Annotated in this window: 43 protein-coding genes and 1 pseudogene (2 of these 44 running past the window's edge); 27 read left to right on the forward strand and 17 right to left on the reverse strand. The window is 51.8% G+C overall.

Annotation, left to right across the window (positions count from 1 at the left end):
- Nucleotides 1-987, forward strand: the 3' portion of a protein-coding gene (locus KP22_RS11820; protein WP_039306624.1) for an MFS transporter. The gene continues 363 nt to the left of window position 1, outside the view; 987 of the gene's 1,350 nt are visible here — the last part of the coding sequence; its start codon lies beyond the left edge, outside the window; it ends in the stop codon at nucleotides 985-987.
- A 297-nt stretch (nucleotides 988-1,284) separates the two neighbouring features.
- On the opposite strand, the gene KP22_RS11825 is transcribed toward KP22_RS11820, so the two are convergent.
- Nucleotides 1,285-2,619, reverse strand: coding sequence for an amidase family protein (locus KP22_RS11825; protein ID WP_039324419.1), 1,335 nt, complete (start codon nucleotides 2,617-2,619; stop codon nucleotides 1,285-1,287).
- A 27-nt stretch (nucleotides 2,620-2,646) separates the two neighbouring features.
- Complete coding sequence (locus KP22_RS11830; protein ID WP_052012515.1) at nucleotides 2,647-4,335, reverse strand: NAD(P)/FAD-dependent oxidoreductase; 1,689 nt, start codon at nucleotides 4,333-4,335, stop codon at nucleotides 2,647-2,649.
- 459 nt (nucleotides 4,336-4,794) lie between these two features.
- Between KP22_RS11830 and KP22_RS11835 the strand changes: the two genes are divergently transcribed.
- The 6 genes from KP22_RS11835 to KP22_RS11860 all read left to right on the forward strand — a co-directional run bounded on the left by KP22_RS11835 (nucleotide 4,795) and on the right by KP22_RS11860 (nucleotide 12,680).
- Entirely contained in the window at nucleotides 4,795-6,162 is a 1,368-nt protein-coding gene (locus tag KP22_RS11835; RefSeq protein WP_039324423.1) for a carboxyl transferase domain-containing protein, read from the forward strand.
- Nucleotides 6,163-6,812: 650 nt separating this feature from the next.
- Complete coding sequence (locus KP22_RS11840; RefSeq protein ID WP_039306631.1) at nucleotides 6,813-8,165, forward strand: enolase C-terminal domain-like protein; 1,353 nt, start codon at nucleotides 6,813-6,815, stop codon at nucleotides 8,163-8,165.
- A 37-nt stretch (nucleotides 8,166-8,202) separates the two neighbouring features.
- A complete protein-coding gene (gene gudD, locus KP22_RS11845; protein WP_039324426.1) occupies nucleotides 8,203-9,543 on the forward strand; it encodes a glucarate dehydratase in 1,341 nt (446 codons plus the stop codon).
- A gap of 69 nt (nucleotides 9,544-9,612) precedes the next feature.
- Entirely contained in the window at nucleotides 9,613-10,383 is a 771-nt protein-coding gene (garL, locus tag KP22_RS11850) for a 2-dehydro-3-deoxyglucarate aldolase (protein ID WP_011095077.1), read from the forward strand.
- Nucleotides 10,384-10,443: 60 nt separating this feature from the next.
- The gene (garR, locus tag KP22_RS11855; protein ID WP_269321069.1) at nucleotides 10,444-11,358 is read left to right on the forward strand and encodes a 2-hydroxy-3-oxopropionate reductase; all 915 of its coding nucleotides are present in this window, start codon (nucleotides 10,444-10,446) and stop codon (nucleotides 11,356-11,358) included.
- A 176-nt stretch (nucleotides 11,359-11,534) separates the two neighbouring features.
- Entirely contained in the window at nucleotides 11,535-12,680 is a 1,146-nt protein-coding gene (locus KP22_RS11860; protein WP_039306640.1) for a glycerate kinase, read from the forward strand.
- Nucleotides 12,681-13,131: 451 nt separating this feature from the next.
- On the opposite strand, the gene barA is transcribed toward KP22_RS11860, so the two are convergent.
- Entirely contained in the window at nucleotides 13,132-15,927 is a 2,796-nt protein-coding gene (gene barA, locus KP22_RS11865; RefSeq protein ID WP_039324428.1) for a two-component sensor histidine kinase BarA, read from the reverse strand.
- A gap of 102 nt (nucleotides 15,928-16,029) precedes the next feature.
- Here barA and rlmD point away from each other — a divergent pair, with 102 nt between their 5' ends.
- The 5 genes from rlmD (at nucleotide 16,030) to eno (ending at nucleotide 24,123) form a co-directional block, all read left to right on the forward strand.
- Complete coding sequence (gene rlmD / locus KP22_RS11870; protein ID WP_039324432.1) at nucleotides 16,030-17,379, forward strand: 23S rRNA (uracil(1939)-C(5))-methyltransferase RlmD; 1,350 nt, start codon at nucleotides 16,030-16,032, stop codon at nucleotides 17,377-17,379.
- Nucleotides 17,380-17,432: 53 nt separating this feature from the next.
- Complete coding sequence (gene relA, locus KP22_RS11875) at nucleotides 17,433-19,670, forward strand: GTP diphosphokinase (RefSeq protein ID WP_039306649.1); 2,238 nt, start codon at nucleotides 17,433-17,435, stop codon at nucleotides 19,668-19,670.
- A gap of 388 nt (nucleotides 19,671-20,058) precedes the next feature.
- Nucleotides 20,059-20,871 (forward strand): nucleoside triphosphate pyrophosphohydrolase, encoded by an 813-nt coding sequence (mazG, locus tag KP22_RS11880; protein WP_039306652.1) that lies wholly within the window; start codon nucleotides 20,059-20,061, stop codon nucleotides 20,869-20,871.
- Between the two features lie 226 nt (nucleotides 20,872-21,097).
- Complete coding sequence (gene pyrG / locus KP22_RS11885; RefSeq protein ID WP_039306655.1) at nucleotides 21,098-22,735, forward strand: glutamine hydrolyzing CTP synthase; 1,638 nt, start codon at nucleotides 21,098-21,100, stop codon at nucleotides 22,733-22,735.
- 92 nt (nucleotides 22,736-22,827) lie between these two features.
- Complete coding sequence (gene eno / locus KP22_RS11890) at nucleotides 22,828-24,123, forward strand: phosphopyruvate hydratase (protein WP_005974669.1); 1,296 nt, start codon at nucleotides 22,828-22,830, stop codon at nucleotides 24,121-24,123.
- A gap of 356 nt (nucleotides 24,124-24,479) precedes the next feature.
- On the opposite strand, the gene KP22_RS11895 is transcribed toward eno, so the two are convergent.
- Together KP22_RS11895 and KP22_RS11900 are read right to left on the reverse strand one after the other, a co-directional pair.
- Nucleotides 24,480-25,196, reverse strand: coding sequence for an isopentenyl transferase family protein (locus tag KP22_RS11895; protein WP_039306659.1), 717 nt, complete (start codon nucleotides 25,194-25,196; stop codon nucleotides 24,480-24,482).
- 16 nt (nucleotides 25,197-25,212) lie between these two features.
- Nucleotides 25,213-25,683 carry a hypothetical protein gene (locus KP22_RS11900; RefSeq protein ID WP_039324435.1) on the reverse strand — a complete coding sequence of 157 codons (471 nt, stop codon included), beginning with the start codon at nucleotides 25,681-25,683 and terminating at the stop codon, nucleotides 25,213-25,215.
- 434 nt (nucleotides 25,684-26,117) lie between these two features.
- Here KP22_RS11900 and KP22_RS11905 point away from each other — a divergent pair, with 434 nt between their 5' ends.
- Together KP22_RS11905 and bglB are read left to right on the forward strand one after the other, a co-directional pair.
- Complete coding sequence (locus KP22_RS11905; protein WP_039306664.1) at nucleotides 26,118-27,677, forward strand: MFS transporter; 1,560 nt, start codon at nucleotides 26,118-26,120, stop codon at nucleotides 27,675-27,677.
- 43 nt (nucleotides 27,678-27,720) lie between these two features.
- The gene (gene bglB, locus KP22_RS11910; protein ID WP_039324436.1) at nucleotides 27,721-28,860 is read left to right on the forward strand and encodes a beta-galactosidase BglB; all 1,140 of its coding nucleotides are present in this window, start codon (nucleotides 27,721-27,723) and stop codon (nucleotides 28,858-28,860) included.
- Nucleotides 28,861-29,301: 441 nt separating this feature from the next.
- Here bglB and KP22_RS11915 read toward each other — a convergent pair.
- Both KP22_RS11915 and KP22_RS11920 read right to left on the reverse strand, forming a co-directional pair.
- Nucleotides 29,302-29,702, reverse strand: a pseudogene (locus tag KP22_RS11915) (SDR family oxidoreductase); the annotation flags it as partial.
- A gap of 131 nt (nucleotides 29,703-29,833) precedes the next feature.
- Entirely contained in the window at nucleotides 29,834-30,817 is a 984-nt protein-coding gene (locus tag KP22_RS11920; RefSeq protein ID WP_039324475.1) for an MBL fold metallo-hydrolase, read from the reverse strand.
- A gap of 328 nt (nucleotides 30,818-31,145) precedes the next feature.
- Here KP22_RS11920 and queE point away from each other — a divergent pair, with 328 nt between their 5' ends.
- Nucleotides 31,146-31,817: a 7-carboxy-7-deazaguanine synthase QueE gene (gene queE / locus KP22_RS11925; protein ID WP_039293384.1), complete on the forward strand. Its 672-nt coding sequence runs from the start codon at nucleotides 31,146-31,148 to the stop codon at nucleotides 31,815-31,817.
- Nucleotides 31,818-31,871: 54 nt separating this feature from the next.
- On the opposite strand, the gene queD is transcribed toward queE, so the two are convergent.
- Nucleotides 31,872-32,234: a 6-carboxytetrahydropterin synthase QueD gene (gene queD, locus KP22_RS11930; protein ID WP_039306667.1), complete on the reverse strand. Its 363-nt coding sequence runs from the start codon at nucleotides 32,232-32,234 to the stop codon at nucleotides 31,872-31,874.
- An 82-nt stretch (nucleotides 32,235-32,316) separates the two neighbouring features.
- On the reverse strand, nucleotides 32,317-33,651 hold the full coding sequence (locus tag KP22_RS11935; RefSeq protein WP_039306669.1) for a glycoside hydrolase family 28 protein: 1,335 nt from the start codon (nucleotides 33,649-33,651) through the stop codon (nucleotides 32,317-32,319).
- Nucleotides 33,652-34,200: 549 nt separating this feature from the next.
- Here KP22_RS11935 and KP22_RS11945 point away from each other — a divergent pair.
- The gene (locus tag KP22_RS11945; RefSeq protein WP_039306674.1) at nucleotides 34,201-35,493 is read left to right on the forward strand and encodes an ABC transporter substrate-binding protein; all 1,293 of its coding nucleotides are present in this window, start codon (nucleotides 34,201-34,203) and stop codon (nucleotides 35,491-35,493) included.
- A gap of 49 nt (nucleotides 35,494-35,542) precedes the next feature.
- On the opposite strand, the gene KP22_RS11950 is transcribed toward KP22_RS11945, so the two are convergent.
- Nucleotides 35,543-37,222 (reverse strand): hypothetical protein, encoded by a 1,680-nt coding sequence (locus KP22_RS11950; RefSeq protein ID WP_039306677.1) that lies wholly within the window; start codon nucleotides 37,220-37,222, stop codon nucleotides 35,543-35,545.
- Nucleotides 37,223-37,620: 398 nt separating this feature from the next.
- Here KP22_RS11950 and cysJ point away from each other — a divergent pair, with 398 nt between their 5' ends.
- The 3 genes from cysJ to KP22_RS11965 are packed head-to-tail and all read left to right on the forward strand — an operon-like array spanning nucleotide 37,621 to nucleotide 41,930.
- Entirely contained in the window at nucleotides 37,621-39,450 is a 1,830-nt protein-coding gene (cysJ, locus tag KP22_RS11955) for an NADPH-dependent assimilatory sulfite reductase flavoprotein subunit (protein ID WP_039306680.1), read from the forward strand.
- Nucleotides 39,450-41,183: an assimilatory sulfite reductase (NADPH) hemoprotein subunit gene (gene cysI / locus KP22_RS11960; protein WP_039306683.1), complete on the forward strand. Its 1,734-nt coding sequence runs from the start codon at nucleotides 39,450-39,452 to the stop codon at nucleotides 41,181-41,183. The genes cysJ and cysI overlap by 1 nt, the downstream gene beginning before the upstream one ends.
- 12 nt (nucleotides 41,184-41,195) lie before the next feature.
- Entirely contained in the window at nucleotides 41,196-41,930 is a 735-nt protein-coding gene (locus tag KP22_RS11965; RefSeq protein ID WP_039306686.1) for a phosphoadenylyl-sulfate reductase, read from the forward strand.
- 40 nt (nucleotides 41,931-41,970) lie between these two features.
- Here the strand turns inward: KP22_RS11965 and pta are convergent, their stop codons facing one another.
- The 4 genes from pta to KP22_RS11985 all read right to left on the reverse strand — a co-directional run bounded on the left by pta (nucleotide 41,971) and on the right by KP22_RS11985 (nucleotide 48,079).
- Nucleotides 41,971-44,115, reverse strand: a complete 2,145-nt coding sequence (gene pta / locus KP22_RS11970) for a phosphate acetyltransferase (protein ID WP_039324442.1) — start codon at nucleotides 44,113-44,115, stop codon at nucleotides 41,971-41,973.
- Between the two features lie 111 nt (nucleotides 44,116-44,226).
- Nucleotides 44,227-45,264 (reverse strand): alcohol dehydrogenase AdhP, encoded by a 1,038-nt coding sequence (adhP, locus tag KP22_RS11975; protein WP_039324445.1) that lies wholly within the window; start codon nucleotides 45,262-45,264, stop codon nucleotides 44,227-44,229.
- Nucleotides 45,265-45,417: 153 nt separating this feature from the next.
- Nucleotides 45,418-46,458, reverse strand: coding sequence for an HTH-type transcriptional regulator EutR (gene eutR / locus KP22_RS11980; RefSeq protein WP_039324447.1), 1,041 nt, complete (start codon nucleotides 46,456-46,458; stop codon nucleotides 45,418-45,420).
- A 241-nt stretch (nucleotides 46,459-46,699) separates the two neighbouring features.
- Complete coding sequence (locus KP22_RS11985; RefSeq protein ID WP_039306697.1) at nucleotides 46,700-48,079, reverse strand: aldehyde dehydrogenase family protein; 1,380 nt, start codon at nucleotides 48,077-48,079, stop codon at nucleotides 46,700-46,702.
- A 426-nt stretch (nucleotides 48,080-48,505) separates the two neighbouring features.
- Between KP22_RS11985 and cysG the strand changes: the two genes are divergently transcribed.
- The 5 genes from cysG to KP22_RS12010 all read left to right on the forward strand — a co-directional run bounded on the left by cysG (nucleotide 48,506) and on the right by KP22_RS12010 (nucleotide 53,377).
- Nucleotides 48,506-49,948: a siroheme synthase CysG gene (cysG, locus tag KP22_RS11990; protein WP_039306701.1), complete on the forward strand. Its 1,443-nt coding sequence runs from the start codon at nucleotides 48,506-48,508 to the stop codon at nucleotides 49,946-49,948.
- A gap of 9 nt (nucleotides 49,949-49,957) precedes the next feature.
- Nucleotides 49,958-50,866 (forward strand): sulfate adenylyltransferase subunit CysD, encoded by a 909-nt coding sequence (gene cysD, locus KP22_RS11995; protein ID WP_039306712.1) that lies wholly within the window; start codon nucleotides 49,958-49,960, stop codon nucleotides 50,864-50,866.
- A 74-nt stretch (nucleotides 50,867-50,940) separates the two neighbouring features.
- A complete protein-coding gene (cysN, locus tag KP22_RS12000) occupies nucleotides 50,941-52,368 on the forward strand; it encodes a sulfate adenylyltransferase subunit CysN (protein WP_039324477.1) in 1,428 nt (475 codons plus the stop codon).
- Entirely contained in the window at nucleotides 52,307-52,987 is a 681-nt protein-coding gene (cysC, locus tag KP22_RS12005; protein WP_072012577.1) for an adenylyl-sulfate kinase, read from the forward strand. The genes cysN and cysC overlap by 62 nt, the downstream gene beginning before the upstream one ends.
- A 57-nt stretch (nucleotides 52,988-53,044) precedes the next feature.
- Nucleotides 53,045-53,377, forward strand: coding sequence for a DUF3561 family protein (locus KP22_RS12010; protein ID WP_039295216.1), 333 nt, complete (start codon nucleotides 53,045-53,047; stop codon nucleotides 53,375-53,377).
- A 75-nt stretch (nucleotides 53,378-53,452) separates the two neighbouring features.
- On the opposite strand, the gene KP22_RS12015 is transcribed toward KP22_RS12010, so the two are convergent.
- The 3 genes from KP22_RS12015 to KP22_RS12025 all read right to left on the reverse strand — a co-directional run bounded on the left by KP22_RS12015 (nucleotide 53,453) and on the right by KP22_RS12025 (nucleotide 55,833).
- Entirely contained in the window at nucleotides 53,453-54,175 is a 723-nt protein-coding gene (locus tag KP22_RS12015; protein WP_039306779.1) for an amino acid ABC transporter ATP-binding protein, read from the reverse strand.
- Complete coding sequence (locus KP22_RS12020; protein ID WP_039306715.1) at nucleotides 54,162-54,926, reverse strand: amino acid ABC transporter permease; 765 nt, start codon at nucleotides 54,924-54,926, stop codon at nucleotides 54,162-54,164. Before KP22_RS12020 ends, KP22_RS12015 begins: the two co-directional genes overlap by 14 nt.
- A gap of 121 nt (nucleotides 54,927-55,047) precedes the next feature.
- Nucleotides 55,048-55,833, reverse strand: coding sequence for a basic amino acid ABC transporter substrate-binding protein (locus KP22_RS12025; RefSeq protein WP_039306717.1), 786 nt, complete (start codon nucleotides 55,831-55,833; stop codon nucleotides 55,048-55,050).
- 340 nt (nucleotides 55,834-56,173) lie between these two features.
- Here KP22_RS12025 and ftsB point away from each other — a divergent pair, with 340 nt between their 5' ends.
- The 3 genes in view from ftsB to ispF are tightly spaced (at most 51 nt apart) and all read left to right on the forward strand, a layout consistent with a single transcriptional unit that may run on beyond the window.
- Nucleotides 56,174-56,509, forward strand: coding sequence for a cell division protein FtsB (gene ftsB, locus KP22_RS12030; protein ID WP_011095039.1), 336 nt, complete (start codon nucleotides 56,174-56,176; stop codon nucleotides 56,507-56,509).
- A gap of 3 nt (nucleotides 56,510-56,512) precedes the next feature.
- On the forward strand, nucleotides 56,513-57,226 hold the full coding sequence (gene ispD, locus KP22_RS12035) for a 2-C-methyl-D-erythritol 4-phosphate cytidylyltransferase (RefSeq protein WP_039306719.1): 714 nt from the start codon (nucleotides 56,513-56,515) through the stop codon (nucleotides 57,224-57,226).
- A 51-nt stretch (nucleotides 57,227-57,277) separates the two neighbouring features.
- On the forward strand, nucleotides 57,278-57,671 hold the 5' portion of the coding sequence (gene ispF, locus KP22_RS12040; RefSeq protein ID WP_039306725.1) for a 2-C-methyl-D-erythritol 2,4-cyclodiphosphate synthase. The gene runs 104 nt beyond the window's last position; the window shows 394 of its 498 coding nt (coding positions 1-394); it begins with the start codon at nucleotides 57,278-57,280; its stop codon lies beyond the right edge, outside the window.

Here is a 57,671-nt window from a genome sequence, read left to right on the forward strand (position 1 = left end):
TTTATGGTCGGCCTGTGTGAATCGCCTTCCTTCCCAGGAAATAGCCGAATTGTGGCTGCCTGGTTCCCGGCACAAGAACGTGGAACAGCCGTCGCAATATTCAATTCGGCACAGTACTTTGCGACCGTGATCTTCGCCCCTATCATGGGCTGGCTGGTACACGCCGTAGGTTGGGCGCATGTGTTCTGGTTCATGGGTGGATTGGGTATCATCCTCAGCTTTGTCTGGCTGAAAGTGATCCACGATCCGAAGGATCATCCTGGCGTGAATCAGGCTGAACTGGACTATATTGAAGCCGGTGGCGCACTGATTAATATGGATGCCAAAGGGTCAAAGAAAGCGCCAGTGAAGGGTGAAAAATGGCATCAGATCAAGCAATTAATGCAGTCCCGTATGATGCTTGGTGTCTATATCGGGCAGTACTGTATTAACGCATTAACCTACTTCTTCATCACCTGGTTCCCACTTTATCTGGTCCAGGCGCGCGGCATGTCGATCCTCAAAGCAGGATTTGTCGCTTCGGTGCCTGCCATCTGTGGTTTTGTGGGAGGCGTTCTGGGCGGCATCATTTCCGATTACCTGATGCGCCGGACCAATTCACTGACCTTTGCCCGTAAAACGCCTATTGTCCTCGGTATGTTGCTCTCCATGTCAATGGTGATGTGTAACTATGTTGAAACCGAATGGGTCGTCATTGCCGTGATGTCGGCGGCCTTCTTCGGTAAAGGCATTGGTGCGCTGGGCTGGGCGGTTATGGCCGATACGGCACCGAAAGAAATCAGCGGGTTAAGCGGCGGGCTGTTCAATATGTTCGGCAATGCGTCTGGTATCGTAACGCCAATAGCAATTGGCTACATCATTGGGATGACCGGATCTTTCAATGGTGGTCTGGTGTATGTCGGGATTCATGCGCTGGTTGCCATCGTCAGCTACCTGTTCATCGTACAAGATATTAAACGTATCGAATTGAAGCCGTTCGTTAAATAATTACCCGATGCATTAATACAAAAGTGATTCATCGTTATGTCAGCGTTCTTGGGGTATGTGGCGCTTTGGCCTGCTTACAGATAAAAACGCGGGTAAGAGGTAGGCCACCGCTTTAACGGTGTAAAAAGGAAGGAACCCAACGGACAAAGAAACGCGATAACTGAAATATAGTTGCTCCCCCCTCTCGGTAACGTGTTGCCAGAACCGAGAGGGGAAAGAGCACGCAAGACAAGTGTTCTCGCGACCTATTTTCTGACTGTGTGGACAGCCAGAACCAGCCTAAAAATGCGCGGTATTTTATGCCGCTAACAGGTGTTCAATATGACATGCTGTTGCCAGTAATTCACCGTCACTACCATATGCGCCATCAATGTTTAACCCAACGGGTAGGTGGCTTGTCGGTGCTACCGGTAATGTGATTGATGGCAGTGCGGCGTTGCTCGCTAGTTCTGTGTTGCGAACGATGCGTGCAAACAGATCGGGATTTGCCGAAGCGCTGAGGTGCGGCACGGCGCATGGGACTGTAGGATAAGCCAGAATATCGATCTGCTGTCTCACGAACATCTCCGCAACAGCGTCACGCAGTCTGGCTAGTGTGCCAAGCGCGGCGATATAGTCCGTTGCGCTGCTAGAGTGCGCGCAGGACAAACCGCTGTGGATGAAGTGTCGTACCGCAGGATCGCAAATCTCGTTGATGACATCGTTAATCCGATGACCCCATCCCTGTTCCAGCAGCGCGCGCGGGAAATCGGTCAGAAATTCATAGCGCGGTAGCGTAAAGACGATAGCGGAATTCAGCGCGTTGATGGGGCGATCGTCAATGGCGACACACTCATATCCCTCACGAGTCAGGCGATCCAGTGCGCGCTGGCAATGCATGCGTACCTCGTCATCCAATGCTGACCACATCGTCGTTGGTAGCCCGATACGGCATGGCATTTTGTGAAGCGGCCTATCGGTATGCATCAAGATACGTTGCAGAAAACGGGCATCCTCCGCCGTGCGCGTCAATAATCCGGGCGTGTCTTTCGTGCGTGATACGGGGATGATGCCCTCAGACGTAAAACATCCCGTTGTAGGACGGAAGCCAGTGATGCCGCAAAATGCAGCAGGGATGCGTACGGATCCCCCGGTATCAGTACCGACGGCGACCGGCACAATCCCTGCAGCTACTGCCGCGGCACTCCCGCCGCTGCTTCCTCCGGCGCAGTAACCGGGGGCTGCCGGATTGCCGACTGCGCCAAAATGAAGATTGAGAGAAGTGACTCCGCAGGAAAGTTCGTGCATGTTCGTTTTGCCTGCCACGATGGCGCCGTGCATTGCAAAGCGTTTGACAATATCCGCATCGTATTTGGCCATACAGTCAGCCATGCCGGGCGTTCCCGCTGTTAACCGGTAACCGACGACGCTGATATTGTCTTTGTAGGCAACAGGCAACGCGAAGAGTGGTTTGCCACGGTTAGCCGGATCTGGCTTCGTTGACATCATCTCTCCATCAACCGAGGGGATGAAAATGCTCAGATGTTGTTGCTTTTGGGCCGACTGGTGAACATGTGCACGCATTTCTTCGGTACTGAGGGTGCCCGTATTTAACGCGTGACAGAGCGATTGAAGCGATAGGTTTGAGATCATGTTTTTTCTCCTGAAATACCATGATGCCTAGTAACGGTACGCGGGTTGCACCGCGTCTAGTGGGTTACCCTCAACCAACTGTCCTCCAGTACTGCGAATGACTGCACAAGCGCTATTCAGGGCAGTTTGTACGGCACCTTCACCCCATCCGCCAGTAAATGAACAGCCACAGCCAGCCAGATAAATACCGGGATCGGTATGCGGGGAATTGGCATCCTGAAACTGAAAAAATAGCCGCTGCGAATAGCTATCTTCACCAGGGTAATTTAGCTTAAAGGCACCTAGCGCATGTGGGTCGGTCAGCCAGTCGTGATGCAAGACATAGCGGTCATAATCGTTATTCAGCGGGATGAGGTGGCGGGCGAATTCCGGGAATGCTGCCATTAAATCGTTGGTTAAATAGTGACAACGCTCCGTTTTATTCGTCAGACTCAATAGCTTGTGCGAATCATCCTCCCAGGTATAACTCAGCAGCACGACGCCGTGTCCTTCCGGGTTGTCTGGCTCATAGTCTAGGCAATAGACACCGCGTACCAGACCATCAGATTGAATGGTGACGGGCAAAGCATGTTGGAGCCAGAATTTATTGCGAGTAAGGATAAATAATTTCGATGACCCCGTAAGGTGTGTCTCTTTTAAGGCACGCAAGACATCATGATTGAAAAACATATTGCTTCGGGTCAGGTTATGCACGACCTGCATGGTACGCGGACTGCTAGTGACGATCACGCGATCAAACTGCTGCTCGTCATCTTGTTCAAATTTCAGCGCTATTTTTCCGTCCACTTTATCTATCTGTTTCACGGTGCGGAAATGGATGTGCTCTCTCAGGGGATGACCGTCAATGTTTTGAGAGAGCAACTGGTCAATGAGCCTGGATATTCCACCGACGACTAAGCGTTGATCGACTTCGTAACCATTTACAACCAACCGCATAATTTCAATAAACCCTGCCTGATAAACAGGAAGAAAGCCCCCGGAACCAATGCCTAATGAACCAAAAAGTGCAAAATCATCCGGTTTTTTCCAGCGTTTACGGCCGGGTGGATTATCGCCACTGAAAATCAAGGCGATCGCCGAATAGAAGGAATAATCGCCGAAAGCATCGATCCACGCCTGCCAGGCGGCTTGAACCTCCTTGAAGCGTCGCGCCTGCAGCAGTGATGTGATCGTCAACGGGGGGACAAGTTGTTGGCCGTTATGTGTATAGCCTTCTTGTAGCAAAGCGTGCCAGCCTTCATAAACATGCTGGAATAGCGTTGGTGGTTTTTCACCTGCGGGCCAGTAATAGCGTTGACCACGGTAGTCCAGCTCAGTATCCACGATGCCAGGATCGGGGAAGGCTGAAGATGTCGCAATATGGAATTTATCAAGGTAGTGAAACAAACATGTCTCGCTGGACGGAAAGCGCATCGCGCCCATTTCGGCAATTAAATTGGGCAAGTTGGGATCGAAGTGTTGCGACCAGATTCTGCCGCCAATGCGATCGCGCGCTTCAAACACGGTGATGTCACGTACGCCGGCACGCAGTAATTCGAATGCGGTAACCAGCCCGCTTAACCCTGCACCGACGATTGCGATGCGGGGTGGTGTCACGTTTGCAGGAAACGATCCGATGGCACCGTATGCTTCTATTTGCTCAAGGAACGCGGCGTAGTCAAATAGTTGGTCGACGCACGGCATTCCATTTATCGTGCGGAAGTTGCTTTTCTGCATAGGTTTTCCTTAACGTTATGATGAAATATGAATAAATTAATAACTAGTGTGCTAATTATTAAGGGGTCAATTTATGATTCTTGTTTGTCGTTACGTGTATATTGCAGATGCATCGTATGAAATGCTAATGTTTTGTTATGCTATGATAATGCTTATTATATTATTAGCAGGGTAAACGTATTGATGGTGGTTCTTTATGTCATTAAAAAATCGATGAAATATCATAGGGAACGTAAGATAAAAGCATTTTTAAGCATAAAGTAAATTACTTGACGTGGAGTGTGTAAATATACAGGTTTTATTAAGTTTGATAATAAGTAGTTATGTGTTCGCTTGCATGGATAAATTCAGATGATTTATTTTTTGCTGTTTTTCTCCAGGTTAAGCCTGTTTTTTAATTGAGCCATATCGCTTGTTACATGGTGAGTCTTTTTTCTTATATTTAAAAATAGGTGTTACATGAATTGTAGCGAGGAAAGGATAAAGCATTTGTTAGATTGCCAGAGTTTCTGTGCACATTTTCCTTATCACGATACACATTTTATATGTGGCGAAGGAACGATTAACCAGCAGCCTGTTTTCATTATTATGAGTCGGGGGGAAGACTGTGATTTTAATGTACTCTGGCAATGGAAAACGATTGACCATATTATTCAGACGACGGAGCGTGCTGCTGTTTCTGGTGTGCCGTTAATCTATATTCAGGATAAGTTAGGGGGGATCGACACTCATTTCGACACCACAAATGTGTTTTCGGAAGATATGTCTTCACTCCTGCTCTCCCCATCGGGAATGGGAAAGGTCAGCGCGTCGTTGGCCCGCTTCGCACATCGCAATGTGCTTATCTCCGTGATCCTTGGGCCGACCTCAGGACCTTTGGCTCTGCCGCTTATGCTGGCTGACCTGGTATTTATGACGGATCGTGGCGCGTTCTGTATGGGGCGGCCTGATATGGTCAAAGCGATGCTTGCCGAAGCGTCAGATCTCTACAGTTTGGGTGGCGCGACGATGCATGCGAGACATTCGGGTCAGGTTCAATGTGTTTTTGAAACGGAGACGGTATTATTCTCTCGTTTACGAACGCTATTCTCTTTACTTTTTCCACGACAGCACACTATTAATTTTACTCAGCCAGATGAGGTGGATGTTGATACTATTATTCCGACGGATCATCGAGTCCCCTATGACATGCATCGTTTATTATCGGTGTTTATTGATAAAGAAAGTTTTTTTGAGTGTAGCCCTGATTACGCTCAGGAGGTGATAACGGGATGGGCGAAAGTTCAGGGTAATCCATTCATTATTATTGCCAATAATCCCAAATATAAAGGTGGTGCGATTCACAGACAGTCTGCAACCAAAATGGTTCGGATGATTAATCTCGCGGCCAAGTGCCGTACGCCCATTCTCTTTATTGCGGATGTTCCAGGGTTTATGATCGGTAAAATAGCTGAGAGTAGTGGAATATTTTTAGCCGCAGCGGAGCTTTTCAAGGCTCACGTTAATTGTGAGGTCCCAAAGCTGTTTTTAGTCGCCAGAAAAGCTTACACAGGCGGCGTTTTTGCACTTGGGGGACCTGGATTTAATCCCACTGCTGTTTTGGCTTATCCTCAGGCGAATGTCGGTGTCTATAGCGTGGAAACAATAAATAAGATTATGACGGCATCCCTTAATGAGCGAGAGCATCATATTCTTGCTACACTCAAAGCTGAAGTTTCTCATCCTGAGCGATTAAAAGACAAAGGACTGCTAACGGATGTTATTACTATTTCTCAGACCAGAGAGAAAATTATGACGTATTTATTTTCTGACTCTGCCAATCTTTAGCTTCTGCCACAATAGCGATGTCGATAGAATAAGCCAGCCAAATAAATAATAGCCGGGAAGACGAGCATTATGTGTAACGTATGCTCGCTAATCCGGTGACTGAACACTGCCGTCTAGCTCCATCATGATGTAGACGCTATGCCATAGCGGTGGCATTTTCATTTCTGAAATATCATTGGGATGGCACCTATTTTACCCTTTGAAGAGATAAATTCGCTTTTCCCGGTTTTCGTGAAACACCTCCCATTGTATTGTGATAATGACATATTTAATCTGCGTTTTGACGGGGAATGCTGTGCTATTGCCCAATGAGTTGTGAAATAAGAAAACTTATACTTTTTTACGGAGGTTGGTTAGGCGGCACGGATTACGACACTGCTTTACCGATCGTTTTATTCCGGTATTAAGGTTGTTATACCTGTTTTTATTCTGATAACCCTACAAGCATTGTTTATTTCAAATCAGAGTAAAAACAAGGTCGCGCTAATAAAGTAGGAAAACAACATGAAATCATCTACTGGTGCACCATCTGTTTTTTATTTCTGTATGACAGAATTATTTTCACCTGCCTCAGCGCGCACCTGCGTTGTGGCAGACATCGGAAACCTAAGCGTCAACCCTGTGCGCTCCATTCATGACGGGAGCCTGTAATGACCAACTTTTCAGCGACTCCTGTAATTACCAACATGAAAGTCATCCCCGTTGCGGGCTATGACAGCATGCTGCTGAACATCGGTGGCGCACATGGTGCTTACTTCACGCGTAATATCGTGATTTTAACCGACAGCGCCGGGCATACGGGGGTTGGCGAAGCGCCCGGTGGCGAAGTCATTTACAACACGCTGGTCGAGGCCATTCCCCGCGTGAAGGGCGAACAAATTGCCCGCATGAACCGTTTGGTTCATGACATTCACATCGGCAACCAATCTTCGGATTTTGATTCTTTCGGCAAGGGCGCGTGGACGTTTGAGCTGCGTGTGAATGCGGTGGCGGCTCTCGAAGCGGCACTGCTCGACCTGTTGGGGCAATTTTTGGGTGTCCCCGTTGCTGAACTGCTGGGGCCGGGTAAGCAGCGTGATGAAGTTACCGTGCTCGGTTATCTGTTCTATATCGGCGACCGCACGAAGACGGATTTACCCTATTTATCAGGTGAGAAAGTATCGGGTGAAAAAGGCAAGCACGAGTGGTATCACCTGCGTCACCAACAGGCTATGGATAGCGAGGCGATTGTGCGTCTGGCCGAAGCGACCACCGACCGCTATGGATTTAAAGATTTCAAACTCAAGGGGGGCGTGCTGCCCGGTGAGCAGGAAATCGATGCTGTGAAGGCGTTGAAAAAACGATTCCCGGATGCCCGTATTACCGTCGATCCAAACGGTGCCTGGCTGCTGGACGAAGCGATAGATTTGTGCAAAGACATGACGGGCATTCTGACCTATGCAGAAGACCCGTGTGGTGCCGAGCAAGGTTTCTCCGGCCGTGAGGTGATGGCTGAGTTCCGCCGTGCTACTGGGCTGCCAGTAGCGACCAACATGATTGCCACCAACTGGCGTGAAATGAACCATGCCGTGATGTTGCAGGCGGTCGATATCCCGCTGGCCGATCCGCATTTCTGGACGATGCACGGTGCGGTGCGCGTCGCCCAGTTATGTGATGAGTGGGGTCTGACATGGGGCTGCCATTCAAATAACCATTTCGATATCTCTCTGGCGATGTTCACGCATGTAGGTGCAGCGGCGCCGGGTAACCCGACGGCGATTGATACGCACTGGATTTGGCAGGAAGGGCAGCATCTGACCAAAGAGCCGCTGCAAATCATCAACGGTAAAATTAAGGTGCCAGATCGTCCCGGTCTGGGGATTGAGCTGGATATGGAACAGGTCATGAAAGCTCACGATCTGTACAAAAAATTACCGAGCGGGGCACGTAATGATGCCGCAGCCATGCAGTACCTGATTCCGGGCTGGAAATTTGATCGTAAACGCCCGGTTTTTGGCCGCTAACCCTACAGAGAAAAATTAGAGAGATAAGGATAAGAAAATGACGTTGCAAAATTCAACTCCGGTTATTACCCACATGCAGGTTATTCCGGTTGCAGGTCACGACAGTATGCTGCTCAACCTGAGTGGCGCACATGCACCCTATTTCACTCGCAACATTGTGATTCTGAAAGATAACGCTGGGAATACCGGTGTCGGTGAAATTCCCGGCGGTGAGAAAATCCGTCAGACGCTGGAGGATGCTGCCGCACTGGTGGTGGGTAAAACGCTGGGCGAATACAAAAACGTGATGACGGCAGTGCGTGCGCAGTTCTCTGACCGTGACTCCTCTGGACGCGGTTTGCAGACGTTCGATCTGCGTATCACCATCCATGTCGTCACGGGGATAGAAGCCGCCATGCTCGATCTGTTGGGGCAATTCCTCAATGTCAGCGTGGCCTCGCTGCTGGGCGATGGCCAACAGCGTGATGCGGTAGAAATGCTGGGTTATCTGTTCTACATCGGCGATCGTAATAAAACCGATCTGCCTTACCAGAATCAGACGAACGAGAAGTGCGACTGGTATCGTTTGCGTCACGAAGAAGCTCTGTCACCAGAAACCATCGTGCGTCTGGCTGAAGCCGCGTATGAAAAATACGGATTCAATGATTTCAAACTGAAAGGCGGCGTACTGGCCGGTAGCGAAGAAGCCGAAGCGGTAACTGCGCTGGCTAAACGTTTCCCGCAGGCGCGCATTACGCTAGACCCGAACGGTGCCTGGTCGCTGGATGAAGCCATCGGTCTGGGCAAACAACTGCGCGGCGTACTGGCGTATGCAGAAGATCCGTGCGGCGCGGAACAAGGTTTCTCCGGTCGTGAAGTGATGGCTGAGTTCCGCCGTGCGACTGGTCTGCCTACCGCGACTAACATGATCGCTACCGACTGGCGACAAATGGGTCACACGATTTCTCTGCAATCGGTCGATATTCCGTTGGCCGATCCGCACTTCTGGACAATGCAAGGCTCCGTACGTGTGGCGCAGATGTGCCACGAATGGGGCTTGACCTGGGGTTCTCACTCCAATAACCACTTTGATATTTCACTGGCCATGTTTACTCAGGTCGCTGCGGCGGCACCGGGCAAGATTACGGCAATTGATACGCACTGGATCTGGCAGGAAGGCAACCAACGCCTGACGAAAGAACCGTTGCAGATTGTTGGCGGCATGGTGGAAGTGCCGAAGAAACCGGGTCTGGGCGTTGAGCTGGATATGGATCAGGTAATGAAAGCACACGAACTGTATAAAAACATGGGATTAGGCGCACGTAACGACGCAATGGGAATGCAGTACCTTATTCCTGAATGGACATTTGATAATAAACGTCCGTGTCTGGTTCGCTAACGTTTTGCTTTTCCGTTTTTTGAGCGCGCCGCTTCAGGTAAGCGGCGCTGGAATGACCGAGGATAAAAAATGAAGACTCCGCTGTTACCTAACCGTTTTCGCCAAGATTTACAGCAGGGGAAAACGTTGATTGGCTGCTGGTGTGCGCTAGGCAACCCGATTTCAACTGAAGTGCTGGGGCTGGCGGGATTCGACTGGCTGGTGCTGGATGGAGAACATGCGCCTAACGATATCGTGACGTTTATTCCTCAGCTAATGGCGCTGAAAGGGAGTCACAGTGCACCTGTCGTTCGCCCGCCGTGCAATGAGCCGATCATCATCAAACGGCTGTTGGATATTGGGTTCAATAACTTCCTGATTCCCTTTGTGGAAACGGCAGAAGAAGCCGCGCGTGCGGTTGCCTCCACCCGTTATCCGCCAGCGGGTATTCGCGGTGTTTCCGTGGCGCACCGTAGCAATAGCTATGGCACCGAACCGGACTATTTCGCCAAGATTAACGACAACATTACCGTCGTAGTGCAAATCGAAAGCCAGGACGGCCTCGATAACCTGGATGCGATCATCGCCGTTGACGGCGTAGACGGCGTATTTGTTGGCCCGAGCGATCTGTCTGCGGCATTGGGCTATCTCGGTCAGCCTAACCATCCTGATGTGCAGAAAGCGATTCGCCACATCTTCGATCGCGCTGCTGCGCATAACAAACCGTGCGGCATTCTGGCACCGGTTGAAGCCGACGCACGGCGCTATCTGGAATGGGGGGCAAGCTTCGTCGCGGTAGGAAGCGATCTGGGCGTGTTCCGCAGCGCGACGCAGGCGCTGAGCGACAAATACAAAAAATGATTCAGTGATTCCGTTGCGAATCGGAGCCGTCATGGGACGGGGCCATCGTGAATTGAAGTGATATCTACATCAGACAATGAGGTTAGGGCGATGAAAATTGGTTTTATTGGACTGGGCATTATGGGAAAACCGATGAGTAAAAATCTGCTGAAAGCAGGTTACTCATTAGTCGTGATGGACAGAAATCTGGAAGCGGTCGCGGAAGTGGTTGCGGCAGGTGCGACGTCAGCTGAAACGCCGAAACAGGTTGCGGAACAGAGCGATGTCATCATCACCATGCTGCCTAACTCTCCACACGTTAAAGAGGTGGTGCTGGGTGAAAACGGCGTCATCGATGGAGCACGTGCCGGAAGCATTGTAGTGGATATGAGTTCAATCGCACCGCTTGCCAGCCGTGAAATTGCTGCTGTGCTGGCGGCGAAAGAGATCGCCATGCTGGATGCGCCGGTCAGCGGCGGTGAACCGAAAGCGATCGACGGCACGCTGTCCGTGATGGTCGGTGGTGATAAAGCGCAGTTTGATCGCTGCTTTGAAATTCTGAAATCAATGGCCGGTTCTGTTGTACATACTGGTGATATCGGTGCGGGCAACGTCACCAAACTGGCGAATCAGGTGATTGTGGCGCTGAATATTGCCGCTATGTCCGAAGCGCTGGTACTGGCGACGAAAGCAGGTGTTAATCCAGATTTGGTTTATCAGGCGATTCGCGGCGGGCTGGCGGGCAGCACCGTGCTGGATGCGAAAGCGCCGATGGTCATGGATCGTAACTTTAAGCCGGGTTTCCGCATCGATCTGCATATTAAAGATCTGGCGAATGCACTGGATACCTCACACGGCGTTGGCGCACAGTTGCCGTTAACGGCGGCGGTGATGGAAATGATGCAGGCGCTGAAAGCGGACGATCTGGGATCGGCCGACCATAGCGCACTGGCGTGTTACTACGAGAAGCTGGCCAAAGTAGAAGTCACGAGATAACCCGTGAAGCGATAGTCACGAGGCTGGCACTGTGTGTCAGCCGACTGGCAGATAATCATTCTGATCTACCCAAGAGATTTCAGGATCTCTGCCCTGAGAATTGGTGGGTATAAGCGCTATTTCATGAGCGCGCGGATTATTGATGCAATCGGAACGTTGATGAAATCGGATCGTTTATGAAAATAGTGATCGCACCGGATTCTTATAAAGAAAGCCTGTCTGCGCAAGAGGTTGCCACGCAGATTGAAAAGGGATTTCGTGAAATATTTCCCGATGCCTGCTATGTCAAATTGCCCGTTGCAGATGGTGGGGAAGGGACGGTTGAAGCCATGGTGGCTGCGACTGATGGCAAGATTGTGAATGTTAAGGTGACAGGGCCGTTAGGCGATAACATTGATGCGTTCTTTGGCCTGTCTGGCGATGAAAAAACGGCTTTTATTGAGATGGCGGCGGCAAGCGGTCTGGAACGCGTGCCTTCTCAACGGCGTAATCCGCTAAAGACCACGAGCTATGGCACAGGCGAGTTGATTCGCTGCGCGTTGGATCACGGCGTTCGGCACTGCATCATCGGGATTGGCGGGAGCGCAACCAATGATGGCGGATCTGGCATGGTGCAGGCGCTGGGCGCGAAGTTGCTGGATAAGCAGGGCGAACAGATTGGTTTTGGTGGCGGTGAACTCGACAAGCTCGCCAGCATTGATATCAGCGAGCTGGATGAGCGTATTAAAGGCTGCCGTTTTGAAGTGGCCTGCGATGTGACTAACCCGTTGACGGGTAAACAGGGAGCCTCGGCTATTTTTGGGCCTCAGAAAGGCGCAACGACTGAGATGATCGAACAGTTGGATAATGCGTTGAAGCATTATGCGGCGGTGATCCGGCACGATCTGGATATGGACGTGGAACAGGTTCCCGGAGCGGGTGCGGCGGGTGGAATGGGGGCGGCGTTACAGGCCTTTTGCGGCGCTGAACTTCGTCAGGGTATTGAGATTGTTACGGAAGCACTGGGGCTGGATGAACTGGTACGAGATGCCACGCTGGTGATTACCGGAGAAGGGCGTATCGACAGCCAGACGATTCATGGCAAAGTGCCGATTGGCGTGGCACGAGTCGCCAAACAGTATAATAAACCGGTTATTGGTATTGCAGGCAGCCTGACGGCAGATGTCTCAGTGGTGCATGAACATGGTCTGGATGCCGTATTCAGCGTGCTTTACAACATCTGCTCACTAGAAGAAGCGCTGGATAATGCGGCAGAGAATGTGCGAATGACGGCGCGTAATATCGCCGCCACGATCCGACTGGCGCAGTCGGTATCTCGTTAATCGTCATCGCGATTCGATGGTGTTTGATATTTTTCTATGCAGACTGAGAGACGGTTTCGTGCGCCACAATACGGCTATTTCATGCTACTTCGCCGCACGCGCCCGACACGGGACGGCTCAAACGCCGCTCGCCCCGTGACCCCAGGCTTTCGGCGGAAATTATGCCGCTAACGCGGTACCTTCGTCGATATCCGGCTTAACGGACCGCTTGCGACACGTTTACTCGCCCCATAAATGGGGCTCACCCTTCGGGCCAGCACGAGTGCTGTTCAAAAACGTCTCTGACGTTTTTGTCCGACGTGGCGCAAGCTTTCGCCGCGTCCTGCGGCTCATCCGAAGCCCGCTATCTCCTCAGCATAATTTTTTACGCCGTATAACAGCAAAGCGCATGAAACTGTCTCTGCATCCACATAGCATGTGACAAAAAGACAGGGCTATGCAGGGATATTGATTACGAATGCCTCGGTTTGATATGCGGCTGGGCGGCTTTGTTGACGTTATCGATCTCGTCTAGTAATTCCAGCCATTCGGGTTCCAGATCGCTGGCGTGAACGCCTTTACGCAACTGTTGTTCCAGATAGCGACAGATACGTTGCAGACGTGGAACGCCGCTGTAGCTGCAACTGCCGTGCAGTTTATGAACCAGCTCGATAATCTCGTCATCCGTCTGACCATTCAGCACCTTTTCTATCTTTTGTCGAACTTCCGGCAGGAAATCCAACAGCATTTGTAACAGGTCACGCGCCAGTTCCGGCTTGTTCGCTGCCTGTTGCTGCGCCAGCGCCCAGTCGAGCGAGAGTTGGCTATCGTCGTGTTCGTTCAGTAAACCTGCAATATTTCCCCGGTCGCGCTTCAACGGATCTTTCCGCGCATGGCGGGTCAGCACGCTTTTCAGCATCTGCTCGTCTATCGGTTTAGCCAGATAGTCGTCCATTCCCGAGCGTAGCAGATGTTCACGTTCACCCGTCATAGTCTGCGCGGTTACCGCAATGATAGGCGTAGCGGCATGATGGGGGAGCTGGCGGATCAGCTCGCTAGCGCAAATGCCGTCCATACCGGGCATTTGAATATCCATGAGGATAATATCGACTTGATGCATTTTTGCCTGTGAAATAGCGTCTGTTCCGCTTTCGCACAGGATAATTGTATCGACCTGTTCTTCCAACAGTGTCCCGATCAGTTTCAGGTTGGCTGGATTGTCATCCACCGCCATCACGCTAAGCCGTAGACGGGCTGGGTGGCTGACGACACTCTGGTGCGAGGTGGCAGCGTCCGGCAGAAAAGAAAGCTGAAATAGTGTGCTGTCCTGTAGCAAAGGCAGCAGGCGTGATGCCGCCAGCGGTTTGATGAGGCACGCGTGTACGCCGAAGGTTTTCAACTGCTCGGCATCCATTTGTGCCAGGCTGGGCAGCGCCAGAATCACGCAAGGTGCACGGCGGCAGATATCGCGCAGTCTGGGCGTGTAGTCGAGCAGCGTATTGCGATACTGCACGGGAATACCGAGCAGCAGGATATCAAAATCACCTTCCGGCAATTGCTCAAACGTCGGGCTGTAGCTCACCACCAACGGCGTCTGGCTCAGGATATCCAGCGTGGCCTGCGCAGCGATGGGATGATACTCAACGTAGGCCAAATGTTTGCCTTGCAGCATCGTATAGGCTGGCTCACTCGGTATAGCGTGAGGATTGAGCGGCAGCGTGATGTGGAACCAGAAGGTTGACCCTTTGTTGAGCTGGCTCTGGAAACTGATATCTCCACCCATTTCTTTGACCAGACGCTGGGTGATGACCAGCCCAAGCCCCGTGCCACCATGGCGGCGTGAGATACTGGTGTCGGCCTGACGGAAAGCCTGAAACAGCTGCGACTGCTGCAACTCGGCAATGCCGATGCCGGTGTCACGTATCTGCACCTCTAGCTGAACCTGATGATGTTCCTGTCGGCGTTTCTCCACCCGAATATCGATATTGCCCTGTTCCGTGAACTTGATCGCGTTGCCCAACAGGTTGGTGATGATTTGCTGTATCCGCAGCGGATCGCCGACAAACTGTTCGGGAACGTCATTCTGAATACTGAGCGTTAGCTCCAGCCCTTTTTCATGTGCTGTATGTGCCAGCAACATCACGACGTCATCCAGCGTGCTGTGCAGGGAGAATGGAATATCCTCCAGCACGAGCTTTCCGGCCTCCAGTTTTGAGAAATCCAGTACATCGTTAATAATATTCAGCAGGTTATTGGCGGAACGTTCGATGGTAAGCAGATAATCAGTTTGTGTCGTGTTCAGCGGAGTCTTCAGCGTCTGGCGGGTGAAACCGATCACGCCATTCAGCGGTGTTCTCAGTTCATGTGACATATTCGCCAGAAACTCAGACTTGATACGTGCTGCTTCCTGCGCCCGCCTTTTCGCCAGATCCAGTTCGACGTTTTGGATCTCCATTTGCTCCAGCGTTTCCCGCAGATCGTAGGTTGCCTGATCGATGTTTTGCTGCATCTCTTCGTGGTAGGCTGTCAGCGACATCGCCATCGAGTTAATGCCGTTTTTCAGCATATCCAGCTCGCCGAGCATGTAACCCTCCACTCGACTATCCAACTGTCCGCGGCGAATACGATCGACGGTATCAACCATATTGCGGATTGGGGTGGTGACATCCCGCATCAGGCGATAGGCAAAGAGGACGGCAGCACCCAAAGATAACAGCAGCAGAAGCGTGGCGATAAAGATCTCTTGATATTGCTGAAGTCGAATGGCACTGGTATCCAGCTCGATCATCAGATAACCGAGAGGCACCGCTGTATCGGGGAGTATGGGTGTCCCCCCGGCAGGCATGAATTCGCTGTCATTAACGATCGGCATGTGCAGAATCAGTGAATCGTTCTTATAGTGCAGGTGTAGCTTATTGTACGAAAGCGCATCGCTGCTGAGCGGCTGCAATGCCACGTTGTTGCGCACATTGGTCGTAGCCAATAGCTGATTATGGGCATCGAACACGCTAATGGTACGGATAATCGTGGAGTGGCGGCGATGAAGCGTGTTGATTAATCCAGGTATTGTTTCCATCTGGCGATGGGTGATGGCGTAAGCGCTGATGGTCGCTAACGGTTCAATGATGCTGATGCCCGAGTCGGCCAACTGCGCCTGCAACTGATTGTAACGATGGATGACGAAGAACGAACTGAGCAGTAGCCCGATCATCAGCGTCGGTGCCAAAATCAGTATCAACATCCGTGCGCGAAGACTGTATTTGGTCATGAGGTTCCAATGTGGGAGAATTAGAGGATGCTAGGCACCCTATTATTTAATTTAGTTATTGGGTACAGCCGTTCAACTCAAGAGATCAATCGATAGCACATTATGGCGCAATTCTACTCTCCAAACCGGCGTGTGACGACCCGGAAAGCGGTTCCAGCGAAAAACCTCACTGTCACGGTAGCGTCACTTGACCCGTTTGGGCAAGGTGTCGCGCGTCACGAAGGCAAGACGGTGTTTGTCACAGGTGTGCTACCGGGAGAGCAGGCTGAGGTTCAACTGACGGAAGAGAAGCGTCAGTTTTCACATGCAAAACTTAAACGCCTTCTGACGCCTAGCCCGCAGCGTGTTGAGCCTCCATGTCCTCATTTTACCCGCTGCGGTGGCTGCCAGCAGCAGCATGCAGAAATTACGCTGCAACAGAGCAGCAAAACGGCTGCATTGATGCGTCTGATGGCGCGGGAAACGGGCGCAGAGCTGCCTGAAGCCTCGCTGGTTGCTGGCACACCTTATGCCTATCGGAGGCGTGCACGGCTTGCGTTATACTTTCAGGCAAAAGAGCAGCGGCTGTTGATGGGCTATCGACAGTCAAATTCTCACGATCTGGTGGATATCAAGGCCTGTCCGGTGTTGCGCCCCGAGCTTGAAGCGCTGCTGCAACCGTTACGCGAATGCCTAAGCCGATTAAAGGCGGTGAAACGCCTTGGGCATGCGGAACTGGTACAGGCGGAGAACGGTCCGCTGCTGGTGTTGCGACACCTTGATCCACTGCATCCATCGGATGAACAGGCGTTGCGTGATTTTGCCCAGCGGCAGGGCGTTTCGGTTTATCTGGCACCAGATGCTGATTCGATAACGTGTTTACACGGTGAAGAGCCGGTTTATCACGTCGCCGGGCTGACGCTGGCATTTAGCCCGCGTGATTTTATTCAGGTCAATGACGCGGTGAACCAGCAGATGGTCGCACAGGCACTGGCGTGGCTGGATGTGCGGCCACAGGATAGAATATTGGATCTGTTTTGCGGCATGGGCAACTTTACGCTGCCGTTGGCACAGCGTGCTGCCAGCGTGGTCGGTGTGGAAGGAGTTACCGCGCTAGTCGACAAAGGGCGCGAGAATGCGCGACGCAATGCCTTGTCCAATGTCACATTTTTTCACCAAAATCTTGAAGATGACGTCACGCAGCAGGCGTGGGCAGCTCAGGGTTTTGATAAGATATTACTTGATCCGGCACGTGCGGGGGCGGCAGGCGTGATGGAGCAGATAACCAGACTGGCACCGAAACGGGTGGTGTATGTTTCCTGTAACGCCACGACGCTAGCACGCGACAGCAAAGTCTTACTCGCAGCCGGTTACCGGCTAGCGAACGTTGCGATGCTGGATATGTTTCCACATACCGGACACCTTGAATCGATGGCACTGTTTTTGCACGATACCGGCGCGCGAAAGGCGTAATAGGCAGCAAAGCAGCGTCGTTTGCAAGGTGAAAGGTAACGTAGGGAGAAATTATGGTTGCGGTAAGAAGTGCGCATTTGAATACGGCAGGTGAATTTGTCCCTGACGCGTGGATTGCTTCACTGGGCATTGCCAGTCAGCAATCGTGTGAACGTTTAGCCGAAACCTGGCGTTACTGTGAGCAGCAAACGCAAAATCAGCCTGATGCATCGTTACTGCTGTGGCGCGGCATCGAAATGGTGGAAATCCTGTCCACGCTCAGCATGGACAATGACAGCATGCGCGCGGCGCTGATCTTTCCGCTGGCAGATGCGAACGTGGTCGATGAACCGACGCTGGAAGCCGCGTTTGGAAAAAACATCGTTGATTTGGTGCATGGCGTGCGCGATATGGATGCAATTCGCCAGCTCAAAGCGACGCAGAATGATTCGGGCGCGTCTGAGCAGGTAGATAACATCCGCCGCATGCTGCTGGCGATGGTGGAAGATTTCCGCTGCGTGGTCATCAAGCTCGCGGAGCGGATTGCACACCTGCGTGAAGTGAAGGATGCCCCGGAAGAAGAACGGGTACTGGCGGCCAAAGAGTGTACCAATATCTACGCACCGCTGGCGAACCGTTTGGGTATCGGCCAGTTGAAGTGGGAGCTAGAGGATTTCTGCTTTCGTTATTTGCATCCTGATGAATATAAGAAAATCGCCAAGCTGCTGCACGAGCGTCGTATCGATCGTGCGCAGTACATTGATGATTTTGTTAAAACGCTGCGCGATGCAATGAAAGAAGAGGGCGTGCAGGCAGAGATCTATGGCCGTCCTAAGCATATCTACAGCATCTGGCGCAAGATGCAGAAGAAAGCGCTGTCGTTTGATGAACTGTTCGATGTGCGTGCGGTACGCATTGTCGTTGAGCGTTTACAGGACTGCTACGGCGCGCTCGGTATCGTGCATACGCACTACCGCCATCTGCCTGATGAGTTTGACGACTACGTTGCTAATCCCAAACCGAACGGTTACCAATCCATCCATACTGTGGTGTTAGGGCCGGGCGGAAAGACGCTCGAAATTCAGATTCGCACACGTCAGATGCATGAAGATGCAGAACTGGGCGTCGCGGCACACTGGAAATATAAAGAAGGCACCTCCGTGGGCGGGCGTTCCGGTTACGAAGGGCGTATTGCCTGGCTGCGTAAACTGCTGGCCTGGCAGGAAGAAGTGGCTGATTCCAATGACGTGCTGGACGAAGTTCGCAGCCAGGTGTTTGACGATCGCGTTTATGTCTTTACGCCGAAAGGCGATGTGGTTGATCTTCCTGCGGGGTCCACGCCGTTGGATTTTGCTTATCACATCCACAGTGATATCGGGCACCGCTGCATCGGGGCGAAAATCGGCGGACGTATTGTGCCGTTTACCTACCAGCTGCAAATGGGCGATCAGATTGAAATTATCACTCAGAAGCAGCCGAACCCAAGTCGTGACTGGCTGAATCCAAATCTGGGCTATATCACCACTAGCCGCGGGCGCTCCAAGATCCAGAACTGGTTCCGTAAGCAAGATCGCGATAAGAATATTGTGGCGGGTCGACAGATTCTGGATGACGAACTGGCGCATTTGGGCGTTAGCCTGAAAGCAGCGGAAAAACTGCTGCTGCCGCGCTACAACGTGAATTCGCTGGATGAATTACTCGCGGCTATTGGCGGCGGTGACGTTCGTCTTAACCAGATGGTGAACTTCCTACAATCGCAGTTAAAACAGCCGAGCGCGGAAGAACTGGATCGCGAAGCGCTACGCCAACTGACACAAAAAACGCATCAGCCGCCAGTGCGTAGTAATAAAAAAGACAACGGTCGTGTGGTCGTTGAAGGCGTTGGCAATCTGATGCATCACATTGCCCGCTGCTGCCAGCCGATTCCGGGTGATGAGATCACCGGGTTTATCACACGTGGACGGGGGATTTCGATTCACCGTGCTGACTGTGAACAACTGGATGAACTGCGTGCAAGTTCGCCGGAGCGCATTGTGGACGCGGTATGGGGTGAAAGCTACTCCAGCGGCTATTCACTGGTGGTGAGAGTGATTGCCAACGATCGTAGCGGCCTGCTACGAGATATCACCACGATTCTGGCGAATGAGAAGGTCAATGTGCTGGGCGTCGCCAGCCGCAGCGATACTAAGCAACAGTTGGCAACGATTGATATGGATATCGAAATCTACAACCTGCAAGTACTGAGCCGCATTCTGGCGAAGCTCAACCAACTGCCGGATGTGATTGATGCGCGGCGCCAGCAGGGGGCGTAAATGATGGTTTCACTATCAGCCAGTTGAAAACCTTGTTCGAGTGTGGTGAAAAATTTCGTGCGTGGTTAGCAATATTGTTCTTTGTGGCACCAGTGCCACGCCCGACTGAGGGATGCTCAGGTGCCGCATCCCTCAGAACCCTGGCTTTTGGCGAGAATTGTGCCGCGTTGCGGTTCCCTCGATGTACATGTCCGCTGTCGAGCCACCTGTGACGCGTTCCTGACGCGGCACAGGTTTTCGCCGCGTCCATGCGGCTCACTCGGCGGTCATGTGCATCTCAGCACAATTTTTTACGCCGTTGAAATGAAAATAGTGATGTCTTGGCGCTTTTTAGCCGAAGTTGGCTGCCGTGTTTTGCTATTTTTATACACATTTTTTCAGGAATATTATGACCGTATCTTTGACGAATTTACCTTCCATCGAGCGCCTGCTCGCCATCATGAAAACCCTTCGCGACCCTGAAAATGGCTGTCCGTGGGACAAGAAGCAGACCTTTGAGACCATCGCGCCTTATACGCTGGAAGAAACCTACGAAGTACTGGATGCCATCAGCCGTCAGGATTTTGATGATTTGCGCGGTGAGTTAGGGGATTTACTGTTTCAGGTGGTGTTTTACGCACAAATGGCGCAGGAAAAGGGACTGTTCGATTTCTCCGACGTGTGTAATGCCATCAGCGATAAGCTGGAACGTCGCCATCCACATATTTTCGGTGAACTGACGCTGACGGACAGCGATGCTGTGCTGGCAAACTGGGAGCAGACAAAAGCGCAGGAGCGTGCGGAAAAAGATCGTCACTCGCCGTTAGATGATATTCCTGATGCGCTGCCAGCTTTGATGAAAGCGCAAAAAATTCAGCAGCGTTGTTCGTCTGTTGGCTTCGATTGGAACAGCCTGGGCCCCGTGCTCGACAAAGTTTATGAAGAGATCGATGAGGTGATGTTTGAGGCGCGGCAAGCCGTTGTCGATGAAGAAAAATTAGGTGAAGAGATTGGTGATTTATTGTTCGCTACAGTCAATCTCTCTCGTCACCTGGGGCACAAGGCAGAGAACGCGTTACAGGCTGCGAATCGCAAGTTCACTCGTCGTTTTCGTGAGGTAGAACAAATCGTTACGGCATCGGGGAAAACGCTGGAACAGGCAACATTGGATGAAATGGAAGCCGCGTGGCAGCAGGTGAAAAAACAGGAAATAAGCCATTAATCGATTTTTAACCACAGACTGGTTTTTTGTCTATTTTAATGATTTTATTCTATTGTTTTTAAAGGTAATTGAAGGTTGTGGTAAGCGCGATTTTACCTCATCTTCGCGTGTGTTGGAATCGCCACATTGTGTAAAACCAACATTTGTGGCGTTCATCAGGTTCAGGTATACTACTTTCCCGTCTTGGTACCTCCATCGTCTTTAAACCTAAACTCTCAGGTTCAGCATGACAACTAATTATATTTTTGTGACCGGCGGGGTCGTTTCCTCTCTGGGTAAAGGCATTGCCGCAGCCTCTCTGGCGGCTATTCTTGAAGCCCGTGGCCTCAACGTTACCATCATGAAACTGGACCCGTATATCAACGTGGATCCGGGCACGATGAGCCCGACGCAGCACGGTGAAGTGTTTGTCACCGAAGACGGTGCCGAAACCGATCTGGACTTGGGTCACTACGAGCGTTTCATCCGCACCAAAATGTCGCGCCGCAACAACTTCACCACTGGCCGTATCTACTCTGATGTCCTGCGCAAAGAGCGCCGTGGCGACTATCTGGGCGCGACCATTCAGGTTATCCCACACATCACCAACGCGATTAAAGAGCGCATCATTGAAGGTGGCGAAGGTCACGATGTCGTTCTGGTCGAAATCGGCGGTACCGTCGGTGATATCGAATCTTTGCCGTTCCTTGAAGCGATTCGGCAGATGGCGGTACAAGTGGGCCGCGAGCACACGCTGTTTATGCACCTGACGCTGGTACCTTATCTGGCGGCAGCGGGCGAAGTGAAAACCAAGCCGACGCAGCACTCCGTTAAAGAACTGCTTTCTATCGGTATTCAGCCGGATGTGCTGATTTGCCGTTCCGACCGTACTGTTCCTGCCAATGAGCGTGCAAAAATTGCTTTATTCTGTAATGTGCCGGAAAAAGCAGTAATATCCCTTAAAGATATTGATTCGATTTATAAAATTCCATCGCTATTGAAATCACAGGGGTTGGACGATTATATTTGTAAACGATTCAGCTTGAACTGTCCCGAAGCAAACCTGTCAGAATGGGAACAGGTTGTGTATGAAGAAGCGAACCCGGGCGGTGAAGTCACTATCGGTATGGTCGGCAAATATGTTGCGCTGCCGGATGCCTACAAATCCGTTATTGAAGCGCTGAAGCACGGTGGGTTGAAGAACCGCCTGACGGTAAATATCAAGCTTATCGACTCACAGGATGTTGAAACCCGTGGTGTCGAAGTATTGAAAGATTTAGACGCTATTCTGATTCCAGGTGGTTTTGGCTATCGTGGCGTCGAAGGGAAAATCATGTCGGCGAACTACGCCCGTGAGAACAACGTCCCTTATCTGGGCATTTGCCTGGGGATGCAGGTCGCATTAATGGAATTTGCCCGTAACGTTGCTGGGATGGAAGGGGCAAACTCAACGGAGTTTGTGCCAGACTGTAAATACCCGGTGGTTGCGCTGATCACAGAATGGCGTGATGAGAACGGCAATGTTGAAGTTCGTGATGAAGCCAGCGATCTGGGCGGCACCATGCGCGTTGGCGGGCAGCAATGCCACCTGACCGAAGGCAGTCTGGTGCGTCAGATGTACGGTGAGCAGACGATTATCGAACGTCATCGTCATCGTTATGAAGTTAACAACATGCTGTTGAAACAGATTGAAGCGGCGGGATTACGGGTTGCTGGTCTTTCCGCCGACCGCAAACTGGTGGAGATTGTCGAGTTACCCGATCATCCCTGGTACGTTGCCTGTCAATTCCACCCGGAATTCACATCAACGCCGCGAGATGGACACCCCTTGTTTGCCGGCTTCGTCAAAGCCGCTGGCGCGTATCAGAAGCGTCAGGTGAAGTAAGAGTTATATCAGCAACGTGCGATCGCGCGTTGCTCGTCTAGGGTTTTAGTTCTATCTAAAGTTTTAGTTTAACTTGTACTGAGGAAAATCTAATGTCCAAAATTGTTAAAGTCATCGGCCGTGAAATCATCGACTCACGCGGAAACCCAACTGTTGAAGCTGAAGTTCATCTGGAAGGTGGTTTTGTAGGTCTGGCTGCTGCGCCATCAGGCGCTTCTACTGGCTCTCGTGAAGCGCTGGAACTGCGTGACGGTGACAAATCCCGTTTTCTGGGCAAAGGCGTAACGAAAGCTGTTGCTGCCGTTAACGGCCCAATTGCTCAGGCTGTACTGGGTAAAGACGCAAAAGATCAGGCGAACATCGACAAGATCATGATCGACCTGGACGGTACTGAAAACAAATCCAAGTTCGGTGCTAACGCCATTCTGGCCGTTTCTCTGGCTGCCGCTAAAGCAGCAGCAGCGTCAAAAGGCCTGCCGCTGTATGCTCACATCGCTGAACTGAACGGTACCCCAGGCAAATACTCCATGCCACTGCCAATGATGAACATCATTAACGGCGGCGAGCACGCGGATAACAACGTTGATATCCAAGAGTTCATGATTCAGCCTGTTGGCGCGAAAACGCTGAAAGAAGCCATCCGTATGGGTTCTGAAGTGTTCCACACCCTGGCTAAAGTTCTGAAATCCAAAGGTATGGGCACTGCGGTTGGTGACGAAGGTGGCTATGCGCCAAACCTGGGCTCCAACGCTGAAGCGCTGGCCGTTATCGCAGAAGCGGTAAAAGCAGCAGGCTACGAGCTGGGCAAAGACATCACGTTGGCGATGGACTGCGCAGCGTCTGAATTCTACAAAGACGGTAAATACGTTCTGGCTGGCGAAGGCAACAAAGCGTTCACCTCTGAAGAATTCACCCACTTCCTGGAAGACCTGACCAAACAGTACCCGATCGTGTCTATCGAAGACGGTCTGGACGAATCTGATTGGGCTGGCTTCGCTTACCAGACTAAAGTTCTGGGCGACAAAATCCAGTTGGTTGGTGACGATCTGTTCGTAACCAACACCAAGATCCTGAAAGAAGGTATCGATAAAGGCATCGCTAACTCTATCCTGATCAAATTCAACCAGATCGGTTCTCTGACCGAAACGCTGGCTGCGATTAAAATGGCGAAAGATGCTGGCTATACGGCTGTTATCTCCCACCGTTCAGGCGAAACTGAAGATGCAACCATCGCTGACCTGGCTGTAGGTACCGCAGCAGGCCAGATCAAAACTGGTTCTATGAGCCGTTCTGACCGTGTTGCTAAATACAACCAGCTGATTCGTATCGAAGAAGCGCTGGGTGATTCTGCACCGTTCAACGGTCTGAAAGAAGTTAAAGGTCAATAATTACACGGTCTGCGTGAGTCAATATCGGCTGGCCGGTTGTCTGATGAACGCACCACGTGATTAGCAGTAAAAAATTAGAAACGTGAAAACGTTTCGAGAATATACCACCCTGTGAGCGCAAGTTTGCAGGGTGTTTTTTTGCCGAGCCTTCTTGCCGCGTGTGACATCGGATAGAGTTTTAGCAGAAAAATCAGTGTGTCGCCGGAATGCGAGCGAATATCATATCATTCAGCACCGTCGATGCTGTCATTGTGGTTTATAAATTAATATATTTAATATAATGTCGTGATGTAATCACAGTAACATAGGCTACTCTGAAAGAGAAGGGAGCAAAGTCGGTGTGTTAAAAACGGCGGTTAGATCTCCAGTTCCCGCCATTTCCATGAGTCAGGAATGCTGGGAAAATTATTCTCTTGCCATAGTGCATGTTCAAAATATTCATTGGCGATAAGGTTTATCATTGTATTTTTATCCTGGTCGCTAATGCTATCAAGCGTATGAATGTTTATTGCGTTTTCTTTGCAATAGCGAATAATTACACGGTAGCCGTCAATATCCTCTAAAGGCTGAATAGTATGATAGGTATCAAAGAAAATACGAATTTCTTTTAATATGGATTGACCATGGTTTGGTGGGTAAAACATTCCGGTAACTCTGGTCTTGGCTTTTTTAATAAATAGATTACTAGATGGAATATTAAATATTTTTATTCTCCAGGATGGCTTCGACCAGTCCTCATCGTTGCATAATGCGGTTAATATAGAGACGGAGCCGCCTTCAAGAATAACGCCGTGCTCCGCAGTGGAAAGTTCTGCTATTTTATCTTTCAGGCGGTTATTTACGTCCTGTGCTGAAATAATGCCATCAATTAACGGCTTGTCCGATAAATAGATACGCTCTGTGCCTTGTAATTCCTCCGCATCAGGCGCACCGCTACCTGTCACAATCTCCTGATAACCCTGAAACCGATCCAGTGCAATAACGGGGTAGCCCGTTTTTTTCGCTATATTGACCGAAAGGGCTGTTTTTCCTGTGGATGTTGGCCCCCATATTAGATAAAGTTCATTATTCATCTTTTTCTCTCTTAGACTATGCGTTATTTCTGGTAGATAAAAAACGATTCATGATTAAATCTAGATTCTCGTATGCGCCGGCTTTCCAATCGCCATGGAGTGATATTTTACTGTTATAACACTGGCCAGAAAGGGAGAAGCACCATTCTTTATGGCGTTTGTTATAAAAATTCTTTTTGCTATAAGGACAACGTCGGATGACGATAATTTTTCGGTTATTATCCGGTACGTAAATGGGATCAGGAGTGAAAAGGCAAAGTATATCGCTTTGCTTGTGATGGATTTTCGTGTCGAGCGCTAGTGTTAATGTTGTTCCTTGATATAAAAGGTCGACGCTCTCTTTCTCTGCCAGAGCAATATCATTATTTAGCAGGATAGAAGTAAACGGTAGAAAAGATAAGCTTTCATAGGAAATTAATTCGGCTATCGCCACAAGCTCGAAGAAATCAGGCTTGAGTCGATAAATTCCATTACGCCCTACGTTCATCGCAATACCTTTTGCCTGTAGCCTATTGGAAGTTACTCTTATCTTAAGAGGTGCTAATGTTTTGGGTATATTATAGTCAAGGGTGATTTATATCCACATTTTTTTTGTGTGAATTTTTATGGTATCTAATCCATGATTATGGGCCAAGCGGAAGCACAGCCGGACATACGATAGACGCTAGGCCACCAGCAATGATGTATGACCTTTCTCAATAGAGTGATTCGCCCGCATCCTGTGAATTCCGTAAACGAACTTCCGGTTTCGTTAAGTTAAAATAGCTTTTTATAAAATATTTGACGCGGATCGCGCCAATCTTCCCTGTGCTGCCAGCGCGGGGCGCGTGGTGGCAAAAGCGCAAAGGTTTTCACGATCGCCGGGCGCTAACGTAACAGCGTGACACCTTCATAATTAAAAATGCTCGGGGAAGGATGGCGATGAAAACACGTAAGATCGGTTTGGCTAACTATTTAGCCTACGGTTCAGGGGACTTTCTTGGTGCGGGTACAACCGCGCTGACGGCCGCTTGGTTACTCTATTTTTACACTACGTTCTGCGGCTTAACGCCGATTGAAGCAACCTTTATCTTTGCGATGGCACGCGTACTCGATGCTGTCGTCAGCCCGCTGATGGGCTTCCTGACCGACAACTTCGGTTCAACCTGGTTGGGCAAACGCTTTGGCCGTCGTAAATTCTTTATTCTGCTCGGTATTCCCTGCGTATTCAGCTACAGCTTCATGTGGGTGGGGGATATGGGCTATTGGTACTATCTGCTGACGTACCTGCTGTTCGATATCGTCTACACAATGGTACTGGTGCCGTATGAAACGCTGGTGCCGGAAATGACCGACGATTTCAAACAAAAAACCAAGTTCTCTGGGGCACGTATCGCGCTGGCGCAGCTTTCCGCGATTTTAGCTGCCTTCCTGCCGGGCATTCTGTTGGGCTACTTTGGCAAAGACAATGCGGTGTCCTTCTTCTATTCAAGTCTGGTGTTCTCGATTATCTGCGCACTGGTGCTGACGCTGGTCTATTTCTTTACCTGGGAACGGCCACGCGATCAAATGTCGGAAGCGTCGCTACGGGCGGAAAAAGAGCGTCAATCCTTGTCACTGATTGATAGCCTGAAACGGCTGAACGTCGAACTGGTTTCCACGCTGCGCATTCGCATTTTCCGCCAGCATCTCGGTATGTATTTGGGCGGTTATATCGCGCAGGACGTCTTCAATGCCGTGTTCACCTACTACGTGGTTTTTGTGCTGATGCAAAGCCCGACGATGGCGTCGAACCTGATGGGAACGATGGCGATTCTGCAATTCATCGCGGTGATTGGCATGATCCCACTGTGTATTCGCTTCGGGCCAGCGCCGTCTTATCGTTTTGTCGTGTGCCTCTTCGGCCTGAGTGCGCTCTCCTATGCCGTTCTGTGGTACAGCGGCCTGCATGACACCTTCTCTCTGCTGCTGCTGATCTCTGCGCTGGCGGGTATCGGACGCGGTGGGATTAACTACGTACCGTGGAACACTTACACTTACATCGCAGATGTGGATGAAGTGATCACCGCGCAGCGTCGTGAAGGGATCTTTGCCGGGATTATGACGCTGACCCGCAAAGCCTCTCAGGCTGGCGCGGTGATGCTGGTGGGGATTGTGTTGCAACTGTCCGGTTTTGTATCCGGGCAAAGCGTACAAGCGCCGGGCGTCAGCCACACGATTTTGATGATTTTAAGCGTCGGCACCGTCGGCGTGCTGGCGCTGGGCTTTCTGGTCTCCCTGCGCTTTAAACTCAATCTGCAAACGCACAGCGTGCTGCGGGAAGAAACGCTGAAAATGCGTGAAGCCGGGCGTCCTGTGCCGGAGAAGATTACGCCGCAGGCGCGGGCAACGGTCGAAATGCTGGCTGGCATGCCGTATGAATCGCTGTGGGGCAACAACAATATCGGCTATCTGAACCGTCATAACGGCGACAAGTCGGTAACGCACGCGACACAGCCGTAACTGTATTGAACTGTTAACTGATAACTCAATTGGATGAATGACTATGACCGTATTCAGTGTAAAACATAGCCCGCTTTTACGTCAGCCGGAACGCTTCATCTCCCGTGAGGATTTGAAGGCGCTGATTTGCCGTATCACCGACAATCTGGTGAATATTGAGGATAAAACCGGTGAGTTCTTGTTACGGCTGGACGATGGTCGGGTGATTGATACCAAAGGCTGGGCAGGATGGGAGTGGACGCACGGCATCGGGCTGTACGGGATTTATCAGTATTATCAGCAGACGGGTGACGAGCAGATGCGCGCCATCATTGACGACTGGTTTACTGAACGTCTGGCGGAAGGCACACCGACGAAGAACGTGAACACCGTGTGCCCGTTCCTGACGCTGGCTTATCGTTATGAAGAGACGGGCGATGCCCGCTGGCTACCGTATCTGGAGCGCTGGGCGGAGTGGGTGATGTATGAAATGCCACGCACGGACAAGCAGGGCTTGCAGCACATTGTTTATAACAACGAAAACCATCAGCAGCTGTGGGATGACACGCTAATGATGAGCGTGCTGCCGCTGGCGAAAATCGGCAAGCTGTTAAATCGGGCGGAGTTTGTAGAAGAAGCGACATATCAGTTCATGCTGCACGTGCAATACCTGATGGATCGTGAAAGTGGCCTGTGGTTCCACGGTTGGACATTTGAAGGGCAGCACAACTACGCGAAAGCTCGCTGGGCGCGTGGTAACAGCTGGCTGACTATCGTTATCCCTGAATTTATCGAACTGCTGGATCTGCCGGAGCACAACGCGACGCGCCGTTTCCTGTTGCAGGTGTTGGAAAGCCAGATTGAAGCCTTGGCGAAATATCAGGATGACAGCGGCCTATGGCACACGCTAATCGACGATCCAAACTCGTACCTTGAAAGCTCGGCAACTGCCGGTTTTGCCTACGGTATTTTGAAAGCGGTGCGCAAGCGCTATGTCGACCCGAGCTACGCTGAGGTTGCGGAGAAAGCGATTCGCGGCGTGATTAATCACGTCAATAAGGACGGTGAACTGACGCAGGTATCATTCGGCACCGCGATGGGCACCGATCTGGATTTTTACCGTAATATCGCGCTGACCTCTATGCCTTACGGTCAGGCGATGGCGATCCTCTGTCTGGCGGAATATTTGCGGGTGTATTTGTAACGGGTTCACGTGAGAGTTGCCTCTCAGTCATATTGGCTATGCTGGCTAAGGGGCTGTTTCGTGCGCCACACCGTCGCTATTCATATGCGATACCGTATACGCGCCCGACGCAGGGCGCTCAGTCGCCGCCGCCCTGCGAACCCAGGCTTCCGGCTAAATTATGCCGCTGCACGGTTCCATCGGTGTTCCTGCCCGCTAGTCGAGCCGCCAGTTACGCGTTTACTCGCCCCATAAATGGGGCTCACCCTTCGGGCCAGCACAAGTGCTGTTCAAAAACGTCTCTGACGTTTTTGTCCGACGCGGCACTGGCTTTCGCGACGTCCTGTCGCTCACTCGGCGGCCAAGCCCACCGCTGCATAATTTTTACGCCGGATAACGGCAAAACCCATAATAACTCGCAGCATTTGTGTATAAGAAACTCGTGAAGGTAGAAGGAATGCTTTATTTCCCGCCCGCCAGATCGATAAAATTCCCAGTAACGTAAGAGGCTTCGTCCGATAACAACCAGCCTATCGCTTGCGCGACTTCCATTGGGTGACCGCCTCGTTTCATCGGCAGCGGATGCTTGACGCGATCGACCCTTGTCGGTTCTCCACCGTCAGCGTGCATATCGGTATAAATAAAATCGGGTCGCACGGCGTTAATACGAATGCCTGATTGGCGACTTCCAGAGATAAACCAATGGTCAGCGTATCGAGTGCGCCTTTTTGCGCCGCATAGTCGATATATTCATGTGGTGAACCCAGCGCGGCTGCGGATGACGCGTTGACGATGGCACTGTCGTTTCCACCATGCCGGTATGTCATGCGTTTGACCGCTTCTCGTGCACAGAGAAAAATGCCCACATATACGCTTTCTCTGGCATGTAAGGCAGGACAGTAATCCGTCGATCAAGTGGCTGTATGAGCAAATGGCGGAGGTGGTTGCGGAGCAGGAGGCGGATTTGCCCCCTGCTTGAGTGACGCTGAGGGGATTACTGCGACAATCCCGACACGCTGTAATTCGCCGGAAGCCAGCGGTAACCGTTGGTGGTGCCGTTACGTTCCAGGCGTGTACCTACGTGGCCGATACCGGGGAAAGGCAGGTGAGCGCCCGCGACCCAATAACCCTGACTGGCGGCGTCGGTCAGCGCTTTATTACGGGATACCGTCGCCTGATCCATATTCGAGTCAAAGCTGATCGTGGTGGCTGGTAAACTCATCTGTACCGCTTCCGCATGAATGATGTCTCCCCATACCAGCAACTTTTTCCCCTCGCTCTCGACCATAAACGAGGTGTGCCCCGGCGTATGTCCCGGGCTTGGAATCGCGGTGATGCCCGACAGAAGTGACGTCTGCTGGGCCGGGAACGTTTTCAGCTTGTTCTCTTTCTTAATGGTATCAAAGATGTTTTGTACACGTTGGAACGCTGCCTTTCTGCCTTCTGGCGCATTCTTCAGGTTTTCCGGGCTGAGCCAGAAGTCGGTTTCTGGTTGACTGACATACACAGTAGCATTCGGGTAGCTCAGCTTATTGTCCTGTACCAAACCGCCAAAGTGGTCACCGTGCAAGTGGGTCATCAACACGGTATCGACCTGCTCAGGTTTGTAACCCGCCGCAATCAGATTTGGCAGCACTTTCCCTACCGTAGGGTTACTTTGTTTACCGTTGCCGGTATCGATCAAAATCAGGTGTTTCCCAGTATTGACCAAATAGGCGTTGATCGACGTTTCCACCTGTGGAGTCAGCGACTTTTCCGCTAGCAGTTCGGTGATTTTTTCCGGTGGAGTACGCTGCAACAGTTTGTCCATGGGCATGGTATTGGTGCCGTCAGACAGTGCGGTGATTTCGAACTGTCCGAGCATCATGCGGTAATAGCCTGGCTGAGTTTTAATCTGAGCGATATCCTGTGCCTGCGCAAACGCAGGTACAAATGCACAAGAGACGAGTAATAAGGCTAATGGTTTCAATAAGTTCATTTGTTTTTGTCCTTGTTTATTATGAAACATAATAAACTCGTCATACTTCAAGTTGCATGTGCGTTGGCTGCGATCAGTCACCCGAATCACTTACTTGAGTAAGCCCATCGGGATTCCTTTCCTTGCCGCCTTCCTGAAACTCGAATTATTTAGAGTATGAAAGCAGGTGAAATCGTAACAACAGATTGATTATTGCCGCACACGTCGAATTACTCAACTGTTCTCGGCTTGACGTGTTAGCTATGAATGGCTCCTGCGCTGTCTCCGTCCTGCAACGCGAATGATTTAGGGTATAATGTGTTTTTAAGTGAGCGAGACAGTGAAAAACATGCAGTACCCGATTAATGAAATGTTCCAGACGTTACAGGGCGAAGGCTATTTTACCGGTGTTCCGGCGGTGTTTGTGCGTTTGCAAGGGTGCCCGGTTGGCTGTAGCTGGTGCGATACCAAACATACCTGGGACAAACTGGCAGAACGCGAAACCTCATTGGATCAGGTGCTGGTAAAAACGGAAGAAAGCGATGCCTGGGGGGCGGCGAGTGCGGAGGATATTCTGGCACTGATGGCGCAGCAGGGTTACACGGCACGCCACATTGTGATCACCGGTGGCGAACCCTGCATCCATGATTTGGCACCGCTGACGCTACAGCTGGAAAAGCAGGGCTTCAGCTGCCAGATCGAAACCAGCGGCACGCACGACGTGCGCTGTTCGCCCAAAACCTGGGTGACGGTATCGCCAAAAGTGAATATGCGCGGTGGCATGAAGGTGCTCGATCAAGCGCTGCAACGGGCAGATGAGATCAAACATCCGGTAGCGCGTGAACGTGACATCGAAGCGTTGGATGCACTGTTGGCGCGGCTTGATGATGATAAGCCGCGCATCGTAGCGCTACAGCCGATTAGTCAGAAAGACGACGCGACGAAATTGTGCATCGCAACCTGTATCGCCCGCAACTGGCGGCTTTCCATGCAGACCCATAAGTACCTGAATATCGCCTGATATCAGGAGGCGTGAGAAAAGGATCCTCACGCCAGACTACACGCTACTTCCTCGTTACTCGCCTTTATAGACGCAGCCCGCAGTGCAGGTTTCTTTCACCATCACGGCGCTGAGCAGCGGTAATGTCGGCTTCAGTTGTTGCCAGATCCAGTGTGCCAGCACTTCGCTGGTTGGATTTTCCAGACCGGGGATCTCATTCAGATAGTGATGATCCAACCGTTCCCATGTTGGCTTGAATGCAGCTTTCAGCTCAGAGAAATCCATCACCCAGCCGGTATACGGATCCACTTCACCGGTAATTTCCAGTCTCACCATGAAAGAGTGCCCATGCAGTCTCCCGCATTTGTGGCCTTCCGGCACGTGAGGCAAATGATGTGCGGCTTCAAACTGAAAATCTTTAAATAGTGTAGTGACCATAGCGATGTTCCCGGTTTCGTTCTGAAAAAGGGGCTTCCAGAACATAGTATGCAAAAAGCCGTCGCATACTACCCGAAAGTGCTTATTCTTCCAACTGCACGATCGCAGCGTGATGCCAGCCGGATGGCAGCGGATCGGGGCGGTGAATCGTCATGTGGCTGGTGGTCAGGTTCAGGACGCCACGGGCAAAGAGTGCGGGCATACCGCCTGGGTAATGCTCGACGCCGAAGGCGCGACCTGTCGCAGGATCGACCCGATACGCATTATCCAGTCCCATCCCCGTCGGGCGTTCAGGATTACAGGGCGGTCGCACATCGTACATGCCCTGTTCAGCTGAGTCGCTCTGCCGCTGTTCAAGGTGTACAGCATGGAAATGGATATCACGGATGTAGCCTGCGGGCGTGCTGTGTAGGTTAATCGCCCCTTCGCCGATCCCTGCGATCTGAGAAAATTGTACCGCTTCGATCCGGCCTGGTTCGATAGCGGGATCGCGATAGCGCACGGAGATAAAGATCGGATCGGCTTTGCCCCAGTGGCACGGATGTGCGGCAACGCACTGGAACGTGATGTTGCTGAATTGCAGGCGTCGGAATGCGCCACCATCGCGGGAGATCAGGCCGATTGCGCGGTTGGTATCGTAAATAGCGCAGTTGCTGACGGAAATATCTTCGATATCGGCAAAGGTTTCGGTGCCGATTTTCAGTGCGCAGCTCTTGGATCGCAGCAGACAGTTGCTGATGACAACCTGCTGCACCTTACGTTGCAGATGGGGCGGCTTATGGGTGGTTTTGATGCACAACGCGTCGTCGGCAGCGCTCAATGAACAGTTGCTGATTTGTACCTGCTGACAGCTGTCGAGATCCAGCGCATCGGTATTCGCCATGCTCAGATCGTTATCAATCGTCAAACGTTCGACGATGATCTGGCGACAGCTGACCAGATGCACTGTCCACATCGGAGCGTGTTCAATCGTAAAATCACACAAGCGAACCTGTTCGCAATCCTCAAAGACCACAATGCGTGGACGATGTTGCGCAGGCAGACGATAGCCCTGATCGTCAGGTTCCGCAGAAAAATATGCATCGGCATTTCCCATGATCTTACCCTGACCGCAGATCGTGATATTGCGCTGTTGATAGGCATAAAGAAACGCACGGTGCGACAGTTCGGCCATGCTGATCGTCGTGGCCTGTGCAAACTGTTCATAGTCGCCGCTGATAATCAGCTCCGCACCCGCCTCCAGTTGCAGACAAAAATTGGAAGGCAGCAGTAATCCCCCTAATAGATAGCGCCCCGGCTCTACTGTCAGCGTGCCACCGCCCTGTGCCGCAATCCGATCGATAGCCAACTGAAAAATGGCGGTATCCGGTGTGACGCCATCAGCGGCGGGAGAGTAGGACTGAATGGAGTGCTTCATGATGAGATCCAATTTTGTCATTTATGATCGTATTGCAGCACGTTTTGAGGTGTTCGGTAGGATCCGCCACGATGAAATCTGCGAAGCTTGGAACTGGCTTCACAGCGCACGGCATACCACTTAAGAGAATGTGAAAGGGATAACGAAGAGGATGATGTGGAGCTTCATGCAGTGCGTGTTTCATCACGCTTTTGCGCTGTTTTTCCTCTTTTGCCACGCGCGTGGAATGATTTTGTTGTTTTTGTGTTTCTTATTTGTGAATCAAATCTCTTTTTGGTGTGGTGCGTCGGTTAATGATGTGAGGCATCTCCCTGCCGTGTCAGATAGGGCTTATACCACGTGGTTGAAATGCCCGCTAATGCCACTCGCTCATCAACATTTCTTCCGTCAGCCCCGCAAATCACGCGTTTTCCCGCTGCGATGACTAGCGCGATAAAAAAGGTTCTGCCTATCTTGTCAGTGTCGAGAAATATGGTCATGTACCCTACCTGTTCTCATCTATACGCCACACCAGACACACCACACAATAATAATGTCGTTGGGGGAAAAATGAGATTACCTGGACTGATTTTCATCGCCTTCTCTGCGCTCTGTTCGCTTGCGCAGGCTGCTGAACCCGTAGAATTACGTCTCTCGTGGTGGGGAGGAAACAGCCGTCATCAGGCGACGTTGAGCGCACTGGAAGCCTTTCAGAAACAATATCCCTACATCAGCGTAAAACCCGAATATACCGGTTGGGACGGGCACTTATCTCGTCTGACGACGCAAATTGCCAGCGGTGAGGAGCCTGATGTACTTCAGGTAAACTGGAACTGGCTGCCGATTTTTTCCAAGACTGGCACTGGGTTTTATGACCTGAATAAGCTGACCGATACACTGAAATTGCAGGATTTCCCCGAAGATGCGCTGAAGCCAGCGACCATCGACGGTAAGGTGAACGCGATTTCCACCTCGCTGAATGCGCTGGTGATGTACTACAACACGGAAACCTGGAAGAAAGCCGGGCTGCCGTACCCTACCAGTTGGGATGAGCTGTTCCATGCGGGCAAGGTATTTAAAGAAAAACTGGGTGATAACTATTTCCCCATAGCCTCACCTGCGCAGGACAGCGGTGAAGGCGTGCTGGAACTGATCAACTATTACATGACGCAGAAATATCAGATCGGCATGATCGATGAGAAGAACAAGCGCTTTAACTACAGTGAGGCGCAATGGATCGAGGCGTTCCGCTTCTACAAGCGTTTGATCGACGAACATGTGATGCCGTCTTCTAAGTATTACAATGCGTTTGGCAAAGTGGGCATGTATGAAACGCGCCCCTGGATTAACGGCGAATACGGTGGTGCGCATCTGTGGATTTCGGTCGTGAAGAAATATGCCGATCCATTGGCAGCACCCGGCAAGCTTGAACTAGGGCCGTATATCATGACGCCAGGTTCGGAGAATTCAGGACAGTTCTTCAAACCGTCGATGCTGTTTGCCATCAGCAAAAACACTAAACACCCGAAAGAAGCGGCGCTGTTGCTGAATTTCCTGATGAACGACCCTGAAGGGGCGCTGCTGATGGGAACCGAACGCGGTATTCCGCTCAGCCGCATTGCCAGACAAACTCTGGAAGAAAAACAGAAGCTGGACACCAACGATCTGTCAGTTGCCGGATTATCACTGGCGCTGCAAAAGCCGATGCAAACACCCGTTTCTTCCTATCTTGAAGATCCTCAGCTTGCCAGCCTGATCCTGCAAACCATCGAACAACTTGATTATGGCAAAAAGAGCGTCGAAGAGTCGGCGAAAAACTTCAGCAATTCTGGGGAACGAATTCTGAAACGAGTGATTCGCTAGGGCCGTTAGTGATTAAGATAGTCATTGATGGGTAGAGACTGCCGGTGCGTTACGTGAGTTCAGCCAACTGCTGTTGCAGGCTATCGGCCAACGTGCGTGGACGCCCGGCATCAAACATCACATGCAGACTCACCGGGTAATCCCGGTGTTGCAGACAGAAATCCTCCATTTCATGCCCAATGCCGTATAACGCCTGAATATTGGTTTTGGCGATTTCACGCAGCGTCCAGTTGTTCTCTACCTGTTTGCAGTAGTGCAGGGTAAAGAAGGCTTTTTGTGCGTGAACAAACGCGCGGCAATACAGCGTCAGACCGCGCCATTCCTGCTGCCAGCGCTGCCTGAGCGCTTCCGGCATCGTGTGTTCACGGGAAAATTGCAGTGCGGCCTGCTGGCACTGTTCTGCCAGTTGCCAGGCGGCATCTTTCTCTTTCGCAATGTGATAGAGATTCTGTGAAGCCAGCTCGGCATGCTGCGGATCGAACGTAATATCCTGACCGGAACCCGGCAGCCAGTGGTTGCGATTGAGCTGACCGTACAGGCTCCAGATCGCCTGACCAAAGCTGGTCGGCAGCAGACTATGGCGATGGAAAACGTGGTGGCGTGCGTACAGCGACAGAGAAATGGCTTGATGCGCCTGATCGAGCAAGGCAAGCATCGCATGCAGTACGCTATCGTCCGGCTGCCACTGATAGCGCGTCATTAGCCACTGTGCAAACAGCGTACTTTCGTTTGTCGATGCAGTCTGGCTCGTGAGTGATCGGGAGCAGGCGAACAGGGTGAATTCGCTTAGCGTGCCGATCACGCTGTGGTTATCTACGCCCTCCCAACTGATACGGCACAGCGCGCTGACAATCGCAGGATTTTTCTCCCGACACCACAGCAATCGCCCCTGCACCTCGGTGTAGCGCAGGAAGGGGAGATTGCCCCAGCCGACCTCTTCGCCAGCCAGATCCAACTCAACCCAGACTTCGCGCCCGTTAATATCTAACAGTGCTGGATTATTGGGAAATTCAGGCCAGAAGCGTTCCGGCGTGACTTTAATGGCGACGGAGACGGATTCTGGCAGCGTGCGAATGGCGTTCAGAACGTTACCGATATCCTGATGGCTGGCGGGAAACGCGCGCAACACCAGATGGCGCTGGTGATAGTGCATCACACGGGCAACGGCGGAGAATAAACGGTGATAGATCTGCTCGCTGGCGGCGTTAGTCGGCCAGTGCGTGGTAACGGGAACGACGCCATTGATCTCATCGCCGGAAGGGGCAGAAAAGCGCAGCAGGCTATCGCTGTTGGAGATCGCCAGCAGCAGGCCGCTCAGACGTGGAATTTGCTGCATCAGTAGCTCGACTTTGGCGGCAAGGTAGTCGCACCAAAAATCGGTATCCATGCGAAGGCTATGTTTGTCGTCGAGTAACTCCGGGTGATGAAGCAGCAGATCCGTGGGAAATGACAGCTCTTTGCATTGCAGATACAGCGCCAGACCCTGCTCACGGCAGTGTGCCGCAACCTGATTTAGATAAATGCAGCGGGAACGCTGCTGGCTGCTGATGCGATCGTCAAAGCGCGCGTTATTGTAGGCTTCCGGCGTTACCAGTTTATCGAGTAAATCTGCCGCACCCAGAACCAGCGTATTGAAGCCATGTTCACGAGCGTAATCGATGACCGAGATGACCTGTTGCCAGTGCCAAATATCCTGCGTATTGAGTTCCAGTGCGCGTCGTTGCCACATCATTCTTCTCCCGTTGCTACTGGCGTGAGTATCGCATTGATGCGCTATCGCAAAAGATAAATTCATGGAGCGAACGCCAGAAATGTGAGCATGTTCGCTAATGTTGAGCGTCTAATGTGCGGTTGACGGTAGGATTTATCGTGGTGTATTTCATCAGGAACTTTCGCTTTCCAGATACCCATATCGCCATGAAACGCGCACCCCATCGGCTATAACACTTTAAGCAATAAGGACTATCAGAAAAACCATTTAGTCATTTTGGTTATTTAATATTTCCATCATTTCTTTAATTGTTAAGATGCAGATGGTTACCCTTATCCTCCACCCATCTTTTTATTGCATGTTTTTGTATTAGCGCCATTGGCTAACTGCACAGGCACAAGGAAACAGAAATCACAATGACTACTCCGGTTTCCCCCACTTCGTTGCTCCCGCTGAGTGCGGAGCAATTAACGCGTTTACAGGCGGCAACCGGTGATTTCTCATCGACGCAGCTGGCCTGGCTATCCGGCTATTTCTGGGGATTGGTACAACAGCCCGGGAATGTACAGCCTGGTGCAACGATCGCTGCGTCGGCCAGCGCTTCCGCAGTCACGGTGCCGGTACAAACCATCACACTGATCTCTGCCTCGCAGACCGGCAATGCACGTCGGGTCGCGGAACAATTGCGTGACGACCTGCTGGCGGCCAAGCTGTCCGTCAACCTGGTCAATGCGGGTGATTACAAGTTCAAGCAAATCGGGCAGGAAAAACTGCTGCTGATCGTGGCGTCGACGCAGGGTGAAGGGGAGCCGCCGGAAGAGGCGGTCGCGCTGCATAAGTTCCTGCTGTCAAAAAAAGCGCCGGAGCTAAAAGACACCGCGTTTGCCGTGTTTGGGCTGGGTGATACCTCTTATGAATTCTTCAGCAAGGCGGGTAAGGATTTTGATAGTCGTCTGGCTGAGCTAGGCGCGGAACGCCTGTTGGATCGCGTTGATGCCGATGTGGATTATCAGGCGCTTGCTGAACAATGGCGACGTCAGCTGGTTGATATTTTGCAAGCACGGGTGCCGGTTCAGGGCAATGTGGTGGCACAGCTTGCTGCTCAGGGCGCACTGGATGAAATTACCAGCAGCCCGTACAGCAAATCCTCACCGCTGCATGCCACGTTTGCCGTCAACCAGAAAGTGACCGGGCGTAACTCCGAAAAGGATGTTCGCCATATTGAGATCGACTTGGGTGATTCCGGTTTACGTTATCAGCCGGGTGACGCACTGGGCGTGTGGTTTGATAACGATCCTGCGCTGGTACAGGAGCTGCTGGAATTGCTGTGGCTGAAAGGCGATGAACCCGTCAGCGTTGACGGCAAGACGCTGCCGCTGTCGCAGGCGCTGAAAAGCCACTTTGAATTGACGCAAAATACTGCGCCGATCGTCGAGAAATATGCGGCGTTGTCGCGTAATGAGACGCTGTTGTCGTTGCTTGCTGATAAGCCTGCGCTTCAGCAGTTTGCGCAGCGCACGCCGCTGGTTGATATGGTGCGACAAGCGCCAGTAGAACTGACGGCGGAACAACTACTTGGTCTTCTGCGTCCGTTGACGCCACGCCTTTACTCCATTGCTTCATCACAGGCGGAAGCCGAAAGCGAAGTGCATATCACTGTTGGCGTAGTGCGCTACGAATACGAAGGCCGTGCGCGTGCCGGTGGTGCCTCCAGCTATCTGGCTGACAGGTTGAGTGAAGATGATGAAATCCGCGTCTTCATCGAACATAACGATAACTTCCGCCTGCCCGCTAACTCGGACACGCCAGTCATTATGATCGGGCCGGGAACCGGAATTGCGCCGTTCCGCGCGTTTATGCAACAGCGCGATGCCGAAGGGGCAGAAGGGAAAAACTGGCTATTCTTTGGTAACCCACACTTTACGGAAGACTTTCTGTATCAGGTTGAATGGCAGCGCTACGTGAAAGAAGGGCTATTGACGCACATCGATCTGGCGTGGTCGCGCGATCAGGCACACAAAATCTATGTACAGGACAAACTGCGGGAAAAAGGTGCGGAAGTGTGGCGCTGGATTCAGGACGGGGCGCACCTGTACGTATGTGGTGATGCTAACCGTATGGCGAAAGACGTCGAGCGAGCACTGCTGGATGTGATAGTTGAGCATGGCGGCATGGACAGTGAACAAGCCGATGAGTTTTTAAGCGATCTGCGCCTTGAGCGCCGTTATCAGCGAGATGTGTACTAATGAGCGAAAAATACGTTTTCAGTGAAAAACACCCTGGTCCCCTGGTGGTAGAAGGGAAACTCGCTGATGCCGAGCGCATGAAGACAGAAAGTAACTTTCTGCGCGGTACGATTGCTAACGATCTGAACGAAGGTCTGACCGGTGGTTTCAACGGTGATAATTTCCTGCTGATCCGCTTTCACGGGATGTATCAACAGGATGACCGTGATATTCGCGCTGAGCGTGCCGAGCAGAAGCTGGAGCCACGTCATGCGATGATGCTGCGCTGCCGTCTACCCGGCGGCATCATGACGCCGGAACAGTGGCTGGGTATCGATCGGTTCGCCAGTGAAAGTACGCTGTATGGCAGTATCCGTATTACGAACCGTCAGACGTTTCAGTTTCACGGTATTCTGAAACCGAACGTGAAACCTGTGCATCAACTGCTTAACCGTTTGGGGCTGGATGGGCTGGCGACGGCAAATGATGTGAATCGTAACGTGCTGTGTACCTCCAATCCGGTGGAATCTGAACTGCATCAGCAGGCGTACGAATGGGCGAAAAAGCTCTCTGAACATTTGTTACCTCGCACTCGCGCTTATGCCGAGATCTGGATGGATCAGGAAAAAGTGGCGACGACGGATGAGGAACCGATTCTGGGTTCGACCTATTTGCCACGTAAGTTCAAAACCACGGTGGTGATCCCGCCGCAGAATGATGTGGATCTGCACGCAAACGATCTTAACTTTATTGCGATTGCTGATAATGGTCGTCTGGTGGGCTTTAACGTACTGGTGGGGGGAGGGTTATCTATCGCCCACGGTGACAAAGCGACCTTTCCACGCACTGCCAGTGAGCTAGGCTACATTTCGATTGAACACACGTTGGCCGTTGCAGAAGCGGTAGTGACCACGCAGCGCGACTGGGGTAACCGTACCAACCGTAAAAATGCCAAAACGAAGTACACGCTGGAACGTGTGGGTGTGGACAACTTTAAGCAGGAAGTGGAAGCGCGTGCCGGTGTGAAATTTGCAGCGGTGCGTCCGTATGAATTCACCGAACGTGGCGATCGCATCGGCTGGGTAAAAGGTATCGATAATAAATGGCACCTGACGCTGTTTATCGAAAATGGCCGTATTCTGGATTATCCAGGTCGTCCGCTGAAAACGGGTCTGGCGGAGATCGCCAAGATCCATAAAGGGGATTTCCGCTTAACGGCGAATCAGAATTTGATCGTTGCGGGTGTTCCAGCGCGTAGCAAAGCGAAGATTGATGCGCTGGCGCGTGAGCACGGCCTGATTGATGACAGCGTCAGCGAGCAGCGCAAGAATTCGATGGCCTGTGTATCATTTCCGACCTGTCCGCTGGCGATGGCAGAAGCCGAGCGTTTCCTGCCGGAGTTCGTCACGAAAGTGGAAGGCATCATGCAGCAGCACGGCGTAGGGGATGAGCACATCGTTCTGCGTGTGACGGGCTGCCCGAACGGCTGTGGTCGTGCGATGCTGGCGGAAATCGGTCTGGTGGGCAAAGCGGTGGGTCGCTATAACCTGCACCTCGGCGGCAATCGCGAGGGGACACGCATCCCTCGTATGTATCGCGAAAATATTAATGAAACCGAGATTCTTGCCGAAATCGACAGGCTTGTCGGGCTGTGGGCGCAAGATCGCCAGCAGAATGAAGGCTTCGGTGATTTTGTTATTCGTACCAACATCATTAGACCGGTGCTGGATCCCGCTCGCGATTTTTATGACTGACAGGAGATCCTGATGGCCGAATTTAACCTCAATGCGCTCAACGCGTTACCGAAAGATGAACAGGTAGCCGCATTGGCGGCTGTGAATGGCCAGCTTGAAAAACTGTCCGCACAGGAAAGGGTGAGCTGGGCGCTGGAGAATCTGCCGGGCGATTTTGTTTTGTCGTCCAGTTTCGGCATTCAGGCAGCAATATCGCTACATCTGGTGACGCAACAGCGGCCGGATATTCCGGTCATCCTTACGGATACTGGCTATCTGTTTCCTGAAACCTATCAGTTTATCGATGCACTGACGGAGCAGTTGAAGCTGAACCTTCAAGTGTATCGCGCCGCAGAGTCTCCAGCCTGGCAAGAGGCGCGCTACGGCAAGCTGTGGGAGCAGGGGGTGGAAGGCATTGAGCGCTACAACCTGCTGAACAAAGTCGAGCCGATGAACCGGGCGCTGAGCGAGCTAAACGCAGGAACCTGGTTTGCTGGCCTGCGCCGTGAGCAGTCCGGTAGTCGGGGCGAATTGCCCGTGTTGGCGATTCAGCGCGGCGTCTTTAAATTCCTGCCGATTATCGATTGGGATAACCGGACGGTATATCACTATCTGAAAGAAAACGGCCTGAGCTACCATCCGCTGTGGGATCAGGGCTATTTGTCAGTCGGCGATACGCACACCACCCGCAAATGGGAACCGGGTATGAGCGAAGAAGAAACCCGCTTCTTCGGCTTAAAGCGCGAGTGCGGGTTGCACGAAGGGTAAAACAGAAAACCGGGCATCGCCCGGTTTTTTACTTCTGGGGTTAAGGGCTGTGCTGCGCGCCCTGAATCGCGGTCAGTGCGATGGTATAGACGATATCGTCAACCAGCGCCCCGCGTGAAAGGTCATTTACAGGTTTGCGCATCCCTTGCAGCATTGGCCCGATAGAGATCAGGTCGGCGGAGCGTTGAACGGCTTTGTAGGTGGTATTGCCGGTATTCAAATCCGGGAAAATAAAAACGGTCGCTTTCCCTGCTACCTTTGAGTCCGGTGCCTTAGCGCGGGCAACATCTGCCATAATCGCGGCATCATATTGCAGCGGACCATCAATAATCATATCCGGCCGTTTAGCTTGTGCCAGCCGCGTCGCCTCCCTCACTTTTTCGACATCGTTGCCAGAGCCGGAATTGCCGGTCGAATAGGATATCATCGCCACGCGTGGTTCAATGCCGAATAGCGCCGCTGAGTCTGCGGATTGAATCGCAATCTCGGCCAATTGTTCTGCCGTAGGATCGGGGTTGATCGCGCAGTCGCCGTACACCAATACCTGCTCGGGCAGTAGCATAAAGAAGATGGAGGATACCAGAGAGCTTTCCGGAGTGGTTTTAATCAGCTGTAGTGGAGGGCGTATCGTGTTGGCAGTCGTGTGTACCGCGCCAGAAACCAGACCATCAACTTCGTCTTGTTCGAGCATCAGCGTGCCAAGTACGACATTATCCTCCAACTGCTCACGGGCGACGATGTCCGTCATTCCTTTGTTTTTTCGTAACTCAACCAGACGTGGCACATAGCGTTCCCTGACAACGTGGGGATCGATAATCGTGATACCATCGCTCAGCGATACGCCTTGAGACGCCGCGATGTGCCGAATATTTTCCGGATCGCCTAATAATACACAGTGAGCGATGCCGCGTTCGGCACAGATGGCAGCCGCTTTGATTGTACGTGGTTCATCCCCTTCGGGTAACACAATGCGTTTACCTGCGCGACGCGCCAGTTCGGTTAACTGATAGCGAAACGCCGGTGGTGACAGACGATGCGTACGCTCGGTGGCCGCACTCAGCGTATCAATCCAAACGGGATCGATATAGCTTGCCATGTAGTCGCATACCTGCTCGATACGCTCGTAATCATCAACGGGCACTGTTGGCTGGTAGCTCTGTAAATCCAAAGAGGTTTGCCAGGTATTACTCTGTACCAGATAGACGGGCAGGCCTGTGGCAAAAGCGCGTTCGCATAAGGTATGGATACTGCGGGGGATAGGCTCGCCTCCGGTGAGCAGCAGAGCACCGATTTCCACCCCATTCATCGCAGCCAGACAGGCGGCAATAATAACTTCAGGACGATCGGCTGATGTCACCAGCAGTGCACCAGGCTGGAAATACTGCAACATGTGCGGCACGCTGCGCGCGCAGAAGACGATCGATTTTATGCGACGAGTCTGTCGATCGCCGCTGTGGATCGCGGTAGCCTGCAAATGACTGACAATATCGCTGACCCGAGTTGAAATCAGATCAAAATTCCATGGCACCGCGCCGAGTAAAGGAAGTGGGCTCATCGCCTTCAGTCGCTTTATGTCCAGACTGACGACGTTAGCTCCGGTTGCATCGTCAAAAATCCGCGAAAGATCTGGTCGTGCGCGGCCTTGTTCATCAACTGGGGCATTGAGCTTATTGACGATGGCACCAATGATGGAGGTTCCTTTATTGGGTTTCAGACTGCTTCGCGCCAGTTCAATACGTGCTTTTAGTTCATCGGCATTGTCAGAACCTTGCGACAGAACCAGAATGACTTCCGCGTTCAGGGCATTGGCAATCTCCATATTAAGCGATGCTGCGAATGGGTGCTTACGCGTCGGTACCAGACCTTCAACCAGCACGATATCGGCATGGCGGGTATTTTCGTGATAACGGGCAATAATGGTTTCCAGTAAAATCTCTTTTTTCTGCTGTGACAGCAGTGATTCTGTATGCGCTATCGTAAGAGGTTCCGCAACGGGAAGGCGGGAACTGGTGCGAACTATTGCCGTGGTTAGATCTGTGATGTCGTTACTGTCGCGCGGCTGCGCGACAGGCTTGAAGATACTCAGGCGTACGCCTTTACGTTCCATTGCGCGAATAAGGCCAAGGCTGACGCTCGTCAGCCCCACACCTGTGCCAGTAGGGATGAGCATAATAGTACGGGACATGTTTTATCCTTCTTATTTTCTCTGGCGATATGGACTCGTGATACTTCACGTTACCTGTACGTGCTGGAACTCACCAACGTTCAGTCCTGAACGTGAAGGTTCAGAGGGAAGTTAACCGTGATTTAGCGCCGCCAGGCTACTGCTACGTAAATCAATGACCATCCGGCCCTTGATTTTTCCTTGCTCCATTTCTTCAAAAATGGCGTTGACGTCGGTCATTGGGCGTAGTGTCACTTTAGGGACGACTTTCCCTTCCTGAGCAAACTGGAAAGCTTCCTGTAAATCCTGACGTGTCCCTACCAGTGAACCGATGACCTGAATGCCATCGAGCACCAGACGCGGAATGTACAGGTCCATACTTTCGGGAGGCAGGCCGATAGCAACCACACGCGCCCCGGCGCGTACCGCATCAATGGCAGAATTAAACGCCGCCCGCGCGACGGCGGTAACGACAGCAGCATGCGCACCGCCCACTTTTTCCTGAATGATTTCCGCCGCGTTTTCTTTCGCTGGGTTGATGACTAAATCTGCACCCATCTCTTTTGCAAAGGCCAGTTGGGCATCGTTAACATCCACGGCGATAACGTTGGCATTAAAGACATTTTTTGCGTATTGCAATGCCAGATTCCCTAATCCGCCGAGGCCATAAATAACAATCCACTGGCCGGGCTTAATGGTGGAAACTTTGACCGCTTTGTAGGTTGTTACGCCCGCGCAGGTAATACTGCTGGCCGCAGCCGGATCCAATCCATCGGGAACCTTGACCGCATAATCTGCGATGACAATACATTCTTCAGCCATACCGCCATCGACGGTATAACCAGCATTTTTGACGCCACGGCATAGCGTCTCATTGCCGCCGACACAGTATTCACAGTGTCCACATCCTTGATAGAACCAGGCCACGCTGGCACGATCGCCCGGTTTGAGTGAGGTGACTCCGGGCCCAATGGCTTTAACGATGCCAATGCCTTCATGGCCGAGAATGACCCCGGTTTTATCGCCATAATCGCCATTCTTGACGTGCAGATCCGTATGACAGACACCGCAGTATTCCATGGCGAGCAGCGCTTCGCCGTGGCCGGGTTCGCGTGATGCTTTTTCAATAATTTCGGCTTTTCCACCTTTACCGGCGACAACTGCTTTCATAACTGACTCCTGTTCGTATTTAACATATAAATAAGCTGACGATGACACATGCCGCTTGTGAGGCGACGGCGAAAAATTAATATGAGTTTGACCTTGTGGTGCTGTATGGCATCACAGAAAGACTCGTTATATGGATAAAGAAAAGATAAGTGGCTAGTGCTGTAAGCGCCGTCGTAGCGTTAACGATGGCTTCTCGTTAAAGAGCTTTTGATAATCTCTGGCAAACTGGCCCAGGTGCCAGAATCCCCATTGCATGGCGGCATCTTGAACCGTACGGTGCGGCGATATTGGGCTGATGAGTTCGCGACTAACCGCGTTGAGACGGATGATTTTTAGCCAGGCATTGGGACCAATGCCTACCACGCTGTGGAAGGCGTTCTGTAATGTTCGGCGACTCACGTGTAACTGGCGGCAGAGATCGAGCACAGTGACCGGCTCTGATGTCTGGCTCAACACATACTCACGTACAAAAGAAATCAATTTGCGATGGTGATGACTTTGCGCATATTCAGAGGACGGCTGAACGTTTTCCAGAAAGGAAATGAGCGTAGTCAATAGGTTATGTTTCAGCACTTTTTCTGCATTACGTGTTTTCATCACGTGGGGGAAATGACAGCTATACCACAGAGCCTGACGGATAAATGAACACAGCGTGGCTTTTTTGTCGTGTTCTATTTGCAGCGTTGCTCCCTGATTCAACCTCTGAGTCAGCCATTCTGGATCGCTGAGTGCGCCAATATACTGATTAAGCACATCGTGTGAGATAACAACGCCCAAAATGGAAAACTCATCCGGTGTACTTAATTCAAATTCTTTGCCGCCGGGGCTAACAGCGATGCTGTATTCATCCAGCGGTTGGGCATCAATAAATCCCATACTCTCTTGTGTCGAAGGGACGCCGAACCAGAATGAACCGGGCCATACCATACAAGATTGGCGGAGTGCGAGGTTCGTGTATTCGTGACAAAGCTGAATGCCATCTAACAGTAATTCCTGAAGTTCGCCGCGGAAATGGCCGGGTGAAACCTGATCGTACAACTGCTGCCAGGCTGTGATCGTACAGGACTGGGCATAAACATCCTGTGTAGAATACTGATGGGTGTACTGCTCCTGCCCTTGAGAAGACAATCCTTTTTCTGGAGGAGTGACCCTGGCATCAAGCTGATGCAGTAGTGGGGTATTCTCGGTTCTCATATGCATTTTCCTCCCAGAAAAAGCCTGACTCTATGGTGATATCCAACATTGTGATACCCAGCCTGCTTGCAAGCCATCGTCGCTATAACGTGCTCCTGCCTGTTATTCACGGCGATGGCTGTATACCCGTCATACTTCAAGCTGCTTGTGCGTTGGCTGCCCTTAAATACTCGGCCTATCGTGGGCCTCGCCCTTAAGAGCCGCGGCAACTCGAATTATTTAGGGTATGGTACTGATAAAATTAAACGATCCTGAACATATCTACCATCACACAGCGTCGAATTCGCACAAAAGTGCGTGCGGATGTCACACCTTCGCCCGTCGGCGTAGAAATGGTCATGGACGTACACCCTTCGCCGCCCAATCCTAATCCCGCGATACAGGGGCCATTTTTCACAAAGATGCTGGTGTTGATCGCATTCGCCATCTTGTGCAGATTATTAATATTTGTCGAATGCATGGCGGCGGTATGGCGGCGTCCGCCTTCCAGATGGATGGCAAGTTCGATGGCTTCCTCTACATTCCGTACACGAACAATGGGCAGAACCGGCATCATCATTTCGGTTACGGCGAATGGATGATTCGCGTCCGTTTCCGCCAGTAACAGGCGAGTGTGTTCGCTAACATCCAAACCTATGGCCGCCGCAATTTTGGCTGCGTCGCGTCCTACCCAATCACGATGTGGACGGCCGTTCCCATGCTCATCAATATCGGTGAGTAACAATGACTGAAGTTGCTCGGTTTGTTGGCGAGTGAGTAATACAGCCTGATGGTATTGCATTTCCGACAATAACTCATCGGCGACGCTGTTGACCACGATTGCCACTTTCTCATCGACACAGATAATGTTGTTATCAAACGATGCGCCGCGAACAATATCACGTGCGGCGCGTTCGATATTTGCCGTCTCATCAACAACGACCGGTGGATTCCCCGCGCCAGCGGCAATCAAACGTTTGTCTGTATGTTTGCGGGCTGCTTCCACGACGGCTTCGCCCCCAGTCACAACCAGCAGGCTGATACCAGGGTGCCGGAATAGCCGCTGTGCCGTTTCAATATTAGGCTCTGCCACCGTCACTAACAGGTTCTCTGGGCCACCTGCGGTAACAATGGCTTTATTCAACAGACTGATCGTGTAGAGCGACACTTTCTTTGCCGAGGGATGTGGAGCAAAAACGATACTGTTGCCCGCGGCAATCATACTGATGGCGTTATTGATAACGGTGGCGGCCGGATTGGTTGACGGCGTGACGGATGCCACGACGCCCCAAGGTGCGTTTTCAATCAGCGTGAGGCCGTTATCTCCTGTCACTACTTTTGCCGACAGGCTCTCGGTTCCGGGCGTGCTACGCGCCTGTGAGACATTTTTGGCATATTTATCCGCCACGCGTCCCATGCCGGTTTCTTCCACAGCCATTTCGGCCAGAACCTGCGCATAGCGTTCGCCAGACTGACGGATGGCCGCAATGACGTTTTGCCGTACAATGACGTTATCCAGCCGTTTTTGCGCGTGCGTGGCGGCAGAGACGGCATCGTCCAGAGAGGCAAAGATCCCATATTGTGCATCGAAATCAGTAGCAGGGCGTGCCGGGGCGTTGAGCTCGAGTGTTGATTGTTCCATACGCGCAATCCTCTTCTATTAATAAGCTAATTTGGCTTGACGTTTGTCGTGGCATGACCACAACAGATTTGCGTCCATACCACGAGGAATCTAGATCCATTCTGTTCAGTCAACGCTTGAATGAATCGTGTGAACCTCCTCTCGTTAATGGCTTTTTGCTGCCCGCGGGGCTACTGGCATGTTGCTATGAATCTGGAAAAGCAAATATCAAAAATCGGCAAACTATCCGCAACTTTGACGTGCGTCATAAACTCTTTCGAACAAATGTTGATGCAAGGTCGATTGCTGACGAGGATGTGTGAGTAGTCGGATTTATTTTACTGTTATTCCATTACGGAACTTGTCATTCCAATTCGGCATTTCATAAGTGTTCTGTCCGCACCGTATAGTTTGCATTATCTACTTTTTTGCTTAGTTAAGGCGCTTGTGAACTATCTCCCTATATTTGCCGATCTTCGTCAGCGTCCGGTACTGGTCGTTGGCGGCGGCGAGATTGCTACGCGCAAAATCGATCTGCTGCAACGCGCGGGTGCGGAGGTAAAAATTGTCGCGTTAGCACTGGCGGAGCCATTGGCTGCACAGCATCAGGCTGGGCAGGTTGAATGGCTGGCGCAATCTTTTTCGCCGGAACTGTTATCCGGCGTGTTTCTGGTGATTGCCGCAACGGATGACGCGGAGCTGAATGCGGTGGTGTTTGAGGCGGCGAATCAGCGACATTTGCTGGTAAACGTGGTGGACGATCAGCCGAAGTGCTCGTTTATTTTCCCCTCGATTGTCGACCGCTCTCCGCTGGTGGTGGCGATCTCTTCAGGGGGACAGGCACCGGTGCTGGCACGGTTGCTGCGTGAAAAACTGGAATCATTACTGCCTGCCAGCCTGGGCACGATGGCAGAAATCGCCGGAAGCTGGCGCGACAGAATTAAAACCCGCTTGCATTCGATGCCAGCACGCCGCCGTTTTTGGGAACGGCTGTTTGTCGGACGCTTTGCCTCGCTGGTTTCTGCCGGACAGCTGGAACAGGCTGAAAACGAGCTACAACAGCAGTTGGTTAATCAGCAAGATGAACAGCAACTGCCCGCGGCAGCGCGAGGCGAAGTGGCACTGGTTGGTGCAGGCCCCGGTGATGCTGGGTTGCTTACACTGCGTGGATTGCAGGTGATGCAGCAGGCGGATGTGGTGCTGTATGACCATCTGGTCAGCGCCGACGTGCTGGACTTGGTGCGCCGTGATGCCGAACGCATTTGTGTTGGGAAACGCGCCAGCACGCACTCGCTGCCGCAGGATGAGATTAATCAGCTTCTGGTGAAACTGGCGCAGGAAGGCAAGCGGGTCGTGCGTCTGAAAGGCGGCGATCCCTTTATTTTTGGCCGCGGCGGCGAAGAACTACAGGCCGTAGCGCAGGCAGGAGTCACGTTTCAGGTGGTGCCTGGCGTGACTGCCGCAGCGGGCGTCACGGCGTATGCGGGGATTCCGTTGACGCACCGTGACTATGCTCAGAGCGTAATTTTTATTACCGGACACTGTCGCCCCGATGGCGATGCGCTGGACTGGTCAACGCTGGCGCGTGGACGTCAGACGCTGGCGATTTATATGGGAACGATGAAGGCGGCGGAGATTTCACAGCAGCTTATCGCACATGGTCGCTCAGCGCAGACGCCTGTCGCGGTGATCAGTCGCGGCACTCGACACGATCAGCAGGTACAAATCGGTACGCTGCAAGAGTTAGAACATTTGGCACGGCAAGCGCCGACACCGGCGCTGCTGGTGATTGGTGAGGTGGTGGACTTGCATCATCAGATTGCCTGGTTTGGTCAGACAACGCCGACGGTGCCGCAAGACAGCCGCCCAGCGGTAGTAAACTTGGCTTAAGGAAAGGGTATGGACGAGAAACGACTCACGCATTTACGGCAGCTTGAAGCCGAAAGCATTCACATCATCCGCGAAGTGGCGGCCGAGTTCGGTAACCCGGTGATGATGTACTCCATCGGCAAAGACTCTTCGGTGATGCTGCATCTGGCGCGCAAGGCGTTCTATCCAGGATCGCTGCCTTTCCCGCTGCTGCATGTTGATACCGGTTGGAAATTTCGTGAAATGTACGAATTCCGCGACCGTACGGCGAAAGCCTACGGCTGTGAACTGCTGGTGCACCGTAACCCGCAGGGGGAAGCGTTGGGGATTAACCCCTTCGTGCACGGCAGCGCCAAGCATACCGATATTATGAAAACCGAAGGGCTGAAGCAGGCGCTGGATAAATACGGTTTTGATGCCGCGTTTGGCGGAGCGCGTCGTGATGAAGAGAAATCACGTGCCAAAGAGCGTATTTACTCTTTCCGTGACCGTTTCCACCGTTGGGATCCAAAGAATCAGCGTCCGGAACTGTGGCACAACTACAACGGCCAGATTAACAAAGGCGAGAGCATTCGCGTTTTCCCGCTCTCCAACTGGACCGAACTGGACATCTGGCAATATATCTATCTGGAAAACATCGATATTGTCCCGCTGTATCTGGCCGCGCCGCGTCCGGTGGTAGAGCGTGATGGCATGCTGTTGATGGTGGATGACGATCGCATTGAACTGCAACCGGGCGAAGTGATCGAACAACGTATGGTGCGGTTCCGCACGCTGGGCTGTTGGCCGCTGACTGGAGCGGTAGCGTCGGATGCGCAGACATTGCCAGAAATCATTGAAGAGATGCTGGTTTCTACGACCAGTGAGCGTCAGGGAAGGGTAATTGACCGCGATCAGGCCGGTTCAATGGAACTGAAAAAGCGTCAAGGGTATTTCTGAGGAATCGTCGAATGAGCCAAATTTCGTTAAAAGACACAGTTGCAGAACATGCGACTGAGAAAGATGCCGTCGTCATCAATGATGCGATTGCACGGCAGATCGCCGAGCAAGGCGGTGTGGAAGCGTATTTACACGCGCAGCAGGATAAAACGCTGCTGCGTTTCCTGACCTGCGGCAGCGTCGACGACGGAAAAAGTACGCTGATTGGCCGTTTGCTACACGATACGCGCCAAATTTATGAAGATCAGCTCAGTACCCTACACAATGACAGCAAGCGTATTGGGACGCAGGGCGAAAAGCTGGATCTGGCGCTGCTGGTCGATGGGCTTCAGGCCGAACGTGAGCAGGGCATCACGATTGACGTCGCTTACCGCTACTTTTCGACGGAAAAACGCAAATTTATCATCGCCGATACGCCGGGACACGAGCAATACACCCGCAATATGGCAACCGGCGCATCGACCTGTGAGCTGGCGATCCTGCTGATTGATGCACGCAAAGGCGTATTGGATCAAACCCGTCGTCACAGCTTTATTGCGACCCTGCTGGGCATTCGCGATCTGGTGGTGGCGGTGAACAAAATGGACTTAGTGGATTATCAGCAAACGGTATTTGAACAGTTTAAGCAGGATTATCTGGATTTTGCTCAACAGTTGCCTGCTGACCTGAATATAACCTTTGTACCGATTTCCGCATTGGATGGCGATAATGTCGCGACGCCAGGCACGACGATGAGCTGGTATACCGGACCGACGCTGCTGGATGTGTTGGAAACGGTCAATGTGGCGCAGCGTACGTTAGAGCAGCCGATGCGTTTCCCCGTGCAATACGTCAACCGTCCGAATCTGGATTTCCGCGGTTACGCAGGCACACTGGCCTCCGGTATTATTCGCGTCGGGCAGCGTGTCAAAGTGTTACCGTCCGGTGTCGAATCCACCGTCAGCCGTATTGTGACCTTTGATGGTGATTTACCACAGGCGCAGGCGGGGGAAGCGATTACGCTGGTGCTGGCGGATGAGGTTGATATCAGTCGCGGCGATCTGCTGGTCGACAGTAGCGAATCGCTGAAAGCGGTGCAGCATGCGCTGGTGGATGTCGTCTGGATGGCGGAACAGCCGCTGGTTTCGGGACAAAGCTACGACATCAAGATTGGCGGTAAGAAAGCGCGCGCTCGGGTCGAGAATATTCAGTATCAGGTTGAGATCAATACACTGACGCAGCGCGTGGCGGAAAACTTGCCGCTGAATGGCATTGGTTCGATTGAGCTGGTTTTTGATGAGCCGCTGGTGCTGGACAATTATCAGAATAACGCGGTGACGGGCGGGATGATCTTTATTGATCGTCTGAGCAACGTCACGGTAGGTGCGGGTCTGGTGCGGGAACCTATCGAACAGGTGTATCAAGAGCCCGGTGCATATGGTGCGTTTGAGCTGGAACTGAATGCACTGGTACGTCGCCACTTCCCGCATTGGGGTGCGCGCGATCTGCTGGGAGGCAAATAACGTGTCTTTACGTCACTCGCCAACTGACGATAACGTCGTCTGGCATGCGCACAATGTCACCCGTGAGTCGCGCGAAAAACTGCGTGGTCATCAGGGCGTCGTTATCTGGTTTACCGGGCTGTCAGGGTCCGGTAAATCCACGCTGGCGGGGGCGCTGGAGCAAGCGCTGCACCAGCGTGGCGTCAGTACCTACCTGCTGGACGGCGACAACGTCCGGCACGGGCTATGTCGGGATCTGGGCTTCACCGACGACGATCGGCGCGAGAACATCCGCCGCGTGGGTGAAGTTGCCAAGCTAATGGTTGATGCTGGTCTGGTGGTGCTGACGGCGTTTATCTCGCCGCATCGCGCCGAGCGTAAAATGGTGCAGGATTTACTGGGCGAAGGGCAGTTCATCGAGGTCTTCGTGGATACGCCGTTAGCGACCTGTGAAGCGCGTGACCCTAAAGGGTTGTACAAAAAAGCCCGTGCGGGGGAACTGCGTAATTTCACGGGGATCGACTCGGTGTATGAAGCGCCGGAAGCACCGGATAGTCATCTGGATGGCGAACAATTCGTAACAAATTTGACAGACCAATTGTTAGATCTGCTTGGCAAGCGAGCTATTATCAAGCTCTGATGTCCCCGCTTTTTTCACCGCGCTGTTGGGTGATGCAGGGGAAGAATGGGAAAGAATATGCAAAATGCCACGCAGTTAACGATTAGCAAGACTCGGCCAGCGCAAGAAGAGGATGACGGCGTTTCCTACCTGTTTATGGGAGCGGTAACGGGGTTCTCCTTTTATTGGTTGGCCTTTAGCATCCCCTTTCTGGTATATGGTTCTAATACCACGTTTTTCTTCATGCTTTACACGTGGCCGTTCTTTCTGGCGCTGATGCCGTTTTCGGTGCTGGTTGGCGTCGGGTTTAGCTTTCTGCTCAGAGGCTATCTTTTTTATACGCTCTTTGCGACGGGACTGACGGTGGTGTGTTTATTCTGGATGGTGTTTTCTTTTCTGACCGGGTGGTAAAAGAAAGGCGGTAGGGGGAAAGGCTGCCAGCGCGAAAGAGGCTGACAGCCCGTTATTTTACCGCATTCAAACTACTTACAGAATCTTGCTCAAGAAAGCCTGCGTGCGCGGGTTACTCGGATGAGTGAAGATCGCTTCTGGCGTTCCCTGCTCCTGAATAATTCCCTGATCGATAAAGATCACTCTATCAGCCACTTCTCTGGCAAATGCCATTTCATGGGTCACGATGACCATCGTCATGCCTTCGTTCGCCAGCGTTTTCATGACGGCCAGCACTTCACCAACCAGCTCTGGGTCTAATGCAGATGTAGGTTCATCGAACAGCATGATTGCCGGTTCCATTGCTAACGCACGGGCAATGGCAACACGCTGCTGCTGACCACCGGATAGGCTATTCGGCCAGGCATCGATTTTATCCAGTAACCCGACCTTACTGAGTAACGCTTTAGCGCGTTCAACGGCTTGTGCGCGAGGTAGTTTCTTCACTCCTATCGGCGCCATGATCACATTTTCCAACACCGTCATGTGTGGGAACAGATTGAAGCGCTGAAACACCATACCGACGCTTTCACGCATACGGTTGATATCGGTTTTCTGATCGTGAATGGCAAAACCGTTGACCGTAATCTCACCCGCCGACAGCGTTTCCAGTGCGTTGATACAGCGCAGAAAGGTACTTTTTCCTGAGCCGGATGGGCCAATCAGGCAGAGCACTTCCTGAGGCGCGATATCACAGGAAATACCACGTAGGACATGGGTATCGCCAAATTGTTTTTGCAGGTTATTAACGTGAATCACTTTTGCCAAACCTCGTTTCCATGTGCCGCACCAGCAGCGAGAGCAGGAAAGTAATAACCCAATAGACGATAGAGATCGCCAGGTAGGGTTCCCAGTACGTGGCGTAAGCCCCTGACACCGTACGAGCGGCATAGGCGAGATCCGCCAATCCGATTGCTGAAGCCAGCGACGAATCTTTCACAATGGCGATGGCGTTATTACCCAGCGGCGGCAGCATTCGGCGAAAAGCCTGCGGCAGGATCACTTTCCGCATGGTGCGGCCATAGCTCATGCCGAGAGAACGCGAAGCCTCCATTTGGCCGCGATCGATAGATTGAATACCAGCACGAAATATCTCGGAGACATAGGCACCCGCATTCAGCGTAATCGCCACTATGCAAGAGAGGAAGGCACCGTAATCTGAGCGTAATGTGCGGGCAAAATCGACCGACATAATATTGCTGGTCACCAGCAGCCCGTCACGCGGGTTGATGAACAGCGGCACCAGAGCGAAATGCACCACCATGATTTGCACAAACAGTGGTGTACCCCGAAAGGCGCTGATATAGATCCGCACCGGCCATTGAACGCCATAGTGCAGTATGTATTTCCACGGCCCGTGCGGCGCCTGTGCTAAGCGGCCTAATCCGAGCGTTAATCCCCAGCAGGTGCCAAGAATGACACAAATAATGGTGCATTTGATGGTCATCCAGGTGCCTTCCATAAAGAGCGGGGCATATTCCTGAATGATCTCCCAACGAAATCCCGTCAAGATCGTTTCCTTTTTTGAATAGGCTAACGTGATGATGCTGCTAAATTAAACCGGACAGGCTGGCTGTCCGGCTGGTATGACGTCTCACATGAGGTGGTTGAGACCAGGAGAGATACTGGCATTACTCTGCCGGCAAAGTCGGCACATTGTTATCAAACCAGGTTTGATAGATCTTGGCATAGGTACCATCAGCAACGATTTTTTTCAGTCCTGCGTTGATCTTCTCGCGCAGTTTATCGTTGCCTTTCGCTACGGCGATCCCGAAATACTGGCGTTCGAATTTGGCATCAGAAACCAGATTGAACTGTTTTTCAGGGTGAGTCTTAATGTAAAACTTCACTACGCCTACATCGCCAACCGCTGCACCCACACCATCTTCATACAGCTCTTGTAACATTAACGGCGTGTTATCAAAGCGCTTAATCGATGTACTGTTTTTTCCTAATACGTCGGAGACCACGATATCGGCAGTACTGGAGTTTACTACGCCTACTTTATGATCTTTCAGGGCGGCAATGGAGTCGATCGTCGACCCTTTAGGAACCACGATGGACTGCTCGGCAGGGAAATAAGGCGCGGAGAAATCGACCATTTGCTTACGTTTGTCGGTAATCGTGATACCGGAGATAATAATGTCGCGGTCACCAGAGTTCAGGGTCGCGAAGATACCTTCCCACGGTGTATTGATCAGCTTGATATTAAAATTTTCCGCCTTGGCGATCGCTTTAATAATATCAATATCAAAGCCTTCCAACTGCTTCTGCGCATTTTCAAACTCAAATGGGCGATAGGTTCCGCCAGAGCCGACAACGTAAGTGGGCTCAGCGGCGAAGGTGCTCGTTGATAGTACGGTGGTGGACAGTGCGGTTGCGAAGAGTGCACCAACACATAACAGTTTTTTGAACATAGTTTTCTCCTGGTTTAAATGTAAAATTTTCTTTTTTATGCACTTTGTATGCATAAAAATACACAGATAGCATTAATGGTTCAACTGACGTTTTTCCTATGGCGATTTTACCCTTCGGGTTCCTGCACTCTTTCGTCCTCTTAGAACGATGGCGGTTGTAGCAAGCAAGAGGGGATGAATAGGTGACATGAGTGCTGCCTGGGAGCGAGTTTGGTGTGATTTTCTGCCCGAAATATCCCCATTTGGGCATGCGGCAGGGTGAATATTGTCTCCCACTGCCGGACACAGTGGAGTCAAAACAAAAGTTATGGGATGATTAGGCGGTTTTTCAGGGGGCCGGATGGGAAAGCTTACGCTGTTATTATTGATATTGCTTGGCTGGCTTCAGTACTCACTGTGGCTGGGCAAGAATGGCATTCATGATTATGTTCGGGTGAAGGATGATGTTGTTGTCCAGCAGGGGAACAATGCCAAATTAAAAGACCGTAATGAGCAACTGTTTGCCGAAATTGACGACCTCAATGGCGGACAGGAAGCGATTGAAGAGCGTGCACGCAATGAACTGGGCATGATCAAGCCCGGCGAAAGTTTCTATCGTTTGGTGCCAGAATCGAACCATCGTAATGCGAATACTCCTTCATCTACTAATACTTCATCCAACAACACACAACGTTGACGCATGCAGACATCGAGCTTTTTCCCGCCTGAAATTGTTGCCGTTTTGCCCGCCGCGGGCAACGGCAGCCGGATGCAAAACGATCGTCCTAAGCAGTATCTGACGATTGGCAATGATGCTACCGGCCATAAAACTATTCTTGAACATACCATTGATGCGCTCTTACGCCATTCACGAGTACAGCGTGTCGTCGTCGCTATCAGCCCAGATGACGCATTCTTTTATACTCTGGCGATTGCCACCGATCCCCGTATTTGTGTTGTAACGGGTGGGCTACAGCGCGCGGATTCCGTGCTGGCTGGGCTGGCTGCCGTTGATGATAACGCGTGGGCGTTGGTGCATGATGCGGCACGTCCGTGCTTGCATCAGGACGATCTGGCGCGCTTGCTGGCGATTGTTGAACAGAGTGATGTCGGTGGAATTCTGGCCGCGCCGGTTCGTGATACCATGAAGCGGAGTACGGACGGGTTTATCGATCGCACAGTAGAACGTAACGATTTATGGCATGCGCTGACGCCGCAGCTTTTTCCTGCGGCACTGCTGAAACAGTGTCTGCAACGTGCGCTTCAGGATGGCGTTGCCGTCACAGATGAAGCTTCCGCACTGGAATATTGTGGCTATCGCCCGCAAATTATCAGCGGACGTTCGGATAATATAAAAGTCACGCGTCCAGAGGATTTGGCATTAGCTGAATTCTATTTGACCAGTTTGCTGTAATCTCATTTTACTCGCTAAATTTATTTGCTAAATACATAAGGAGAACGCGCGATGCGTATCGGTCACGGTTTTGATGTCCATAAGTTCGGTGGAGAAGGTCCGCTGGTGATCGGTGGCGTGCGAATTCCTTATACTCAAGGTCTGCTGGCGCATTCAGATGGGGATGTAGTGCTACATGCGGTGACCGATGCTCTGTTGGGTGCCGCCGCGTTGGGCGATATTGGTAAGCTGTTCCCTGATACCGATCCGGCCTTTAAAGGTGCGGACAGCCGTGGCTTGTTGCGTGAAGCCTGGCGTCGTATCAATGACAAAGGCTACCAGCTAGGCAATCTGGACGTCACAATTATTGCGCAAGCGCCGAAAATGGCACCGCATATCCCGCAAATGCGCGTGAATTTGGCGGAAGATTTGCAGTGCCATATGGGCGACGTCAATGTGAAAGCGA

Source organism: Pectobacterium betavasculorum, assembly GCF_000749845.1.
In the GTDB taxonomy this organism is placed as follows: domain Bacteria; phylum Pseudomonadota; class Gammaproteobacteria; order Enterobacterales; family Enterobacteriaceae; genus Pectobacterium; species Pectobacterium betavasculorum.

What these genes read in the sequence shown, in the direction of transcription:
- KP22_RS11825 (WP_039324419.1), bottom strand. Translation starts at nt 2,619, where the DNA reads ATGATCTCAAACCTATCGCTTCAATCGCTCTGTCACGCGTTAAATACG.
- KP22_RS11830 (WP_052012515.1), bottom strand. Translation starts at nt 4,335, where the DNA reads ATGCAGAAAAGCAACTTCCGCACGATAAATGGAATGCCGTGCGTCGAC.
- KP22_RS11835 (WP_039324423.1), top strand. Translation starts at nt 4,795, where the DNA reads ATGAATTGTAGCGAGGAAAGGATAAAGCATTTGTTAGATTGCCAGAGT.
- KP22_RS11840 (WP_039306631.1), top strand. Translation starts at nt 6,813, where the DNA reads ATGACCAACTTTTCAGCGACTCCTGTAATTACCAACATGAAAGTCATC.
- gudD (WP_039324426.1), top strand. Translation starts at nt 8,203, where the DNA reads ATGACGTTGCAAAATTCAACTCCGGTTATTACCCACATGCAGGTTATT.
- garL (WP_011095077.1), top strand. Translation starts at nt 9,613, where the DNA reads ATGAAGACTCCGCTGTTACCTAACCGTTTTCGCCAAGATTTACAGCAG.
- KP22_RS11860 (WP_039306640.1), top strand. Translation starts at nt 11,535, where the DNA reads ATGAAAATAGTGATCGCACCGGATTCTTATAAAGAAAGCCTGTCTGCG.
- barA (WP_039324428.1), bottom strand. Translation starts at nt 15,927, where the DNA reads ATGACCAAATACAGTCTTCGCGCACGGATGTTGATACTGATTTTGGCA.
- rlmD (WP_039324432.1), top strand. Translation starts at nt 16,030, where the DNA reads ATGGCGCAATTCTACTCTCCAAACCGGCGTGTGACGACCCGGAAAGCG.
- relA (WP_039306649.1), top strand. Translation starts at nt 17,433, where the DNA reads ATGGTTGCGGTAAGAAGTGCGCATTTGAATACGGCAGGTGAATTTGTC.
- mazG (WP_039306652.1), top strand. Translation starts at nt 20,059, where the DNA reads ATGACCGTATCTTTGACGAATTTACCTTCCATCGAGCGCCTGCTCGCC.
- pyrG (WP_039306655.1), top strand. Translation starts at nt 21,098, where the DNA reads ATGACAACTAATTATATTTTTGTGACCGGCGGGGTCGTTTCCTCTCTG.
- eno (WP_005974669.1), top strand. Translation starts at nt 22,828, where the DNA reads ATGTCCAAAATTGTTAAAGTCATCGGCCGTGAAATCATCGACTCACGC.
- KP22_RS11895 (WP_039306659.1), bottom strand. Translation starts at nt 25,196, where the DNA reads ATGAATAATGAACTTTATCTAATATGGGGGCCAACATCCACAGGAAAA.
- KP22_RS11900 (WP_039324435.1), bottom strand. Translation starts at nt 25,683, where the DNA reads ATGAACGTAGGGCGTAATGGAATTTATCGACTCAAGCCTGATTTCTTC.
- KP22_RS11905 (WP_039306664.1), top strand. Translation starts at nt 26,118, where the DNA reads ATGAAAACACGTAAGATCGGTTTGGCTAACTATTTAGCCTACGGTTCA.
- bglB (WP_039324436.1), top strand. Translation starts at nt 27,721, where the DNA reads ATGACCGTATTCAGTGTAAAACATAGCCCGCTTTTACGTCAGCCGGAA.
- KP22_RS11920 (WP_039324475.1), bottom strand. Translation starts at nt 30,817, where the DNA reads ATGAACTTATTGAAACCATTAGCCTTATTACTCGTCTCTTGTGCATTT.
- queE (WP_039293384.1), top strand. Translation starts at nt 31,146, where the DNA reads ATGCAGTACCCGATTAATGAAATGTTCCAGACGTTACAGGGCGAAGGC.
- queD (WP_039306667.1), bottom strand. Translation starts at nt 32,234, where the DNA reads ATGGTCACTACACTATTTAAAGATTTTCAGTTTGAAGCCGCACATCAT.
- KP22_RS11935 (WP_039306669.1), bottom strand. Translation starts at nt 33,651, where the DNA reads ATGAAGCACTCCATTCAGTCCTACTCTCCCGCCGCTGATGGCGTCACA.
- KP22_RS11945 (WP_039306674.1), top strand. Translation starts at nt 34,201, where the DNA reads ATGAGATTACCTGGACTGATTTTCATCGCCTTCTCTGCGCTCTGTTCG.
- KP22_RS11950 (WP_039306677.1), bottom strand. Translation starts at nt 37,222, where the DNA reads ATGTGGCAACGACGCGCACTGGAACTCAATACGCAGGATATTTGGCAC.
- cysJ (WP_039306680.1), top strand. Translation starts at nt 37,621, where the DNA reads ATGACTACTCCGGTTTCCCCCACTTCGTTGCTCCCGCTGAGTGCGGAG.
- cysI (WP_039306683.1), top strand. Translation starts at nt 39,450, where the DNA reads ATGAGCGAAAAATACGTTTTCAGTGAAAAACACCCTGGTCCCCTGGTG.
- KP22_RS11965 (WP_039306686.1), top strand. Translation starts at nt 41,196, where the DNA reads ATGGCCGAATTTAACCTCAATGCGCTCAACGCGTTACCGAAAGATGAA.
- pta (WP_039324442.1), bottom strand. Translation starts at nt 44,115, where the DNA reads ATGTCCCGTACTATTATGCTCATCCCTACTGGCACAGGTGTGGGGCTG.
- adhP (WP_039324445.1), bottom strand. Translation starts at nt 45,264, where the DNA reads ATGAAAGCAGTTGTCGCCGGTAAAGGTGGAAAAGCCGAAATTATTGAA.
- eutR (WP_039324447.1), bottom strand. Translation starts at nt 46,458, where the DNA reads ATGAGAACCGAGAATACCCCACTACTGCATCAGCTTGATGCCAGGGTC.
- KP22_RS11985 (WP_039306697.1), bottom strand. Translation starts at nt 48,079, where the DNA reads ATGGAACAATCAACACTCGAGCTCAACGCCCCGGCACGCCCTGCTACT.
- cysD (WP_039306712.1), top strand. Translation starts at nt 49,958, where the DNA reads ATGGACGAGAAACGACTCACGCATTTACGGCAGCTTGAAGCCGAAAGC.
- cysC (WP_072012577.1), top strand. Translation starts at nt 52,307, where the DNA reads ATGCACTGGTACGTCGCCACTTCCCGCATTGGGGTGCGCGCGATCTGC.
- KP22_RS12010 (WP_039295216.1), top strand. Translation starts at nt 53,045, where the DNA reads ATGCAAAATGCCACGCAGTTAACGATTAGCAAGACTCGGCCAGCGCAA.
- KP22_RS12025 (WP_039306717.1), bottom strand. Translation starts at nt 55,833, where the DNA reads ATGTTCAAAAAACTGTTATGTGTTGGTGCACTCTTCGCAACCGCACTG.
- ftsB (WP_011095039.1), top strand. Translation starts at nt 56,174, where the DNA reads ATGGGAAAGCTTACGCTGTTATTATTGATATTGCTTGGCTGGCTTCAG.
- ispD (WP_039306719.1), top strand. Translation starts at nt 56,513, where the DNA reads ATGCAGACATCGAGCTTTTTCCCGCCTGAAATTGTTGCCGTTTTGCCC.